We start from the raw sequence: 52,200 nt of genomic DNA on the forward strand, positions 1-52,200 counted from the left end.
ACCCGCCTCGCCTCCTTCGCCTCGATCCCGATCCGGGGCAGCCTGATCAAGCTGGGCGGCGGCACGCTGACGCTGACGGGCACCAACACCTATTCCGGCGGCACCACCTTGGCGGGCGGCATCCTGTCGGTGGCGCGCGACGCGAGCCTCGGCGCCGGCTCCGCTCCGCTCACCTTCGACGGCGGCATCCTGCAGGTCACCGGAACCGGCTTCACCGCCACGCCACGCCCGATCACCTGGGCCGATGGCGGCGGCGGCCTCGACATCGCCGACCCGGCCAACACCTTCACCCTGGCCCAGTCGCTCTCGGGCCCCGGTGGCCTGGCCAAGCTCGGCGCCGGCACCCTCGCGCTCTCCGGAACCAACAGCTATGCCGGCCCCACCCTGGTGGCCGCCGGCATCCTCCAGGCCAGCGGCGGCAACGCCATCGGCGATCGCAGCGCCGTCCTGGTCGGCGCCGGCGCGACCCTGGCGCTCGCCGACAGCGAGACCGTCGGATCGCTGGCCGGACAGGGCCGCGTCGCCCTCGGATCCGCCCGCCTCACCGCCGGCGGCGACGGCTCCTCCACGACCTTCGCCGGAACCCTCGACGGCAGCGGCGGCCTGACCAAGGCCGGCATCGGCACCCTCACGCTGACCGGCGCCAACACCTACGCGGGCGGCACGACCATCGCGGCCGGAACCCTCCAGGTCGGCGCCGGCGGCACCGCCGGCAGCCTCGTCGGCGACGTCGCCGATGCCGGCACCCTGGCGTTCAACCGCGCCGACGACACCACCTTCACCGGCATCGTCTCGGGCACCGGCGACCTGGTCCAGCGCGGCCCCGGCACCCTCACCCTCACCGCCGCCCACGGCTTCACCGGCCTGACCACCGTCGCCGCCGGCGGCCTCAGCCTCACCGCCACCGCCAGCCTGGTCTCGCCGGTGGTCACCCTGGCGGGCACGACGCTGACCAACGCCGGGACGCTCGCCGGCGGCCTGACCAATGCCGGCACCGCCACCACCAGCGGCACGATCGCGGGCGGGCTGACCAACACCGGATCCCTCACCGCCACCGCCGGCGCCCTCAACGGCGCCGTCCGCAACGCCGGGCAGCTCGCCGTCACCGGGCCGGTCACCGGCGATGCCGGCCTCACGAACGCCGCCAACGCCAGCCTGACCATCGCCGGGCGCTACCGCCTCGCCGGGGCGCTCGGCAACGCCGGCACCGTCGCGGTCACGGATGGCGGCAGCCTCGTCGCCGGCAGCATCGCCAATGCCGGCCTGCTCACCGTCGCGGCGCAAGCCAGCGTCGTCGACGACCTGCTCAACACCGGCCGCCTGATCAATGCCGGCCGCTACACCGCCGACGCCGTCAACGCCCCGGGCGGGACCCTGATCAACACCGGGACCTTCACCACCGTCTCCGCCCCGCTCGCCAATGCCGGCATCCTGGTCACCACCGGCACCCTCTCCGGCGGGCTGGCCAATACCGGCTTCGTCCAGGCCTCGGGCGTGCTGGCCGGGCCGGTGAGCAACGCCCCGGGCGGCGTCATCGCGCTCACCGGCGCCACCACCGGCATCGCCCGCCTGAGCAACGACGGCGCGTTCGACCTCGGCGGCACCGCCCTGACGGTCGGCTCGCTGACCGGCACCGCCGCCGCCGCGACGCTCGGCAACGGCCGGCTCACGGTCGGCACCGACGACAGCTCGACCCTCTACGCCGGCCAGATCGTCGACGGCTCCAGCGCCACCAGCCTGACCAAGGTCGGCGCCGGCACCCTGACGCTCGCCGGCCTCAACAGCTTCTCGGGGCCGGTCAGCGTGCAGGGCGGCGAGCTCGCCGTCACCGGCGCCCTGCCCAACGCCGCCCTCAGCTTCGGCGCCGGCAGCCGGCTCACCGGCGACGGCTGGTTCGGCAGCCTCAGCCTCGGCGCCGGCAGCGTGCTCAGCCCCGGCGCCGCCCCGGGCGCCGGATCCAGTGCCCTCGGCCGGATCAGCGTCGCCGGGACCCTCACCCTGGCGCCGGGCTCGGTCTACCGGGTCGACGCCACCGCCGACGGCCAGGCCGACCGGGTCGCGGTCGGCGGCACCGCCACGGTGGCGGGCGCCCGCGTCGAGGCGGTGGCCGGCGCCGGCGCCTACGCCCCGCGCACCCGCTACACCATCCTGACCGCCGCCGGCGGCATCCAGGGCCGGTTCGCCGGGGTGTCGAGCACCTTCGCGTTCCTGACCCCATTCCTGGGCTACGAGCCCGGGGCCGTGACCCTGACGCTGGCGCGCAACGACCTCGACTTCGCCGCCGTGGCCCGGACCCGCAACCAGCGCGCGGCGGCCGCCGCCGTGCAGGCCGGGGCGGTGGGCTCGGCCCTGTACGACGCGGTCGCGACCCTGTCGGCGCCCCAGGCCCGGAACGCCTTCGCGGGGATGGCCGGCGACGGTCATGCCAGCCTGGCCTCGACCGCGTTCGCCACCGCCGGCCTGGTGCGCGAGGCGGTGCTCGACCGGCTGCGCCGGGGCGCGGCCCCGGAGGCGCGGGATTACGGCACCCTGCCGGCGGCCTACGCGGCCGACCGGCCCGGGCCGCCGCCGGAGCCGGGCGACGTGCCCGCGCGGGTGTTCGACCCGCGGGTCGCCGGCCTGTGGGGCCAGGGGCTGGGCAGCCTCGGCCATGCCCGCGCCGACGGCAACGCCGCCGGTCTGTCGCGCCAGAGCGCCGGCTTCGTCATGGGCCTGGATACGCGCCTGGACACGCGCCTGGACGGGCGGGTCGGTGGCCTGCGGCTCGGCGTGGTCGGCGGCCACCTGGAGACCAGCCTGGCCAGCCCCGGCCAGGTCCAGACCGGCACGATCGCAAGCACGTTCGGCGGCCTGTACGGCAGTCTGGAGGCGGGCCCGGCGGTCGTGCGGTTCGGGGCGCTGGCGGCCGACGAGCCGGCGCGGCTGCGCCGGGTGGTGGCGTTCCCGGGGCTGACCGATACCCCCACGGCCCGCACCCAAGGACGCAGCGTCCAGGGCTTCGGCGAGGCCGGCTACCGGATCGCGCTCGGGTCCGGGTGGGGGCTGGAACCGTTCGCCGGCACCGGCGTGGTGGCGCTCGGGCGCGACCGCTTCGCCGAGCAGGGCGGGGCGGCGGCGCTGGCGGGGGCGGCGCGCGGCAGCCTGCTGCCGACCGCCACCGCGGGCCTGCGCGCGGAGGCGGGGCTGGATCCGGAGGCGGCGCTGCCGGTGTTCGTGCACGGCCTGGCGGGCTACCGGCGCACGTTCGGCGACGTCGTGCCGAGCGCCGGGCTGGCGTTCCGCGGCACCGGCGCCCGGTTCGTGAGCGCGGGCCTGCCGATCGACCGCGACGCACTCGTGGCCGAGGCCGGGCTGGCGGTGATGCTCAGCCCGGCCGCGACCGTCGGCCTGTCCTACACCGGACAGATCGGCGCCAGAGCCCAGGACCACGCCGCAAAGGGCGCCTTCACATACAGATTCTGAGATCAAGGAGAGCCTGTCGTAAACGCGAATGGGCCCGCGTTTACAGGTCCTTAGCCGCCGAGCTTGCCGTCCCCGTCCGGAGCCGGCCGATGATCCTCAATGCCTTCTCTTTCCCGGTATCTCCGGTACGCCTTGAGCTTGAGCTACCGTGACATCGAGGAGATGCTGCTGGAGCGCGGTCTGGAGGTCGACCACGCCACGATCAACCGTTGGGTGCTCGCCTGAGCCCCGCCCTCGAACGCCGCCTGCGCCAGTTCCGCAAACCGCACTTCGGGTCGATGCGCATCGACGCGACCTACATCAAGGTGCGCGGCCAGTGGCGCTACCTGTGCCAGGCCATCGACAAGCACGGCGCGGCCGTCGACTTCCTGCTCACGGCCAACCGGGATCTGGATGCCGCCCAGCGCTTCTTCCGCAAGATGCTGCGAAATCAGCCGCCGCTCGCCCCGGACCGCATCGGCACCGATGGTGCCGGTCCCTACCTGCCGGCCATCGCCGAGTGCCGGAAGGAGGTCCTGCTGCCGCGTGCGCCGACCCACCCCGTGACCAAGCGCCTGCGAGAGTGGATCGAGAGCGACCAATTCCGGGTCAAGCGGCCGATGCCGCGGGTGGGCGGGTTCCGCTCGTTCCACACGGCCCGGCGCCCGATCCCGGGGGGTGATCCTTAAAGCCGCCTCGGGCCGCTCAGCCCATAAAGCGATCGGCTTTGCCGGAGAAGACTTACTCGCCGTCCGCGGGCCTCAGAGTCAGATCCAGAACCTCCGGCACGTTGGCTTGTCCGGAACCAGGGACGGCCTTCACGAAGGAACTGAGGTCGACCTGCTGGTCCACCGTCATCGCCAGCCCGGGTACCACGGCGAACTCAGCGCCATCAGAAGCCGACGCTCTCACCCGGATGCTCAGGTGCCCATTGCCGAGGTCGGTGACGGCGAGCGGTTCGGGCTCAGAAGCCAAGATAAGCCAGAATATCGAGCCCTGGTCATAAGGGCGATGCCGTGTCATGGGCAGGCCGGTGACCGATCATCCCAAGCCCCTCCATCCTGTGTCGCATGCAAGCCTGGGTTGGTCCGGCTTCTTCGAGGACCAGCGTGAGCCCCACGAGACCGATCTCGCCCCGATGCGGATCGCCACGGTTCACCGCTCTCGACTGACTGGCCTGTCTCCGACCGGACCCGTCAAGCTGACGCTTCCGGTTCACGCTAACACTGGCGATTTCGCCGTGGGCGATTGGGTGCTGGTCGATCCCCGCACCGAGACGCTGCATCGCCGCCTCAACCGTAGGACGGTACTGGAGCGGCGCACCGAAGGCAGCAGGACCCTGCAGGCCGCCGCGGCTAATGTCGACACCCTGTTCGTCGTCACGTCCTGCAACGCTGATTTCAATCCGGCCCGGCTGGAGCGCTACCTGGCGCTGGCTAATCAGGGCGGCGCAAATCCGGTGATCCTGCTCACCAAAGCCGACATGGCGGCCGATGTGGGAGCTTACCAGCGCCAAGCCGCCGAGCTGCAGCGCGGGCTCGCCGTCGTTACCGTCAATCCCCGTCTCTCGGAGGCTGCAAGTGCCTTGTCACCGTGGTGCGGGGTCGGACAGACCGTTGCGTTGGTCGGCTCCTCCGGTGTCGGCAAATCGACCCTGGTGAACACCCTGGCGGGCCCGAGCCAGGAACTGCCTCAGGAAACCGGAGGCATTCGCCAGCACGACGCAAAGGGACGCCACACCACGACGTCGCGCTCGCTGCATGCCATTGCCGGCGGCGGCTGGGTCATCGACACGCCGGGGATGCGAACGCTGCACGTCAGCGACGCTGCGGAAGGAATCGAGACCCTGTTTGCCGAGATCACTGAGCTCGCGCCCTTGTGCCGGTTCCGCGACTGCACGCACGCGCACGAACCCGGCTGCGCCGTCCAGGCCGCCGTCGCCGACGGCAGGCTGGAACTTGAGCGCGTGGCCCGCTGGCGCAAGCTTTTCAAGGAGAACCGCGACAACACCCCCGCTTCCACAGGGCCGCGCGGTCGTCAAAAAGCGGGCAGATAGGCATCTTTATCGCCTCAATGAGGTCGGGACGCCCATGCATGCCTTTGCTTCACGTCTCGACTCGGATTTATGGTGCGCGCTTGCCCCATGTCTCAATGTCGGCGGCACTCGGCGACGGGCTTGTTCGGATACGCGCAGGGAATAGACGCTGTCTCCTTGCCGCATCTCCTGTCTGAACGCCCTCCAGCTGGTCGTCCAGATCGTCACTGGCGGATTTGAGCGCGTCGCGGCATCAGGCGTTGCGTAATTGCGCTCGTGCGCTTCGAGGAGATGATCGGCCAGCTTCGCCGAGGCGATGGAATTGAGCGCCGATAGGCGCTGGCGCATCTCGGTGACCTGAGTGGTTGCGGTGACGTGGCCGCAGACGAATCCAGGAGCGTCATTCGGCCAGAGACGGCTACGCGGGCGATGCTTCAGCGGGACCTTCAGCCGCTCGTGACGCCAGATCCGCTGCCCGGCCCAAAGCCGGCCGGTCAGGTCGCCCGCTACATCACGGCCGTCAAGGCAAGTTGACACTCGTCGGCCGGCTTCATAATCTTTTCGAGCGGCGGTTGCATGCGGTCAGAGCTGGAAAGCATCGATGAGCCCAAAGGGCGACGGACGCAGGGATTTCACAATCGAAGATGTGAACTGTGTTGATTTCATAGTTTGCTGTAAAAAATTTGTTTTACACTGTCACATTTCGGATGAGGCAGTATTAATAATATAATACACGAAATATATAAATATGAAATTTATAAGGAAAATATTTTGTAATATTCATAAAGTAAAAATCAAATCAAGGCAGGGATGATCTTGTGAGTATGCTTCCTGCCGATCTACCGGCCCACACGCAGGCTGCCGTCCAGATTCCGGCCTTCACGGACGCTGAGCCCCGCGACCTCTGTACGGATTGCGGGATTTCCCGTTCGTCGGAGCCCAAGCGGTGCGGCCGGGCCTGCCAATTCATCCGGCCCGACTATCCCGCTCTGGAAGCTCAGGTACACGGTAGGGCGCGCGACGCGGCACGTCCCGACGAGGTCTTCTTCGGGCCGTTCCGGAGAATGCTCCGGGCCAGCCTGATCCGGCCCCTCGCGAACGCGCAGTGGAGCGGGATCGCGACGCGCCTCGCCGAGCGGCTTCTGGAGACCGGTGCGGTCGAAGCCGTCCTCACGATGGCACCGGATCCTGCCGACCGCTGGCGGCCGGTGCCCGTCCTGGTGACTCGGCCGGAGGGCATGGCGGCCTGCCGCGGCATGCGGATGGGCTACGCGCCGCTCCTCGCGCTGCTGGAACCGGCGCGCGCGCAGGGGTACCGGCGGCTCGCGGTCATCGGCATTCCCTGCCAGGTCTACGCGTTGAGGGCCCTCGAAGCAGAACTCGGTTTCGAGCGGCTCTATGTGATCGGCACGCCGTGCTCGGACAACACGACCACCGAGCGCTTCCACGAATTCCTGGCCCTGCTTGCCGACGATCCCCAGACTATCGTCTACCTCGAGTTCCGCGCCGACTATCACGTCGAGCTGCGCTTCACAGATGGGCGGGTGAAGGCGATCCCGTTCCTGCAGCTGCCGATCTCGCGATTGCCGCCGGATTTCTTTCCGCTGACCTGCCGGACCTGCGTCGACTACACCAACGCCCTGTCGGACATCACGGTCGGCTACATGGCCGGCGACGGGGAACAGTGGCTCATCGTCCGCAATGGCCGCGGCGAGGAGCTGCTCGATCTGCTGGGCTCCGAGGTCCGTACCGCCGCGCCGGGCAGCGCCGGCAAGCGCCAGGGCCCTGTGAAGGGGTTTCTGGCCAACGTCGCGCGGGCGGCCGGCGGCCTTCCTTTGCGCCGCATGCCGGGCTGGGTGCGCCCGATCGTCGGCTGGCTGATGCCGCGACTCGGACCGCGCGGTCTCGAATTCGCCCGCGCCCGCCTGGAGATGAAGGCCATCGAGACGGTGCTCCACTTGCGCCGCGAGCGTCCGCGCCGCGTGCGCACGATGGTGCCGCCCCATGTTTGGGCGCTCGTGGCGCCCTACGGCCTGAGTCCGGTCGCCGACGAACGGCCAAGAAGCGACGCATCCGCCACCGCCCGCCGGCGCGGGCTGCCGTGAGGTCGTCCCATTGGCAGAAGACTTTTCGCACGGTGGTGGTGGCCCTGGCGCTCGGGGCGATCACGGCGGCACTCTGGCACTTGCGCGCAGAGACGGACGGGCTCGCGATCGAGGCTGTCTCGATCGATGGGACCCCGGCGACGATCTTCCGCGCGGAGGCCGCGCCGGCTGGGCCTGTCGTCGTGATCGCCCATGGCTTTGCCGGATCGCAGCAGTTGATGCTGCCCTTCGCGACCACCCTGGCGCATGCCGGGTATGTCGCCGTGACCTTCGACTTTCCCGGCCACGGCCGCAACCCGGCTCCGCTGACCGGCAGCATCACCCGAGAGGACGGCGCCACCCGCAATCTGGTCGCGGTGACGGCGCGGGTCGCCGAGCGGGTCCGGACGGTTGGGGATGGCCGCCTCGCGGTGCTCGGCCACTCGATGGCCTCGGATATCGTCGTGCGCGTCGCGCAGGCGTTGCCCGGCGTGGCCGCGACCGTCGCGGTCTCGATGTTCTCGCCAGCCGTGACGCGGGAGAGCCCGCGCGACCTGCTGGTGATCGTCGGTGGCTGGGAAGTGGCCCTGCGCCGGGAGGCCCTGCGGGCGGTCGGGCTGGTCTCGGCGCCCGAGGCACCCTGCGAGAACGTCACCTACGGCGACCCCGCTGGCGGCACGGCGCGCCGTGCCGCGGTCTCGGAGGGCGTCGAGCACATCGGCGTGCTGTATGCCCGCGCCAGTCTGGTGGAGGCCGTCGCTTGGCTCGATGGAGCCTTCGGAAGGTCGCCGCCCGCGCAGGGGCGGATCGATCGGCGCGGCCCCTGGATCCTCGTGCTGCTCGCCGGCGTCGTGGCACTGGCCTGGCCGGCCTCGCATCTCCTGCCGGTGGTCAGCCGGTTTCCCCGCGGCGCGGGCCTCGGCTGGCAGCGCCTGTGGCCGGCGCTCGTCGTCCCCGCCCTCGCCACGCCGCTCGTCTTGCGCGTGCTGCCGACCCACGTCCTGCCGGTGCTGGTCGCGGATTACCTGGCGGCTCATTTCGCGGTGTACGGCCTGCTCACCGCCGGTTGCCTCCGGTGGCTGCGGCATCGATCCGCCTCGGCGCGGGACACCGCGCCGCCAGCGGCAGTCGCGGCGCTGGCCGCCGGAGCGTTGGCCGTCACCCTCTACGGCTTCGTCGGGCTCGTGCTGCCGATCGATGCCTACGTGACTGCCTTCGTGCCGGGGCCGAACCGGGTCATCCTTGTCCTGGCGATGCTCGTCGGCACTGGCCCGTTCTTTCTCGCCGACGAGTGGCTGACGCGCGGGGCGGGCGCCGGGCGGGGCGCCTACGCCGCCTCGAAGCTCGCCTTCCTGCTGTCGCTGGGGCTCGCCGTCGGGCTCGATTTCGGGCGCCTGTTCTTCCTCGTCATCATCGTGCCTGTGATCGTGCTGTTCTTCCTCGTCTACGGGGCGATCGGCACGTGGGCCTACGGGCGCACCGGCCATCCCTGGGTGGCCGGGATCGCCAACGCGATCGCCTTCGCCTGGGCGATCGGCGTCACTTTCCCCCTGCTGGCCGGGTGATCGGGAACTCGCCACGGCCGATCAATCCACGCGACGGCATCGGGTCCGCTGCCGTCGCATCCTGGAAACCAGCGCATGATCTCGACGAACCGGACCACGCCCGCCCCCTCCGCCGTGCTGGAGCTCCTCAAACCGGTGACCTGGTTCCCACCGATGTGGGCCTTCGGCTGCGGCGTCGTGGCGTCGGGGATGCCGCTCGCCGGTCGATGGGGGCTTGCGCTGGCCGGCATCGTGCTCGCCGGCCCCCTGGTCTGCGCCGCGAGCCAGGCCGTGAACGACTGGTACGACCGCGAGGTCGACGCCATCAACGAGCCGAACCGTCCGATCCCTTCGGGGCGCATTCCCGGCACCTGGGGTTTCCGGATCGCCGTCGTATGGACCGCTCTCTCGCTGCTGCTGGCGCTGACCCTCGGGCGCTGGGTCTTCGCAGCCGCCCTCGTCGGGCTGGTGCTCGCGTGGGCCTACAGCGCCCCGCCGCTCCGGCTGAAGCAGAACGGCTGGTGGGGCAACCTCGCCTGCGGGCTCTGCTACGAGGGTCTCGCCTGGGTGACAGGGGCGGCCGTGATGATCGGGGGCGCCCTGCCGCCGCTCCCGTCCCTGATGCTCGCGCTCCTCTATAGCCTGGGCGCCCACGGCATCATGACGCTCAACGACTTCAAGTCGGTCGCGGGCGACCTCCGGATGGGTATCCGCTCGCTCCCGGCGATGCTCGGGGCCGCCCGTGCGGCCCGGGTCGCATGCTGGGTCATGGGGCTGCCGCAGGTCGTCGTGATCGGCCTGCTCCTGCACTGGGGCAGAGCGATCGAGGCCGCGATCGTCGTCATTCTGCTGACCGGGCAACTCCTGATGATGCAGCGCTTTCTCGCCGCCCCGACCGACCGGGCGATCTGGTACAGCGGCTTCGGGGTTCCGCTCTATGTGCTCGGCATGCTTGCGAGTGCCATCGCGGTCCGGGGTGCGATCGGATGATGGCGGCGGGGTACCTGAGCCTGGCGGTATTCCTGGCGGTGACGCTCAACCACGCCGATCGCTGGCTGCGCGCGGCCGGCACCGCCGCCGTCGCCCTCGGCTTGGCGATGATCAGTCTTTCGATCCTGCTGGCCGACTTGGACGGGACCCTCACGGCCCGGATGAATGCACCCACGCCGCTCACGCGCCTCACGCCCTTCATCCTCAACATCCAGGCGCTTGTGGCGGGCGCGGCGGTCCCGTTCCTCGTGTGGGCGGCCTGGGCGCAGACGCGGCGTGTGGCGTCGGCTCCGCCCCTGCGGAACGGGGCGGCCCGGTTCGGGCTGCTGTCGCGCTATGCCCACTGGATCACGGCTACGCTGATGCTCTGCAGCCTGCCGATGGGTCTGTTCCTATCGGTCCTTCCGGGAGGCTCGCCGGAACGCGCCACGTTCCTCGCCGCGCACGAAACGATGGGTCTGACCCTCGTCATTGTCGTCGCCCTCAGGATCGCCGTGCTGCTGACGACGCCCGCGCCCGGCTTGCCACAGGCGCTCCAACCTTGGGAGCGACGGGCCGCCCGGACGCTTCACCTGCTCCTGTACGGCCTCATCGTCGCCTTTCCCGCGAGCGGATTGTTGATGTCCGCCTATCAAGGCGCGGATGTATGGTTTTACGGCTGGCTGCTTCCGCAGATTGTCGCCCCGGAGGCGAAAACGGCCGCGCTCTGGGCGGCTATACATGGATGGCTGCTTCCGGCGGTTTTCTATGCGGCCATCCTGGCGCATGTCGGTGCGGTGCTCAAACATCACTTCACGGACGGATGCGTCCACGACGTCCGGCGAATGATCACATGACGGCCCGCGGCGCCCGCCGCACTGCGCCGAACGACCGTTGTAATAAAGTCGACATCTCTATCGTCTATGTATTGAAGCAATAATTGCTTTGTCGGTGAAATCGGTAAATATGATTATCTGAAATATATATACGGTAACTACGTAAATATATATTTCGTTTTATCAGTTGTCACAAATATTCAGTGCTGATATAGCACAAATCTGGACATTCCAGCCGGCATTTGTGAATGCCTTGTACGGTCTCCAGTCGAAGGACGCGCGGTGCCTGTCGCCGTCTTTGCTTCCCTGCGCTCGCGATGACGGCGCGGGACGATCGGCCGAGCGAGTCAACCGGCGATGTATTGCGCGTGCTGGCCTTCGAGCGCGAGCCGCCCGCATCGAGCGCCGACAGCGCCAGTAGACGCCGGGTGTGATCTGGATCGCGCGAACCCTTGGCCAGGGCACGCAGGCCCTCGGCGTCGAACTCCGACCGCAGCAGCCATCCCAGCCGCCTCGGGTTCGAAACCCGAGGACAGGATCACAACGCCGCTGCAGCCGCCACACCGCGTGAGTCACGCTCAGTGAGCCTTGGTATAAGGCTCTGTTGGTGTAGGAGTTCTCCGACTAGGTGTGGATCACCTTGCCGTACGCGTCGAGCACGCTCTCGTGCATCATCTCGCTGAGCGTCGGGTGCGGGAACACCGTGTGCATCAGCTCTTCCTCGGTGCTCTCAAGGTTCATCGCCACGACATAGCCTTGGATCAATTCGGTCACCTCGGCCCCGATCATGTGGGCGCCGAGCAACTGCCCGGTCTTGGCGTCGAACACCGTCTTGATCAGCCCGTCCGGCTCGCCGAGTGCGATCGCCTTGCCGTTGCCCGCGAAGGGGAAGCGGCCAACCTTCACGGCAAAACCCTGCTCCTTGGCCTTGGCCTCGGTGAGGCCGACGCTGGCGATCTGCGGCTGGCAGTAGGTGCACCCCGGAATCTTGGCCTTGTCCATCGGGTGGGTGTGCAGGCCCTTGATGGTCTCGATGCAGATCACCCCCTCGTGCTCGGCCTTGTGGGCGAGCATGGGCGGGCCGGCGACGTCACCGATGGCGTAGAGGCCGGGCACGTTGGTCCGGCCGAGCCCGTCCGTCACGATGGTGCCGCGGTCGATCTTCACCCCGAGCGTCTCCAGCCCGAGATTCTCGATGTTGCCGACGACGCCCACAGCCGAGATCAGCTTCTCGGCCGTGATCTGCTGGGTCTTGCCGTCGCCGCCCTCGATGGTGGCAGTGACCGAGTTGGCCCCCTTCTCGACCTTCGTCACCTTGGCGCCGGTCAGGATCTTGATGCCCTGCTTCTCGAAGCGCTTGCGCGCCAGTCCGGCGATCTCGGCATCCTCCACCGGCAGGATCTGCGGCAGCAGCTCGACCACGGTCACCTCGGCGCCCATGGTCCGGTAGAACGAGGCGAACTCGATGCCGATCGCGCCCGAGCCCATCACGAGCAGGCTCTTGGGCATCGCTTCCGGGACCATGGCCTCGTAGTAGGTCCAGATCTGCTTCTTGTCGGGCTCGATTCCGGGGATCGCCCGGGGGCGCGCGCCGGTGGCCACGATGATGTGCTTGGCCTGGTAGGTGCCGGCCCCCTTGGCGCCCTTGGGTGCCTCGGCCCGCTTGCTCTCCGTGACGGTGACCTGGCCGGGCTGGTTGCCCTTGGCCACGCTGTCGACCGCGGCCTCGCCCCAGATCACGTCGACCTTGTTCTTCTTGAGCAGCATGCCGACGCCGCCGTTGAGCCGGCCCGAGACGCCGCGCGAGCGCTTCACGATAGCGCTCGTGTCGAACGAGATCTCCTTAGCGGAGAGCCCGTAATCCGAGGCGTGCTGCATGTAGTGGTAGATCTCGGCCGAGCGCAGCAGCGCCTTGGTGGGGATGCAGCCCCAGTTCAGGCAGATGCCGCCCAGGTGCTCCCGGTCGACCACCGCGGTCTTGAAGCCGAGCTGCGCCGCGCGGATCGCCGTGACGTAGCCGCCGGGCCCGGCGCCGATGATGAGGACGTCGTAGATGTCGGACATCGTGTGCTCCGGCTTAGACCAGCATGCCCATCGGGTTCTCGATCAGCCCCTTGAAGGCCGAGACCAGCTCCGCGCCGAGAGCCCCGTCGAGCACGCGGTGGTCGCAGGACAGGGTGCAGGTCATCACCTGGACCACCGCCGGTGCCCCGTCCTTGACGACGACGCGCTTCTCGCCGGCGCCCACCGCCAGGATGCTGGATTGAGGCGGGTTGATCACCGCGGTGAAGTGCTTGATGCCGAACATGCCGAGGTTCGACACCGAGGTGACGCCGCCCTGGTACTCTTCCGGCTTGAGCTTCTTGGCCCGGGCGCGGGCGGCGAAGTCCTTCATCTCCTTGGAGATGGTGGAGAGAGTCTTCTCGTCGGCCCGGCGGATCACCGGAGTGAACAGGCCGCCGTCGATCGCCACCGCGACGCCGACCTCGGCCTGCTTGAAGCGCAGCACCCGGTCCTCGGCCCAGACGGCATTGGCGGCGGGCACGCGGGTGAGCGCCAGGCCCATCGCCTTGATGACGAAGTCGTTGACCGACAGCTTGAATGCCGGCTTGCCGTCCTTGTCCTTTCCTGCGGAGGCATTCAGCGTCTCGCGCAGCTTCATCAGCGCGTCGAGTTCGCAATCCACCGTGAGGTAGAAGTGCGGTGCGACCTGCATCGCCTCGGTGAGGCGCTTGGCGATGGTCTTGCGCATACCGTCTAGGGGCACTTCCTCGTAGGAGCCCTTGGCGTAGAAACCCTTGACCTGATCGACCGTGAGGCCGGCCGGCGCAGCGCCTGCGGGGGCCGCCTTCGGGGCTGGCGCTGCGGCCTTCGATACCTCGGCGGCGGCCTGCGCAGCCGGCGCCTTGGTGGTCCCGGAGGCCTTGGCCGCCTGGACGTCGCGGGCGATGATGCGCCCGTGCGGGCCGGTCCCCTCCACGGCAGCGAGATCGACGCCGTCCTGCTTGGCGATCCGGCGCGCGAGCGGCGACGCGAACACCCGCCCGCCCGCACCACCCTGCGGGGTGCCGCCGGGCTGCGCGCCCTCCGGCGCCGCGTTCACCCGCTCGTAGGACATGTGGCCGCCGCCCGGAGTGGTGTTCTGGTCGGCCGGCGACGGCGCGGCGGCGGGCTTTGGCTCGGGCGAAGCCTTCCCGTTGGCGCCGCCCGCGGCCTGGACGCTCGACGGGTCCTCGCCCTCCGCGGCGATCACCGCGATCAGGTCGTTGACCGGCACGTCGGCGGTGCCTTCGGGCACGACGATCTTGGCGAGCACGCCCTCGTCGATGGCCTCGACCTCCATGGTCGCCTTGTCGGTCTCGATTTCGGCCAGCACGTCGCCGGATTTCACGGCGTCGCCCTCCTTCTTGAGCCACTTGGCGAGGTTGCCCTTCTCCATGGTGGGCGAGAGGGCGGGCATCAGCACGTTGATCGGCATGGCATCAGGTCTCGGGCAAGGCCGGGGCGGCCGGATCGTCGAAGGGGAAGAGGTCGTCGAGGGGGAACGGGACGGCGTCGAAGGGCGGCAGGGCCACGGTCTCGCCGCGCTGGATGGTGGCGAGGAGCAGCCAGCGCCCGTCCGTGAGGGCGAAGCCTTCCAGCACGCCCGCGGCTGGATCGAGCAGCCAGAGATGGCCGACTCCCGCCTCTGCGTAGATGCGGCGCTTGCGGCCACGGTCGAGGCGGATCGTGGCCGGTGAGAGGATCTCGCACACCCAGTCCGGCGCGATCTCGATGAAGGCGGCATCGAAGTCGGTCGGCACCCGCTCGCGGCGCCAAGCGGCCAGATCGGGCACGACCACATGGGGGCCGAGATGAAGCTCCGGCTCGACCATGAAGATCCAGCCGCCGGGACCGCCGCGCCCATAGCGGAACGGGGTTCCCAGCAAGGTGGACAGGTCGGACGCCGCCATCGCGTGTCGCGGTCGCGGCCGTGGATGCGTCTCCAGCGTCCCGTCGACGATCTCGGCCACCAGATGGTCCGGGACTGCTTCGAGATCGGCGTAGATCGCCAGTCGGATCGCTGCCTCAGCCATGGTCGGATACCGCCATCGCTAGTTGAAGCCGCCGGGGTCGAGCCCCTCGGCCTCCCAGCCTGCGCGGATGCGCTCGAAGGCCTCCTCCTCCGAAAGGTCGGTCTCCAGTGCGTAGGCGCGGGCGGCTTGGCGAGCGAGATCGGCCAGCAGGCGGCCCCAGGTCGCGGGATCGTCGAAGGAGCGGCGCAGGGCGATGCTCACGGCGCCGTCCACCACGGCCGCGCGCAGCACCTCGACGCCGCCCTGTTCGCGGGCATCCGGCGGGATGGCGAGTTCGGCGAAGTCGTTGCTCATGGGGCGCCGGCTTGTCCTCGAACCCGTGCACGGAGGGGGCGCGGTGAAGCGGTCACGCCCGCTCCGCCGTCACTTGTAGCAAACGCTCTTGGCCGCCTCGACGACGTCCGCCACCGTCGGCAGCGCGAGCTTTTCCAGATTGGCCGCGTAGGGCATCGGCACGTCCTTGCCGGTGATGCGCAGAACCGGGGCGTCCAGGTAGTCGAAGGCGTCGACCATCAGGCGGGCGACGATCTCGGCGCCGATGCCGGATTGCGGGAACCCCTCCTCGACGGTGATGCAGCGGCCGGTCTTCTTCACCGACTTGACCACGGTCTCGGAATCCATCGGGCGGATCGTGCGCAGGTCGATCACCTCGGCCTCGATGCCCTCCTCAGCCAAAGCCTGCGCGGCCTTGAGCGCGTAGGTCATGCCGATCGAGAAGGACACGATGGTCACGTCCTTGCCGGTGCGGTGGACCCGCGCCTTGCCGATCGGCAGCACGAAGTCGTCGAGCTGCGGCACCGGGAAGGACTGGCCGTAGAGGATCTCGTTCTCCAGGAAGATGATCGGGTTCGGGTCGCGGATCGCGGCCTTTAGCAGGCCCTTGGCGTCCGAGGCCGTGTAGGGGGCGATCACCTTCAGGCCCGGCACGTTGGAGTACCAGGCGGCATAATCGTGGCTGTGCTGGGCGCCGACCCGGGCGGCCGCGCCGTTGGGGCCGCGGAACACGATCGGGCAACCGAGCTGGCCGCCGGACATGTACAGGGTCTTGGCCGCCGAATTGATGATGTGGTCGATCGCCTGCATGGCGAAGTTGAAGGTCATGAACTCGACGATCGGCTTCAGACCGGACAGCGCCGCGCCGACGCCGATGCCGGCAAAACCGTGCTCGGTGATCGGGGTGTCGACCACCCGCTTGGCGCCGAATTCCTGCAGCAGCCCCTGGGTGATCTTGTAGGCGCCCTGATACTCGGCGACCTCCTCGCCCATGACGAAGACGTCGCCGTCGCGGCGCATCTCCTCGGCCATGGCGTCGCGCAGGGCTTCGCGCACCGTGGTGGTGACCATCGGGGTGTTGGCCGGGAACTCCTCCATCACCGGCTCGTCGGTCGTTTTGGTGATGACGGCCGGGGCGGCCGGCGCCTTCGGGGCGTCGGAACCGATCTTGGCCGCCGGGGCGGCTTTCTCGGCCATCCCCTCGGCCTGCATGTCCGGCGTCGGGGCCGGGTGGCCGCCCGCGCCGTTGGGCTTCGCCTTGCCGCCGCCGGCGGCCGCCGCCGACACGTCCTCGCCCTCGCCCGCGATGATGGCGATCGGCGTGTTGACCGCGACACCCTCGGTGCCCTCCTCGATCAGGATCTTGGCGAGCACGCCCTCGTCGATGGCCTCGACCTCCATGGTCGCCTTGTCGGTTTCGATCTCGGCGAGCACGTCGCCGGATTTCACGGCGTCACCCTCCTTCTTCAGCCACTTGGCGAGCTTGCCCTCCTCCATGGTCGGCGAGAGGGCGGGCATTAGGATGTCGGTCGCCATGCTCAGCTCTGCGGTCGTCTTTTCGATAAGGGGGCGGCCAGCGGTTTCGTCCGCGCGTTCAGGCGTGCGCGTCCAGCAGGATGTCGGTCCAGAGTTCCGCGGGATCCGGCTCGGGATCGTTGGTGGCGAACTCGGCCGCCGCGTTGACGGTCTCGCGGACCTTGGCGTCGGTCGCCTTGATCTCCGCCTCCGGCACCCCGTGCAGCTCGAGCAGGCGCTTGCGCACCATCTCGATCGGGTCGTGCTCGTCGCGCATCTTCGAGACCTCGTCCTTGGTCCGGTACTTGGCCGGATCGGACATGGAGTGGCCGCGATAGCGGTAGGTCTGCATCTCCAGGATGTAGGGGCCCTGGCCCGAGCGGGCGTGCTCCACCGCCCGGGTGGCGGCCTCGCGCACTGTGCGCACGTCCATACCGTCGACCTGCTCGCCCGGGATGCCGAAGGAGAGGCCGCGCTTGGAGAAGTCCGTCTGCGCCGAGGCCCGGGCCACCGAGGTGCCCATGGCGTAGCGGTTGTTCTCGATCACGTAGACCACCGGCAGCTTCCAGAGAGCCGCCATGTTGAAGCTCTCGTAGACCTGGCCCTGGTTGGCCGCGCCGTCACCCATATAGGTGAGGCTGACCTTGCCGTTGTCCCGGTAATGGTCGGCGAAGGCGAGGCCGGTACCGAGCGAGACCTGGGCGCCGACGATGCCGTGGCCGCCGAAGAACTGCTTCTCGCGGCTGAACATGTGCATGGAGCCGCCCTTGCCGCGGCTGTAGCCGCCCCGGCGTCCGGTCAGCTCGGCCATCACGCCCTTCGGGTCCATGCCACAGGCCAGCATGTGGCCGTGGTCGCGGTAGCCGGTAATGACCTGGTCGCCCTCGACCGAGGCCATCTGCATGCCGATCACCACGGCTTCCTGGCCGATATAGAGGTGGCAGAAGCCGCCGATCAGGCCCATGCCGTAGAGCTGGCCGGCCTTCTCCTCGAAGCGCCGGATCAGCAGCATCTCGTGATAGGCGTGGAGGTCCTCCGCGCGGGTGAATTGCGGCATGTTCGGCGCCGGCTTGTGCGCCTCGGCGGCCTGGGGGCTCGCGACCGGCGGTTCCGAAGGCGAAGCGTCCTTTGCAGGCTCCTTGGCAGCGTCCATCGGCGCTCTCCCCGTGATTCCACGCGACTGGAAGGGGGTGTAGGACAGCGTCGGATGGAAAGCGAGGGCTGCCACTCTGACAGGCGGCCGCTCTTGTCAGACAGGACCTGACGTTGTGGGTCGCCGCGCGCGGATGTTCAGGGCGTGATGATGACGACGTCGTTGGCGTGGACGCGTCCGAGCACGATCCGCGCCCGCTCTTCCAGGAGATCGCGGTCGATCTGGTCGCTCTTCAGCAGCGCCACCCGATGCTCCCAGGTCGCGCGCTCGGCCTTGGCGGCGGCGAGTTCCTGGCTGAGGCCGTAGGCGCGGATCTTCAGCGCCTTCTTGGCTTCGAGGCCGCGGTTGCCGCTCTCGGCCTGCCACACGAAGAAGCCGACCACGAGCGCCGACAGGGTCCAGAGACCCAGCGGCAACACGACCATTCTGACGCGGCGGCGGACGACCATGGCGCGAGCCTCGCGCGGAAAGGTTAATGGAGCTTTTCGCGGCTGCGGGATCGTGCCCCGCGGGTAAGATCGCCGAGATGCCGGATCGAGGGAGCAAACCCGGGTACATGGACATGGCCGACCTCACGCGCTGGATCGCCGAGCACGCCACCGCGACCGACGACCACGACACCATGCTTGCCCGGGTCTGCGAGACGCTGTGCGATGCGGGTGTGCCGCTGTGGCGGGTCAGCGTCATGACGCCGGCCATCGACCCGATGGTGCGCGGCGTCAGCCTGAACTGGCACCTCGACCAGGGGCTCTCCTTCATTCCGAACCCCCTTCACGGCCCTGTCCGACCGGGCCGATCCCTACGACATGGTCACGTGGCTCAACGAGCATTTCGATGCGCTGGGCGATCCGGTTGCGCGGCACGGCGGCGAGATCCTGAAATTCCTCGGCGACGGCTTCCTGGCGATCTTCCCGGTACCGGATGCCGGCATCCTCCCCTGCCCCGTCTGCGCCAGCGCCCTCGACGCCGCGGCCGACGCGCTCGCGGCCAACGAGGCGCTCAACGCGCGGCGCCGCGCGGCGGGGCTGCCGGAGCTCTCGGCCGACTGCGTCGTGCATTTCGGCACGGTGGTCTACGGCAATGTCGGCACCGAGCGCCGCCTCGACTTCACGGTGATCGGGCGGGCGGTGAACGAGGCGAGCCGGATCGAGAGCCAGTGCGAGGCGCTCGGCCGCTCGCTGCTGATCTCGGATTCCTTCGCCGAGCGGTGCGGCCGGGTGCTCGAATCGGTCGGCACGGTGACGTTGCGGGGCTTGGCGCGCCCGCAACGGGTCTGGACCTTGCCGCCGGGGTGAAGATCGCCGGCAGCCGAAGTCTCCCGGATGGCGCGCCGCCCCGAGCTGCCGCGCGCTTCCCGCTCCCGCAGAGGGGGCAGAGAAACGCGCGCGCGTATCCGGCCGTGGGTCTCGTCCGTTGGCGATGCGTGAAAACCCTGGGATCCGCGACGGGGCCGGGCCACGCGCCCCTTCGGCGTGGGATCCGGTCCGCTGTGGTGCGCCCGTTCAGCGGCGGGCGAGGTGCTTGATCGCCGAGGGGCCGGCGTAGAGCGCCTGCGGGCCCAGCCCCTCCTCGATGCGGATCAGCTGGTTGTACTTGGCCAGTCTGTCCGAGCGGGCCAGCGAGCCGGTCTTGATCTGCCCGCAATTGGTGGCGACCGCGAGATCCGCGATGGTCGAATCCTCAGTCTCGCCCGAGCGGTGCGACATGACCGCGGTGTAGCCGGCGCGCTGGGCCATATCGACGGCGGCCAGTGTCTCGGTCAGCGAGCCGATCTGGTTGACCTTGATCAGGATCGAGTTCGCGGTTCCGTCGGCGATGCCGCGGGACAGACGCTCGACGTTGGTGACGAACAGGTCGTCGCCCACGAGCTGGCACCGGTCGCCGATCTTGTCGGTCAGGAGCTTCCAGCCGGCCCAATCGTCCTCGGACATGCCGTCCTCGATCGACAGGATCGGGTAGTTGGCGGCAAGCTGGGCGAGGTAATCCACTTGGGCCTCGATGGTGCGGGTCGCGCCCTCGCCCTCGTAAGCGTAGGCCCCGTCCTTGAAGAACTCGGTGGCGGCGCAGTCCAGCGCCAGGGCGATGTCGGTCCCCGGCTTGAACCCGGCGGCCGCGATCGCGTCCATCACGAAGTCGAGGGCGGCCTCGGCCGAGGGCAGGTTCGGGGCGAAGCCGCCCTCGTCGCCGACGTTAGTGTTGTGCCCTGCCTTCTTCAGCTTGCCCTTAAGGGTGTGGAACACCTCGGAGCCCATGCGCACGGCGTCCGCGAGGGACTCCGCGCCCACCGGCATGATCATGAATTCCTGGAAGTCGATCGGGTTGTCGGCATGGGCGCCGCCGTTGATGATGTTCATCATCGGCACCGGTAGGACCCGTCCCTGCACGCCGCCGACGTAGCGGTAGAGCGGCAGGCCCGAGGCCTCGGCCGCCGCCTTGGCCACCGCCAGCGAGACGCCCAGGATCGCGTTTGCCCCGAGGCGCGCCTTGTTGGGCGTGCCGTCGAGCTCGATCATCGCCTCGTCGACGGCGACCTGATCCTCGGCCTCCATGCCGCCGATCGCGTCCAGGATCTCGGTCTGGGCCGCCTCGACCGCCTTCAGGACGCCCTTGCCGAGGAAGCGGCTCTTGTCGCCGTCGCGCAGCTCGACCGCCTCGTGCGCGCCCGTGGAGGCGCCCGACGGAACCGCGGCGCGGCCGAAGGAGCCGTCCTCCAGGAGCACGTCGACCTCGACCGTGGGGTTGCCGCGGCTGTCGAGGATCTCGCGGGCGCTGATATTGGTGATCGCGGTCATGGAACGTCCTCTCGCGGGGCCGCGGGTCGGCTGCCGCACCCGGGATCCGGGGTGCGGCGCATAGCGGCGGCTTATCCGTCAAGCCGCGGTCGGCGGCAAGCGCCGGGGTAGGCTCTGTCTGTGCAGGCGCCGTGACAGTCTCGACTTCCAGGGCGGTCGCGCCGGGACCGGATGCCGGGCGCGGTTCCCCGCGAGGGAGTGATTGACCCTGCGCAGCTGCGCCTCGTCGCGGGCGCACCGGTCGTGACGGGTGAGGGCGGCGGGGATGCCCTGGGTCGCGTCGTCCTCGCCGCACCCGGCGGCGCGAGCCGGCGGGACCGAGCCTGTCACCGGGACGGACGCCGGCGTGGCGACATCCAGGACGTACAGACGTGCCATCTCGGGTCGATCGTGGATCGACCATGCGCCGACGATCGGCGGGGACCCTGCGGGAATGGGCATGAAGATTTCGTCGCGCCGCGGATGGGTGCGCCCGGGCGCGCGCCGCATTATACGGACGCGATGACCACGCCCGACACGCTCCAGCTCGGCCAGCCGACGCAGCTGCCCGCCTCGCCCACCGACGCCCGCCTCGATCGGGTGCCGAACCCGCACGCCGACACCGACTATGTGGCGCGCTTCACCGCGCCCGAGTTCACCTCGATCTGCCCGGTGACCGGCCAGCCGGATTTCGCAATCTTGGTGATCGACTACGTGCCCGGCGCCTGGCTGGTGGAGTCGAAGTCGCTGAAGCTCTACCTCGGCGCCTTCCGCAACCACGGGGCCTTCCACGAGGATTGCACGGTGGCGATCGGCAAGCGGCTCCGTGACCTGCTGGAGCCGCGCTACCTGCGGATCGGCGGATACTGGTATCCGCGCGGGGGCATCCCGATCGACGTGTTCTGGCAGACCGGCGAGCCGCCCAAGACGGTATGGCTGCCCGATACGGGGGTCGCCCCTTACCGCGGGCGCTGAGCCGAACGCCAAAAGGCGACCGGCTCGCGCCGGTCGCCTTCCGAACCGTTCGGAACGCGGGCCTTAGTAGGGTGCGCCGTAGTAGCCGTAGGCCGGCGCACCGTAGCCATAGGCCGGGGCGGCATAGCCGTACCCGCCGTAGGCCGGCCCACCGTAGTAATCGCGGGCCGCACCGGCGGCGACCGCACCGGCTGCCAGGCCGGCGATGCCGAGGCCGATGGCGGCACCGGTGCCGATGCCGCGACGGCCGCGGTAGTAGCCGTGACCGTAGCCATGGCCATAACCACCGTGGAAGCCATACGGACGCGCCTCGGCGCCGGTGGTGGCGGCGACGCTGCCGAGGGCCAGAGCGGCGGCAGTGGCGATGATACCGATCTTGCGCATAATGTTCCTTCTCGATCCTCGATCGAACATGCTCCTCAACGTGGCCGCACGGCGGTCGGTTCCAAGTTTTCGAGCATGATTTCCGGTGCTGGCCATGGCCTGAATAGCTGTTCATTTCCCCACACCCTCGCGGGCGCCGAAGTCCGACGCATGGGATGGTTGAGGTTCGGTTCGTGGTCTTGCGAATATTTTCCGGATTGATCGACGGCGGGAGGCCCGCGTCCCTGGGTGATCTGTCGACCCCGTCCCAGTCTATCGCCGCCTTGGGCGGCAACCGCGGGAATGACGTCTATCCCGGCGTCCCGTTCCAGGCGAAGAACGCTGACGTGCTTGGCCGCACCGATGCGGCGTCGATCCGGAGAGCCGATTGATGGATGCCCTGACGCTGATCCGCGACACCTTCGCGCCGCTCCCGGGCAAGCGCATCCTCGACATCGGATGCGGGCCCGGGACCCTCGCCAAGAGGCTGGCCGAGGACGGCGCCGCAGTGACCGGCGTCGATCCTGGGGAAGCGGCCCTGGCAAAGGCCCGGGCCGCCATGCCCGGGGCACGGTTCGAGATCGCCTCGGGCGAGGCCCTGCCCTTCCCCGATGCGAGCTTCGACGGCGCCGTGCTGCTCAATGCCCTCCACCACGTGCCCGACCCCGCTGCCGCCCTCGCCGAGGCTGCCCGGATTCTCGTGCCGGGCGGCGTCCTCGTGGTGGTCGAGCCTCTGGCGTGGGGCAGCTTCTTCGATGCCCTGCAGCCGATCGAGGACGAGACCGCAGTCCGGGCCGCCGCTCAAGCGGCCATCGCGGCGGCTCTGGCCGACGGCGCCTTCGCGTGCCGGCGCGACCTGACGGTGGAGCGTCGGGAGAGCTTCGTGTCGCTCGAGGCCTTCGCGGCACGGGTCAGCGTCGTCGATCCGGCCCGCGAGGAGACGATCCGGGCCCGGCGGCCTGTCGTGGAAGCGGCTTTCCTGAGAGCAGCCGAGCGCGAGACTGACGGCCGTTACGCTCTGGTCCAGCCCTTGCGGATCCACGTCCTGGAGCCGGTCTGAAGGACCGATCCGCGGGAGGCCGGGTTTCGAAAGGACGTGGCCTCCCGCGGGTACAGGGTAGCGCCCTGCGATCCGTCGGGGCTTCGCCCTGGCGACCGGCCCGGCCCTGTGGAAACCCGGTCTTCCGATTCAGGCGAAGCGGCGTTTGGCGAGACGGTCGAAGGCGAAGAGTTCCTCCAGCAGCGCCGGCATGTCCTTCAGCGCCACCATGTTGGGGCCGTCGGAGGGAGCCCGGTCGGGATCGGGATGGGTCTCGATGAACACGCCCGCGACCCCAACGGCCACGGCGGCCCGGGCCAGCACGGCGACGTATTCCCGCTGGCCGCCGGAGCTCGCGCCCTGCCCGCCCGGCTGCTGCACGGAATGGGTCGCGTCGAACACCACCGGTGCGCCCTGCGTCACCTGCGCCATGATCGGCAGGCTGCGCATGTCGGAGACCAGGGTGTTGTAGCCGAAGGAGGCGCCGCGCTCGGTGACGATCACGTTGGGATTGCCCGCGCCCGTCACCTTCGCGGCCACGTGCGCCATGTCCCACGGTGCCAGGAACTGGCCCTTCTTGATGTTCACCGCCCGCCCGGTGGCGGCGGCGGCCAGGAGGAGGTCGGTCTGGCGGCACAGGAAGGCCGGGATCTGCAGCACGTCCACCGCCTCTGCGGCCCGGGCGCATTGCTCGGCCGCGTGCACATCGGTGAGCACCGGCAGGCTCAAGGACTCGCGGATCTCGGCGAAGACCGGCAGAGCCCCGTCGAGGCCAATGCCCCGGGCGGCGCTGCCGGAGGTGCGGTTGGCCTTGTCGAACGAGGCCTTGAACACGAGGCCGAGCCCGAGGCCCGCCGCCATCTCCTTGAGCGCCGCGGCGATCTCCAGGGCGTGGCTGCGCCCCTCCATCTGGCACGGGCCGGCGATCAGCGTCAGCGGCAGGTGGTTGGCGAAGCGCGCCCCGCCGACTTGGACGACGGGACCGGGCGTATCGATGGTCGACATGGGCGCCGGTCTACCCCGCGCGGCGGATCCGCGAAACCCCGACCCGGAGCGCCACCCGGCAGACTGTGAGGTCGTCCCGGAGCGCGTCGGCCCGGGGACCGGTCTCGCACAGCATCAGCGCCCGGCCTGTGCCGCCGCGGCGTGGGGCGCTCGCGAGCAGGCTGTCCTGGTGGAGGTTGAGCGCCAGCACCTCCGCGGCAGGCGCATCGGCTCCGGTGAGCGCTCGGGCGGCCAGCCCGACCAGGGCGAAGTAGGCGGGCGACGGCTCCCGATCGAGGGAGGCGATCGTGATCCGGGCGGGCGCGCGGCAATCGAGGCTCATCCGCTCGGCGTCCTGGGCCCGGAACACCGCGTAGGCCCCGGCCCGGCCGGCGAGCGAGGCACCCGTGAGCCGGATCACCTTGGCGGTCAGCGCGTCGCAGGCATCCGCCGCCCGGGCCGGCAGGGCGGCGAGGACGAGGGCTCCGGTGAGGACAGCCAGGACGGAGAGGCGCACCATCGGGGACTCCTGCAGGCGCAGTGCGGCGGGAACCGGCCGGACGCGCGAGATCGCTCGGGAGATAGCGCAGCCCGGCGTGGCCGCGAAGACACCCGGCTCGACTGGTGCGCCCCGGGATTGGACACGGCGGCCCGGATGCCCGATCTGGGCGGGCGGGTGGCGCGACGCCTCACACCGCCCCCAGATCAGGCTCCCAGGCAGCCCATGCTCCGATCCGTCCTCCTGTCCGCTCTCGTAGCTCTCTCGCTCCCCGGCGTCGCCCTGGCGGAACCGCTCACGCCCCCGGTCTACGGCCCGGAACTCGAAGGCTTCGCCTATCCGTTCCCGGTGGAGCGCTTCCCCGTCACAGCGCAGCGCCAGCGCCTGCAGATGGCCTATCTCGACGTCCGGCCCGACACGCCGAACGGGCGCACCGCGGTGCTGCTCCACGGCAAGAACTTCTGCGCCGCGACCTGGGAGAGCCAGATCCGCGCCCTGGCCGGGGCCGGCTATCGGGTGATCGCCCCCGACCAGATCGGCTTCTGCAAGTCGAGCAAGCCGGTCGCCTACCAGTTTACCTTCCGGCAGCTCGCCGAAAACACGCACGCGTTGCTGGAGACGCTCGGGATCGCGCGTCCGATCCTCATCGGCCATTCCACCGGCGGCATGCTGGCCGCGCACTACGCCCTGCTCTACCCGAAGGCCGTCGAGCAGCTCGTGCTGGTCAACCCGATCGGCCTGGAGGATTGGAGCGCCAAGGGCGTGCCCCCGACCTCGGTGGAGCAATGGTACCAGCGCGAGCTGAAGGTCTCTGCGGAGTCGATCCGCGCCTACGAGACCGCGACCTATTACGCCGGCCGGTGGGAGGCGCGCTACGAGCCCTGGGTGACGATGCTGGCCGGCCTCAACAGCGGCCCAGGCAAGGAGGCGGTCGCCTGGGACTCGGCCCTCCTCTACGACATGATTGTCACGGAGCCGGTGGTCTACCGGTTCCCGCAGATCGCGGTGCCGACCCTGCTGTTGATCGGCCAGAAGGACAACACGGCGATCGGCAAGGATCTCGCTCCGCCGGAAGCGCGGGTGCAGCTCGGCCGCTATCCCGAACTCGGCAGGGCGGCCGCCCGGGCGATCCCGGGCGCGAGGCTCGTCGAATTCCCGGCGCTCGGCCACGCGCCGCAGATGTCCGATCCCGAAGGATTCAACAGGGCGCTGATCGAGGGGATCGCGGGGCCGTGATCGGCCGGTCTCGTCGCAAGGCGACGCGACCAAGTAGAGAAATTACTCCGTGCAGATGCTTGGGCGTTGCACGGGCATTCGAGCGCGCGCCCTGTCATCCCAGGGCCGCGAAGCGGAGCCCGGGATCCATAACCTCCGCCAGATCAAGGTCTTGCGCCGTCCGCCGGTCTGGATCGCCGCCTCTGGCGCCCCTCCGGGGCCGGGCTCGCCTACGGCGCCCCGGAATGACCAAGCGGTTTGTCTTGCCGCCGTCGCGTCGTGAACCGGAGAAGGAAGCCGAGAAATCTCCCTGGTCCCCGAAAGACCTCTCTGGTGCGGTCTCACTCCCGCGGATGAGGAGGGAGACCGCGCAGACCCTAGAAATACGACTTCAGCACGCCGCGGCGGCGCACGTCGAGGGTGGCGCAGTGGAAGGACCCGCCGAACGGGCCGTAGCTGAGGAACGGCGCCGGGATCGGATCGAAGCCCCAATCCTTGAGCGCCTTGATCAGCGTCGGCTGGCTCTGGTCGACGACGATTTTCTTCTCGGTGATCGCCAGGACGTTGATCGAGGTCCAGGGGGAGCACATCGAGATCTTGCTCATGAAGCCCGAGACCGGATCGGGGCGCGGCGCGATCAGCACGTCCCACTTCTTGAGCACGGCGGGGAGCTTCTCGACGTCGATGTAGTCCGGGTTCACCAGCACTTTGCCGGGGGCGAGCGGCATGAAGGACGAGTCGATGTGCATCGGCTGCGGGCAGCGGCTCTCGATCTCGTGGATGCGGAAGCCCGGGCCGAGATGGCGGCGCAGCCACTCGATGCCCATCAGGTTCGTCACGTTGGACCGGGTCACGAACAGGTCGCGGCCGCAGCGCACGAAGTCGGCGGCGTCGAAGACCGGCTCGAACTCGTTGACCGTGAACTGCATGGGTTCGCCGGCCTTCAGGTTCGGCACCCGGTAATCGTAGTTGTAGAGGTCATCGATGAGCTGCGGGCGCGGGGCCGAGGTCCAGCGTGCGCCGGCACGGAAATATTCCTTGAACAGCGACCGGTAGGCGTCGCCCTCGAAATAGCGCGAGCGCCAGCACATCGGGCTCTCGATGATCTCGTCGCCGATGACGAGGTACGGGTCGCGCGGGCAGGCGACGCAGAAACCGCGGGACGACCAGCGCGGCGCCTTGTACTTGCGCGAGAAGTCCACGGTGTCGGGACGGCGGACCTTGACGCCCTCGCCGGCCAGGATGGTGATGAAGTTGTCGAGCTCGGCCTGGGCGAGCTTCTTCATGAACCTCGGATACTTCCAGCCGCTGGCGAAGCGGTAGAAGGGCTGTGCCGCCCGCGGCAGGTTGAAGATCACCGTCAGGTGGTGGGTCGGGATGGTGGCGCCGTCGAGGGAGCCGACGATCACCTCCTCCAGCGGATCCCACTCGTTCCAGGCCATGACGGGCGATCGGGGAGCCGGCACGCCCGAAGCCATCCCGCCCGAGGGGGCGCGGGCATGCGTGTCGTCGGTCACGGCCTCGGAGGCCGTGACCGGTGATTCGCGCTCCATGACGTGTGCCCCTTCTGCGACGTGCCGCGGTCTTCTGCGTAGGCGCCTCGGCCCCGCACCGCTTTGGCCCTCGGTGTGTCAAACGGGTGATAGACACCGCTAATCCGTGCTGCAACGTGACAGCAACGTTCCCGGTCGGACGGACCTATTTCTGCCGCGACCGTGACCGATTTCCCGCATCAAGCGACTCGCGAGCTTGAAAGACGATAATGAAGCGCCTGACGACCTTGGCCTCGATCGCCGGTCTCTGCACGGTTGTCGGCCTGTTCATGTCCTCCGGGCTTGAGGATGTGTCGGCCGCCGTCGTGAGTGCCGGCTGGGGCGCCGCTCTGGTGGTGGTGGCCCGCATCGCGGCCGTCGCCTGGGCGGGACTCGGCTGGTACGTCGTGTTCCCGTCCGGTGCGGCCAAGCTCGCCGACTGCGTCTCGCTCCGGTTCGTGCGCGAGGGGATCAACACGCTGCTGCCGGTGGCCACCGTGGGCGGCGACTTCGTCGGCGCGCGCCTGATGGCCAAGCGCGGCGTTCCGGGCGCGCTGGCGGGCGCCAGCATGTTCGTGGATCTGATGACGCAGGCGCTGACGCAGCTCCTGTTCACCATCGCCGGCCTGGGCCTCCTGGTCCTGATCGTCGGCGACGGGCCCATCGCCCGCACCGTCGCGGGCGGGCTGGCCGTGGCGGTGCCCGCCCTCGGGGCCTTCTACCTGATCCAGCGTCGGGCCGGGCACCGGATCATCCAGGGATTGCTGAGCCGCTTCGCGTCGGGCCGCGAGTGGCGGGCGTTCGGCGCCATCGACCAGCTCTACGACAGCCTGCGCCGGATGTACGGCAACCACGGCCGCTTCGCCTCGGCGGTGGGGGTCCACTTCCTGGGCTGGGTGATCGGGACGCTGGAGGTCTATGTCTGCCTGCATTTCATGGGCTACCCGGTCGACTTCGCGCAGGCCCTGGTGATCGAGAGCCTCGCCCAGGCGGTGCGCGGCGCGGCCTTCGCGGTGCCCGGTGCCCTCGGCGCCCAGGAGGGCGGCCTTATCGCCCTCTGCGGCCTGTTCGACATCCCCGCGGAGGCGGCGCTCGCCCTATCGCTGGTCAAGCGTTTCGCCGACCTCGGCGTGGGGATTCCGAGCCTCTTGCTCTGGCACCGGATCGAGGCCCGGCTCCGGCTCGAGGCGCCGGCGGACGAGGAGCAGGAGCCGGAGCCCGGCGTCGGCCGCAGCGCCAAGATGGTGCCGCAGCCCGCGACGCTCGGGCCGTTCTACAGCTACGCCCCGCCCCGCATGGGTGCGCGGCTCGGCGACGGCGAGGAGTTCAAGAAGTGCGCCTGACCCGTCGGCTCGCGGCCGCCGCCCTGCTGGCCGCCCCCCTGCTGGTCCCGGCCTCGGCCCGGGCCGCGGACGATCCCGCCGTGCAGACCGTGCGCGACCTCTACGCTGCGTTCTCCGCCGCGCTGAAGGACGGCCCGGGCTCCCTGCCCGCGCGGGTCGAGGCGGTGGGGCCGGCGATCGAGAAGGCCTTCGACTTCCCGGCCATGGCCCGCGTCGCGGTCGGCCCGAAATGGTCGAGCTTCACCCCGGAGCAGCAGGCGGCGGTCACCGACGCGTTCAAGCGCAGCCTGACCGTCACCTACGCCAATCGTCTGGCCCGGGCCGCGGGCGGCAAGTTCGACGTGACCCCGAAGGTGGAGGAGCGCGGCAGCCAGCGGGTGGTGCCGACCCGCGTCACCGCCGCCGACGGCGACGATTCGGAGGTCGATTTCGTCGTCAACGCCGAAAGCCGCATCCAGGACGTCCTGCTCAACGGCGACGTGAGCGAGATCGCCGCCCAGCGCAACGCGCTCTCCGCTCCTCTGAAGTCCGGCGGAGCCGACGGTGTCGTGAAGTTCCTCCGCCAGCGCGCCGACGGCATGCTCGCCGCCAAGCCGACGCCGTGAACTGCGCCGCCGCGGGTGCGGCCCTGAACCGGCCGCGCGCGGCCATTGCCGCCTGAGGCGGCCGGACGATCGCACGGACCCGACCGGATGGACCTCACCTCGCTGGCGCTGCACGTCGTGTCGTGGCTCTCGCTCCTCTGCCTGATCCTGGCGGCGGCGGGCTGCCTCTACGCGCTCGCGGCCGCCTATTTCGCCGGTCGCTATGCTGCGCGCCCCGTCCCGGCGCTCGCGCCTGCAGCGCCCCGGCCCTCGGTGACGGTGCTCAAGCCGCTCTGCGGCCTCGAGCCGAACCTCTACGAGAATCTCGAGACCGTGCTGCGCCAGGCCTATGCCGGCGAAGTCCAGGTGGTGTTCGGCGTCCAGAAGGCCGCCGACCCGGCCATCGGCGTGGTGGATCGGCTGAAGCAGGCCTATCCCGAGGCCCGCATCGACCTCGTGATCGACGGGCGCCAGCACGGCTCGAACCGCAAGGTCTCGAACCTGATCAACATGGCCGAGCTGATCGCCCACGACGTGGTGGTGCTGGCCGACAGCGACATGGTGGTCGGCTCCGACTACCTGGAGCGACTTGTGGCCGAGCTGTCGCAGGAGGGAGTCTCCGGCGTCACCTGCCTGTATCACGGCGTGCCGGCCTACCGGGGCCTCTACGACCAGCTCTCGACGCTCGCCATCGACACGCAGTTCCTGCCGAACGTGGTGATGGGCCTGTGCCTCGGTCTGGCCAAGCCCTGCTTCGGCTCGACGGTCGCCTTCACCCGGGCAAGTCTCGATGCGGTGGGCGGCTTCCGCAGCTTCCGCAACGACCTCGCCGACGACTACGCCATCGGAGCGGCCCTGCGCGGCCTCGGCGGCCGGATTGTGATCCCGAGCTTCACCATCGGCCATACCAGCATCGACACCGAATTCTCCGGCCTGTGGCGGCACGAGCTGCGCTGGAACCGCACCATTCGCACCGTCGATCCGGCCGGCTATGCCGGCTCCGTCGTAACCCACGCCTTCCCTCTGGCCCTGGTCGGTGCGCTGTTGCCCGGCGCCGGGACGGGCGCGCTCGCGGTGGCCGCCGTGGCGCTGGCTGGTCGGATCGTCCTCTGCCGGCAGCTGGAGCGAGCCTTCGGCCTCGCCCCGCACCCCTACGGACTGTTGCCGATCCGCGACATCCTCTCCTTCCTGAACTTCTCCTGGGCCTTCGTGTCGGGGTCGGTGACATGGAAAGGTCACGATTATCACGTGGTTGCGGACGGTACCCTGATCCCGGACGCCGACCTCGGCCGCGATGCCGGCGCACCCACCCGCTGATTCCGGCTTCCGCTCCCTCCGCCCTCCCCCCGGCATTGCCCTGAGGCCTTGAACCCCATGCGCACGCTCTTTCTCCAGGCTCCCACCTTCGACGGTTTCGACGGCGGTGCCGGCTCTCGCTACCAGGCCAAGCGCGAGATCAAGTCGTTCTGGTATCCGACCTGGCTGGCCCAGCCGGCCGCCCTGGTGCCGAACTCGAAGTTGATCGACGCGCCGCCGCACAACATCAAGCTCCCCGAGATCGTGGCCCAGGCCAAGGATTTCGACCTCGTCGTGCTTCACACCTCGGTGCCGTCGTTCAAGTCCGACGTGAAGACCATCGAGGCGCTCAAGGCCGCGAATCCGAAGCTCATCGCCGGCCTGATCGGTGCCAAGGTCGCGGTCGACGCCGCCGGCGCGATGGCCCAGGCCCCGGTGGTCGATTTCTGCGCGCGCAACGAGTTCGACTTCACCGTCAAGGAAGTCGCCGACGGCGTCCCGATGTCCCAGATCAAAGGCCTGTCCTATCGCGATGCGAACGGCGTCGTGGTCCATAACGAGGACCGCGAGATCATGACGGACATGGACCAGCTGCCCTTCGTGACCAGCGTCTACAAGCGCGACCTGGAGATGGAGAAGTATTTCATCGGCTACCTGAAGCACCCCTACATCTCGTTCTACTCAGGGAGGGGCTGCAAGAGCCGCTGCACCTTCTGCCTGTGGCCGCAGACGGTCGGCGGCCACACCTACCGCACCCGCTCGGTCGCCCACGTGATCGAGGAGATCAAGTACTGCCTGAAGGAGTTCCCCCAGACCAAGGAGTTCTTCTTCGACGACGATACGTTCACCGATAACCTCCCGCGTGCGGAAGAAATCGCCCGCGAGCTCGGCAAGCTCGGCGTGACCTGGTCGTGCAACGCCAAGGCGAACGTGCCCCGCGAGACCCTGAAGGTGCTCAAGGAGAACGGCCTGCGCCTGCTGCTGGTCGGCTACGAGTCCGGCAACCAAGCGATCCTGCACAACATCAAGAAGGGCATGCGCGTCGAGGTCGCCGAGAAGTTCACCAAGGATTGCCACGAGCTCGGCATCGCCATCCACGGGACCTTCATCCTCGGCCTGCCCGGCGAGACCAAGGAGACGATCCAGGAGACGATCGCCTTCGCCAAGCGGATCAACCCGCACACGATCCAGGTCTCGCTGGCGGCACCCTACCCGGGCACCTTCCTCTACAAGCAGGCGGTGGAGAACGGCTGGCTCGACATCGAGAACGCCGAGCTCGTCGACGAGAACGGCGTGCAGGTCGCGCCGCTGCACTACCCGCACCTGTCGCACACCGAGATCTTCACCTCGGTGGAGGAGTTCTACAAGAAGTTCTACTTCCGGGCGCCGAAGATCGCCTCGATCGTCAGCGAGATGGTGCGCTCCCCCGACATGATGAAGCGGCGCCTGCGCGAGGGCGTCGAGTTCTACCGCTTCCTCAAGGAGCGCCAGGGCACTGCCAAGGCGGCGTAAAGCAAAGGGGTCCGGGGCCTGCGGCCCCGGCGGGGAGCGCGGGGCTTAAGCCCCGCTCCTTTCCCAGGGCTCCGCCCTGGGCCTACGAGAGGGCTCGCCCTCTCGACACCCGTTACGAGGTGATCGTGAAGCGACTCGTCGTCACGGCCGATGATTTCGGGCTGAGCCTCGAAGTCAACGAGGCCGTCGAGCAGGCCCACCGCGAGGGGATCCTGGCCGCGGCGAGCCTGATGGTCGCGGCGCCCGCCGCAGCCGACGCCGTCGCCCGGGCCCGGCGGATGCCCTCCCTGCGGGTCGGCCTCCACCTCGTTTTGGTCGAGGCCTGGCCGACCCTGCCGGCCGCGCAGCTGCCGGACCTGACGGATGCCGCCGGCCTGATGCGCGCCGACATGGCCCGCCTTGGCCTCGACCTCGCCAAGAAGCCCGCGGCCCGGCGCCAGCTCGCCGCCGAGATCGCGGCGCAGTTCGAGGCCTACCGGGCGACCGGCCTGCCCCTGGATCACGTCAACGCCCACAAGCACTTCCACGTCCACCCGCTGATCGCGGGCGCCGTTCTGCGCATCGGGCGCGGCTACGGCATGCGGGCGATCCGCGTTCCCCGCGAGCCGCGGGAGATCCTCCGCCGGGCCGAACCCGGCGCGCGTCCGCGACCGGCCCTCGACATCGCCCCCTGGGCGGCGCTGCTCGCCGTGCGCGCCCGGCAGGCGGGCCTCCTGATCCCTGACCGGACCCTCGGGCTTGCCTGGTCGGGTGCCATGACATCCACCCGGGTGGCGGCGCTGCTGGCGCAGCTCCCGGACGGCCTGACCGAACTCTACACCCATCCGGCCACGGCCGGCGGCTTCCCCGGCGAGGCGCCGGGCTATCTCTACGCCGCCGAGCGCGACGCGCTGGTCGCCCCCGCCTCCCGGGCGGCCGCCGACGCGTCGGGCGCGCTCAGGGGCGGGTTCTCGGATTTCTTGCGCTAGGCCGCCCGCGGCCTCGGTTCCTCGAAGCGAGGCGCGAGAGGATGGGTGTGCAAGGCACGGTCGACCGTGACGAGGCGCCGATCCTCGACGAGGCACTGCACCAGCAGCATCCTGTCGAACGGGTCGCGTGTCGGCGGCATCGGATCGACGGCATGTGACGCCGTGATCGGCCGCATCGCGATCCCCCAGAGGCTGGCGACTCTGACCTCCCAGGATGGCGGTTGGATCCAGCCACGGCAATTGACGGCCTAAATTGCCTGACTAAAGTCAGCTATTATGATGCCCGATTCCATCGCCCGATTCCGTCGCTTCGCCCGTGCCGTCACCGCGGAGATCGGCGCCCTCGACAGCTCGTTCCTGGGCCGGGGCCGGCCCCTTGGCGCCGCCCGTGTGGTGAACGCGATCGGCGCGGGGCGAGCCGACGTGGCCGAGATTCGCGCCTATCTCGGCCTCGATTCCGGCCTGATGAGCCGCCTGCTCCGGAGCCTCGAAGAGGAAGGCTTGGTCGCCACCGAGCCGCATCCCGAGGACGCCCGTCGCCGGGTCGTGCGCCTGACAGATGCGGGACAGCGGGAGTTCCTGGCCTATGAGGATATCTCCGACGCGCGCGCCTCGACGTTGCTGGCTCGTTCGCCTCGTGCGGACGCGTTGCTGCGCGCGATGGATCTAGTCGCCCTGACGCTCGGCCGCGACCGGATCGCGATCGAGGAGGCCGACCCCCGGGGCGAGACCGCCCGCGCGTGCCTGGAGGCGTACTATGCCGAACTCGCGCGCCGGCTGGAGAGCGGGTTCGACGTCAAACGGTCTCGCGATCCGGAGGCGCGGGCGATGGTCCGGCCGCGCGGCACGTTCCTGCTCGCGGTGGCGGACGGCCTGCCGGTCGGATGTGTCGGCCTGAAGGGCAGCGGCGGCCCGATCGCCGAGGTCAAGCGGCTATGGATCGACCCCGCCGCCCGAGGCTTTGGCCTCGCCCGACGCCTGATGCAGGCCGTCGAGGCCGTCGCCCGGGACCTTTCGGTGGCAGTGCTGCGCCTCGACACCAGCAGCGCCCTGCCCGAGGCCCTGGCGCTCTACCGCACCTCGGGCTGGGTCGAGGTCGCGCGCTTCAACGACGACCCCTACCCCGACCACTTTTTCGAGAAGGCGCTCTGACCGGCCGGGGCCGGCCGCCTACTTGGCCGGCACCGGCTCCTGCAGGACGGTGGTCTTCCGCAGCGCGGCACCCGCGGCCTTCTCACCTTCCGGACGGTCCTCGTCGGGCCGCGAGGGCGGCTCGCCGAGCGTCGCCGGCACCACGAAGAAGGCGGCGATCAGCGTGAAGAACAGGGAGAGCGCGAGCAGCTTGCCCATGCTCGCCGTGCCGGGATGGCTCGACAGGACCAGCGAGCCGAAGGCACTCCCCGTGGTGAGCGCCGAGAAGAAGATCGCCCTGGTGAGGCTGGAGGCCAGCATGTCGGTCACCCCCGCCCGCCACGCGATCACGTAGTAGATGTGGAACGCGACGCCGACCGCGAGCATCAGCGGCAGCGCGATGATGTTGGCGAAGTTCAGCGGCATGCCGACGACGCGCAGGGCCATCAGGGTCCACAGGGTCGCGATCACCAGCGGGCCGAGCGTCATCGCCACGTCCCAGGGCTTGCGCAGGGCCACCGACAGGATGACGAAGATCAGCACGAAGGCCGTCACCGCCGCCTGCACGAAGGCGCCCAGGATCGTGTAGGTCGACTGCGTCGTGGCCACGGGGGCGCCGGTGGCGTGGGGCGCGACCTTCAGCACCTCGTCCGAGAAGGTGCGCAGCACCTCGTCGTCGTTGGAATCACCCTTGGGATGGACCTCGATGCGGGCGCGCCCGTCCGCCGCGACCCAATCCGCCTTGAGCTGCGGCGGCAGGTTGTCCAGCGTGATCTTCTCCGGGTGGAGCAGGTCGCGCAGGCGCGCCAGCAGCGGGACGAGATCCTTGGTCAGGGCGACCGAGGCCGCCTCGCGCTGCTGCACCGGGCCGACAGCGAGCGTGTCGAGGGTGCCGGCCAGCTGCTTGGCCGTCCGGGCTCCGGTCACATCGCCCTTGGCATCGCCCGCGACGCCGTTCAGGGCCGTGGCGGCATCCTTGAGCGCCTTGACGTTCTCGGCATCCGTCGGCGGCGGTGGCTTGCGCCCAGGATTGAGCACCGGATCGAGGAGCTGGGCCGTGTCGGCGATCGCCGCGAGCTTCTTGTCCTGGTCCCGCGGCACGAACGTGTCGATGCTGTTGACCGAGGAGGTGACCGGCAGTGCCTCCAGCGTCTTCGACAGGGCCGGCACCGCTTCGACGCTGGGGGCCAGCACGTCGATGAGGTTCGGGCTGGTCTCGGGGTTCTTGATCAGGTCCAGATAGGTGGCGATCGACTGCGTCTTCGCGCTGCGCAGGTGCATCGGGTTGGAGTCGAACGGCAGGTTCCAGAGCAGCGGTGCCCCGGCCAGGGTCACGAGGCCGACGGCGATCAGGATCGGCTTGCGGTGGCGGATGATCCACGGGTCGACGCCCACGAGCCATTCGGTCTGCACCGCCGCCTTCTCGCCCTTCGGCTTGAACACCGCGATCAGAGCGGGCAGCAGCGTCAGCGCGAACAGGAACGCCACGACCATGCCGACGCCGGCGATCAGCCCCAGCTCCGACACGCCCCGGAAGGCGGTGGGCAGGAAAGCGAAGAAGCCGGCCACCAGGGACACGGCTGCCAGCGTCAGCGACCAGCCGACCCCGCGGGCCGCGGCCCGGATCGCGCTCTGAAGGGTCGGCTGCTCGTAGCGGTCGGCCCGGTAGCGCACCGAGAACTGGATGCCGAAATCGATGCCGAGCCCGACGAACAGGGCCGCGAAGGCTACTGAGATCGGATTCAGCTCCTTGACCATGACGAGGCCGAGGGCCGCCGTGACGACCAAGCCGGCGAAGGTGGTTATCAGCACCGCACCGACCAGCTTGCCCGAACGCAGGGCCAGCCACAGGAACAGCACGATCGCGCCGACGATGATGCTGTTGTTGAGGCCGGCATCCTCCGAGAGGGTCGCGAATTCCTCGTCCGCTACCGCTACCGTGCCGGTCAGCCGCATGCGTAGGCCGTGATCCCCGTCGATCTTGAGATCCTGTGCGACGTTGCGGATCAGCTTGGTCGCCTGGTAGCCGGGCTCCAGGGCGTTGAAGTCGAGCACCGGCTGGATGATCACGAACTTCATCTTGTCGGTGACGCTGCTCTGGCCGTTGGCCAGCAGCTCCTGCCACGACATCCGCGCCGGCCGACCGGCCAGCACCTTCTGCAGGGTGGCGTCGATCTGCCCCATGGGCTTGTCGAGGTCTTCGAGCTTGGCCTCGCCGGACTTCACGCCGCGCGCGCCCAGCGACAGCACCCGCATCACGCCGCGCAGGGACGGATCGGCGGCCAGCGGCCCGAGCAGGCCCTGCTGCTGCGTCAGCTCCTCAAGCGTCTTGTCGAGCTGGGCCTGGGGCATCAGCAGCAGGCCGTTCTTGTCGAAGAACGGGCCTCCATCGGGCCTGTAGACGGTCTCGATGAGGTTCTTGTGGGCGGTGAGCGCCTTGGCGAGGCCTGCGGCCGCCTCTTCGGTCTCCTCGGGGGTCTCGCCGTTGATCACCGCCACGATGGTGTTGCCGCGCTGCGGGAACGCCTGCTCGAAATTGATCTCGTCCTGGCGCCAGGGCTCCTTCGGGTCGATCAGCCGCTCGACATCGGTGTTGATGCGGAACAGGTGCGCCGCGACTCCGAGGCTTGCGACCGTGACGAACGCCATGACGGCGATCACGATCCACCGATACCGCACCGAGAACGTGACGAGACCTTCGATCACGAGCACCCTGCCTGTTCGCCCCGACCGCGCCCCATGCGCGACCGGCTCTTCCCATTCGTCCCGGCCGGATCCGCGCTACCGGTTCCGCCAAGCCACCGACGGGACGACCCATTCGCCGTCCGCCTCGCGATCCACGCGGAGGCGCTTCGGATTCGCGGAACGACGCGCTGCCCGATCCGGCCGTGCCACGTGCGAGAGCACGTCGGCCGAGCCCGGTGCCGGAGACTGCGCAGCCGCCCGCCGCGGGCCACGCCTTGCATCGCGGCCACACGGCTCAGTAAAGAGGGCGGTCATAGATTGCAACGCAGCGGCCCCGGCGCGGCGCGTGCATCGGGAGATGTGCGATAGCGCACTACGACACGGGACCTGTGGCCGCGATCTTGAGACTCTGGTCGCATTGCCGACGCAATGCACGTGCTGTCCTCAATGGCCGGGCTCTCCCGTGCGCGGCTCCTGCGTTTGCAGTCCATGTGGCGCGCTTGCGTCAGGAGCAGAAGAACACGTCATGACCTCGCCGAAACGGGGCCGTTTCAGATGAGTTCCAAGCTAGATAGCTGGAAATCGAGCTTTTTTCGCGCTAAGCACCCCGACGCCCCGGGGCCTACGAAGTAAGGAGCCGCAATCTTGGGTATCCCCCTCCGGTACGTCGCGAAGATCGGCGGCTACATCCTCAAGCAGCACCTCACGGGTCGCAAGCGCTACCCGCTGGTGATGATGATGGAGCCGCTGTTCCGATGCAATCTTGCCTGCGCCGGCTGTGGCAAGATCGATTACCCGGACGAGATCCTCAACAAGCGGCTCCCGGTCGCCGACGCGCTCGAATCCGTCCGTGAGTGCGGCGCACCGGTGGTTGTGATCGCCGGCGGCGAGCCGCTGCTGCACAAGGATCTGCCGCAGATCGTCGAAGGCATCATCGCGCAGAAGAAATTCGCGATCGTCTGCACCAACGCGCTGCTGCTCGAGAAGAAGATCAAGGAGTACAAGCCGAGCCCGTACTTCACCTGGTCGATCCACCTCGACGGCGACAAGGAGATGCACGACCAGTCGGTTTGCCAGCGCGGCGTCTACGACAAGGCGGTCTCGGCCATCGCCAAGGCCAAGGAGATGGGCTTCCGGGTCACCATCAACTGCACGTTCTTCAACAACTCCAGCCCTGAGAAGATCGCCGATTTCTTCGACAGCGTGACCCGGATGGGCATCGACGGCATCACCGTCTCCCCCGGCTACGCCTACGAGCGTGCGCCCGACCAGAAGCACTTCCTGAACCGCAAGGCGACCAAGGAGCTGTTCCGCGGCGTGTTCCGCCACGGCAAGGAGAAGGGCCGCGAGAAGTGGACCTTCCAGCAGTCGGGCCTGTTCCTCGACTTCCTGGCCGGCAATCAGACCTATCACTGCACCCCGTGGGGCAACCCGACCCGCACCGTGTTCGGCTGGCAGAAGCCCTGCTACCTGCTCGGCGAGGGCTACGCGGCGACCTTCAAGGAACTGATGGAGGAGACCGACTGGGACGCCTACGGCACCGGCAACTACGAGAAATGCGCCGACTGCATGGTCCATTCGGGCTACGAGGCCTCCTCGGTGGTCGATTCGGTCCGCAAGCCCTGGAAGCCGCTGGTGCACGCGATCCGCGGCATCAAGACCGACGGCGCGATGGCGCCCGAGGTCAGCCTGGAGAACCAGCGCCCGGCCGAGTTCGTGTTCTCGCGCAACGTCGCCCAGAAGCTGTCCGAGATCAAAGCCGCCGGCGTCGACACCAAGCAGGAAGCCCGCAAGCGCACCGCCGCCTGATCCGGGCGCATCGGAGTCACGACCGGACCCGCGGCCTGAGGGCCGCGGGTTTTTTCACGTCTGGTACTTCGCGGACATGCCGAGAGCGAGGTCGATCTCTCCCGAGGCGGATGCTGATTCGGCGGCCGGCGGGCCTCCTCGCGAAAGCCGGGGAGCAGGCCGCGATGGGGCGTCGTTGGGGAGGCCCGGAAGGGCGAGCCGTTCGCTCTGCGCCCGTCCGCGAGGCTCGCTTCGAGGGGCGCGCGGCCGTTCCTGCAATGGCCGGCACCGGAACGTCCCAGAGGCATCTCGCCGGTTCGATCTCGGCGCGATGACTGAACTGACGCGGCCAAACCTGTCGCCGATGAGGCGTTACGGAGCGGGCCTACGTTCGGTGATGAACCCGACTGTGGGCTCTCGTTCGCATTCGGCGGAAACATGCTTGTGGCGGAGGGTCGGCTTCTCGATGAAGCGCCAGCTCAGCAGGCCCAATGTGGTGGCGACCGGCAACGTGATCGCCGTCACGGTAAAGGGCGAGATGTCGGAGATATTGAAAATCAGGAGGTTTTGGACCGGCCACGCATAAAGATAGAGCCCGTATGATGGGTCGATGCGGTCCATTCCTCGGCTGACGCAGTTGGCCGGGTACCCAATCGCGTACCAGAAGATCAAGAAGCCGCCGAGGATCACAAACGCCGGTTCTGCCAACAGGGGAACGAACAGGAGGGCAACGAGCGAGGTTGCCGCCAGGAGCGCGCCGCCGTGGGTGAAGGCGATGCGGTCGCGCCAGATATAAAAGGCCGCTCCCACGAAAAAAACGAAGATCAGGCGGGTGGCATCGGCCGGCTTGCCGAAGAGAGTGTATCCATAGTGCAGGTTCGGGAGATTTCCGCGGAGCGAGTAAATCGTGGCGAGACCGATCAGTATAAAAACATACGCCTTACGATTTGTGCGCGTCGCGACATAGCCGAATAGGATGATCAAGAGATAACAGCGAAATTGATAAGGAACCGTCCACAAGGATCCGTTAATTTTGGTGGAGTCTAGCCCGGAAATGCATTTGGCATCATGGATCTTTCGATAAATAAAAGATTTTTTACGGATTTGAAAAATGATATTCGTCTCAGATATCCCCCAGAACAAGGTACTATGATCAAGATATCAACAATGAAGGCGACGATGAACGCAAAATAAATCCGAAGCGGCCGTTTGGCCACGTAATCGACCGTCGAGCGGGAGTTTTGGAAACTTTTCGTAATGAGGTGGCCGCTGGCCAGGAAAAATCCGTCCACTGCGAAATGGCCAAATGAGCGCGTGCCGAAGATGCGCATCAGTATTTTACCAGAATTATTACCGTAAACCGCTTCCTCGGAGTGGGACACCACCACTAGAGACGCAAGCAGGAGTCGCAAAGATCCGAAGTGCTTTGCTCTGCTGCTCGGCATCGCTGCCCGCTCCTAAATATTTAAAATATAATTTTCAGAACTATATGAAATCGTAAACGCATACTATAACAAATCGCTTGAGACGAATCGATCTGAGAATAATGAAATTTAAACCATGCTGTTTTATGTTGCAATAGAGTGGTCATTCGCAGCGTTCCAACACCTGCCCAGGGCGTGGATCGTCAGTTTTGGAAGCTGCCAGAGCCAAATGTCCGGATAGCTGTAGCTACTGAGCGGTTTGAGTATCTTCCAACCAGACAGGTCGGCTCGGACCGCTTCGGGAGGCAGCAAAGACCGTCCCGGACAGATCTTCGCAATCCGGCCGTGTCTCTTGTCCTTGACCTCAACACGACCCTCGAAATCGCCGCCGGGTGAACAACCAGGGCAGGACGCAGGCGGCCGACAGGGCGATCGACACCGCATAGGCCGAGATCATGCCGACATGCCCGAGCATGAGGTGGACGCACACGTAGAAGGCCAGCACACCGAACGAACCCTGGGCGCTTCCGCGCATGACGTCGAGCGAAGCTCCGACGCCGTCCTGGACGCGGGCGAAGGCCATGAGCGGCCAGGATATGATCGGGATCGGCCCCAGGACGCCGCTCAGGCCCGAGCCGAGATAGGGGGCGAGCGTGGAGACCAGCAGGACCAGCGCGGTCGCCGCCGCCAGGCGCGCCGGCATGTCCCAGCGCGGCGGTCCCGGTCGGTCGACCGTCGCATCAGGCTTGCCGGCCGGCGGGCAGAGCGCGACGACCAGCGCCATGGCCGGAAGGTCGATCGCTGCCGCGAGCCACGGCCCGGGCCGGACGAGTCCATGCAGCAGCACGCCGCCCAGGACGAAGGCCGACAGGGCCGCGCAGAGGGCCGGGATGGCGCGCATCCGCGCAGCGCAGAGGGCGTAGGCGAGGTAACAGAACGTCACCGCCCCCAAGCCCTCCACCGAGCCGACGGCGGCGTCGGCGGCGAAGCGCTCGCCCTGCTCGGCGGCGAGGTAGATCGAGATCGGCGCCGAGGTAAGCGGCAGGCCCGAGAGCAGGCCGCCGACGAGGCTGCCCCAGCGGCGCGCCGCCGCCGAGACGGCCCACATCAGCGTCGGTGTTACGGCGATCTTGGCCGCGATCAGGCTCATGGTCCGTGACCCGGCTCAGGCCGCGTCGGGCGGCCCCCCCTCCTCCGGCCCGGCGGGGGCGTGCAGCATGTCCTCCAACTCGTCCACGAGCCGGTCGACCTGATCCTCGGTGGCGAGCACCTTCAGGACCTCGCCGGACTCGGTCTCGACCGCCAGCTCGATATGCGGCCCGACCCGGGCCGTCAGGACCCGGGCCAGGATCTTGATGGCGCTCATGCGAATGCGTCCTCCGTGGCGATGAGGCCGGCGGCCACCGCCGGCCCGCAGGTCGAGATCCAGTCGCGCTGTCCGGCGATCCGGCCGTCCAGCAGGGTAACGAGCCGGATGGCGTCGCGTCCGAGCCGTTCGGCCATGCGGAGGCCCAGGAAGGCGCCCGCCCCGCAGACGACTAGGGGCGCGCCTGCCGGGAGGTCTGGCCGCGTGAGTAGGATGGCGGCCGCATCGTGCAGCAGCCGCAGCTGCGCCTCGGCGAAGTGGCCCGCCAGCGCCGCCCAGGCCGCCGGGGCGGCTTCCGCCCGGTCGCGCCCGACGATGCGGGCGAGCCGGGTCTCGCTCTCGGAGACCGACTTGCCCTTGCGGTCGCCGCTCGCCTGCTGGTCGGCTCCTTCGGGGAGGAGGCCCAGGATCCGGTACACGTCCGCCATGTGCGCGAAGGTCTCGGTCATGAGGCGGGTGCGGCGGCCGGCGAAGGGCGCGTGGTCCGATAGCGCGACCACGGGCGTGCGCACGACTCCGGTATAGACGAGTTCTCCCGTCTCCAGGCGCTCGGCGTCGCTGTATCCGGTGGCGGCCGGGCGGCCGCGGACGATCGGGATCAGGTCGGCGGTGGTCGATCCGATATCGACCAGGAGCGCGTCCGGGGCGTGCTGCCCGGTGACCGCCGCGGTGGCGTGCCAGTTGGCCGAGGCCACGTCGGCGAACACGCCCGCGGCCGCCTCCGGGGCGACGAGGCCCGAGCGTCCGGCATAGATGCGCACCCGGCCCTGCAGGTGCCGCCCTGCCCAGCCGGAGAGTGTCGCCACGCCTTCGCGCCGGTCGGCGAAGCAATCCGTCAGCTCGCCCGTCATGGTCACGGCGTGCCGCGCCTCGCCGCGCGCCCAGTCGGGGAGCGCCGCCAAGGATCCGTCGAGCGCCGCGACGCCCTGCCAGAGCGGGCACGGGACCTGGGCCGCCGCGACGACCCGGCCGTCCTCGACCAGGGCGGCCTTGACGTGGACCCCGCCGAGGTCCCACCCGATCTGCTTTGGGACTGGCATGCGCATATGACCGCGACGAGCGCCTCAACGGACCACAGGATCGGGCGCCCCGGCTTCGCCGTGATCCCGGTGCTCGACCTGCGCGGCGGCCGCGTTGTGCGGGCGCGTCGGGGCGAGCGCTCCTCCTATGCCCCGATCGAGACGTCCTTGGCAAAGGGCTGCGCGCCCGCCGCGGTGGCGCGGGGGCTCCTCGAGGCCTGGCCCGCCGCGACCCTCTACATCGCCGATCTCGACGCGATCATGGACGGGTCCGCGCCGGATCTCGGAGCCCTCGAGGCGGTCGCGAGGGCCTGCCCGGGCATCGGCCTGTGGGTCGATGCCGGCTTCGCCGAGCCGGGGGGCGTGGAGGCGTTCCTCGCCACCGGCCTCGGACGTCCGGTGATCGGCAGCGAGAGCCAGTCGGATACGAGCCTCCTGGCGCGACTCGGCGACCGGGCCGTGCTCTCCCTCGACACGCGCGGCGCGGAGCGGCTCGGCCCGGCGGCGCTTCACGACGACCCGTCGCTCTGGCCGCCGGAGGTGATCGCGATGACTCTGGCCCGGGTCGGGGCCGGCGCTGGGCCGGACCTCGCCGCCCTCCAGGCCCTCCGGGCGCCGGGCCGTCGCGTCTACGCGGCCGGCGGCGTGCGCGGCCCGGACGACCTGCGCGCGTTGCGCGCGGCGGGGATCGCCGGGGCGCTGGTCGCCTCCGCGCTCCACGACGGCACCCTGCGCCGCACCGAGGCCGGCGACCTGGCCTGACGCTTCCGGGCGGCCGCCGAGACTGCTAGACCGACGCGCGAATCGGTCTCCATACAGAGCTTCAGACGATGGAAAAGTTCACGACGCTGGAGGGCGTTGCGGCGCCCATGCGGATTATCAACGTCGATACCGACCGGATCATCCCGAAACAGTACCTGAAGACGATCAAGCGCACCGGGCTCGGGAAGGGCCTGTTCGCCGAGATGCGCTACAAGGACGACGGCTCCGAGAACCCGGATTTCGTGCTCAACAAGCCTGCCTACCGCAACGCGAAGATCCTGGTCTGCGGCGACAATTTCGGTTGTGGTTCCTCCAGGGAGCACGCTCCCTGGGCGCTCGCCGATTTCGGCATCCGCTGTGTCATCTCCACGAGCTTCGCCGACATCTTCTTCAACAATTGTGCGAAGAACGGCATCCTGGCGATCACGGTTTCTCCGGAGGATCTGGAGAAGTTATTCGAAGATGCCGAGCGGGGCTCGAACGCGACGCTGTCGATCGACCTCGAAGCCCAGACCATCAAGGGGCCGGACGGCGGCACCCTGCAGTTCGAGATCGACGCCGGCCGCAAGCACACCCTGCTGAACGGCCTCGACGAGATCGGCCTGACTCTGCAGCGCGGCGCCGCGATCGACGCCTACGAGCAGAAGCTCGCCGCCCGGGACTGGGCCTGATCGGTCCGGGTCCCGCGCGGCGCTCCGCTCAGGCGGCCTTCACGTCCGCCAGGAAGGTGGCGACTGCGCGGCCGAGGTCGCTGGAATGCTGCGAGAGACCCCGCGCCGCGCCCAGGACCTGAGTCGCCGCCGATCCGGTCTCGCCGGCGGCCCGTTTGACGTCGACGATGTTACCGGTCACCCGTCCGGTGCCTGAGGCGGCCTCCTGCACGTTGCGGGCGATCTCCTGGGTGGCGGCGCCCTGTTGCTCCATCGAGGCCGCGATCGCGGTCGAGCTGGTCGCGATCTCGCCGACGATGCGGGCGATCGACTGGATCGCCGAGACCGCCTGGCCGGTCGCCGTCTGGATCTCGCCGATCTGCGCGCCGATCTCCTCGGTCGCGCGCGCGGTCTGCCCGGCCAAATCCTTGACCTCGCTGGCGACCACCGCGAAGCCGCGGCCCGCGTCGCCGGCGCGGGCCGCCTCGATCGTGGCGTTGAGCGCGAGCAGGTTGGTCTGTCCGGCGATCTGCGAGATCAGGGCGATCACGCTGCCGATCTTCTCGGCGCTCTCCGACAGCACCTGCACGGCGCTGTCGGTCTGGATCGCCTCGTCCGAGGCCGCACTCGCGGCCCGGGCCGCCCGGGTGACCTGCCCGTTGATCTCCCGGATCGAGATCGACAGTTCCTCGGTCGCCGAGGCGACTGTCTGCACGTTCGAGGAAGCCTGCTCGGCGGCGCTCGCCACCGTCAGCGCCTGCGCGTCGGTCTCCTCGGCGATGCTGGTCATCGACTGCGCCGTCGCCTCGAGTTCGGTGGCGGCGCCGGCCAGGGCCTGCACCAGGGCGGACACCTCGGTCTCGAAACGCGACACCACCGCTTCGAGGCAGGCGGTGCGGCGGGCCTTGGCCTGCGCCTCCTGCGCCGCAGCCGCGTCGCCCGCGCGCTTGTCGGTCAGCGCCCGCTTGAACACGTCGACCGCCGCCGCCATCCGCCCGATCTCGTCGCGCCGGCCGCGGCCCGGAATGGTCACATCGAGATTGTCGCGGGACAGTTCGCCCATCACATCGGTCATCGCGCGCGTCGGGACGGCGATGAGCCGGGTCAGCAGGAAGGCGCCGGCGAGCGCGCTTCCGAGAAGGGCCGCGAGGGCAACCAGCATCGTCAGGTAGGAGGTCGAGAAGGCCGCGGCCGCGTCCGCGTGACGGACATCCAGCAGCGCGCGCTCGGTCGATTCGATCTCCGCGACCTGGGTCCGGATCCCGTCCATGAGGGCCCTGCCGGCGCCGCTGGCCTCGCGTCCGCGGGCCTCCGCCTGACTGCCGGGCTGGCCCATCAGGGCGATCTCAGGCTCGGCGATCTCGGCCTTCCACCGCCCGGCCAGGGTCTCGATCCCGGCGATCCGGGCCAGCTGCGCCGGGTTGTCCGCCGTGAGCGTCCGCAGCCGCTGCACCGCCGCGTCGAAGGCCGTCGCGCCGCTCCGGTACGGCGCGAGGAACACCGCGTCGCCCGCCACCAGATAGCCCCGCAAGCCGGTCTCGCGGTCGACCATCGTACTGATCAGAGACGCGTTCACGTTCAGGACATCATAGGTTTGTTCGGACCAGCCGATCGAAGTCTGAATGAATGAAAGTTTCCGATAATTGACGATGCCGTTTACAAGAGAGATCACGATGAGAATCGCGAATGAAGCGATCAGCTTCTTCGCAATCGATAGATCGGATATGCGCATAGGTCGCGACCATTGCCTATTTAAATCATTGATTCATTCTGCAATCTGACGTTAAGAAATTAATTATTTGCTGTCAACGAACTTATCAATCTATCTTGATCGGCAGATTGCATTTGGCGCCGGGTTAGAATTAATATAAACGGATCGCATAAAGAATTATTTTCATTCATTAGAAGTATTTGCTGTTATTATCATGAAATATAACAGACAAAATGGATCGATTACGGAACTCGCGATGGCAACGCGGTCATGATAATTGATCCTACATTGCAACTGGCGGCTGCGGCTGGCGGCGCGGCGACGGCCCCTCCCGCGACGCGTTCGGGACGAAACCCCTGGGAACGGCCCTCGCCGGATCCGCAACCTGCGCGCGCCCGGTCGTTCCGGCCGCGTGGCCCCCCCCTCGCGGGTCGTCTAACCGGGCGTTAACCCTGTTGTTGCCTGATTCCGCCGCCATGACACGGACGACAGACGGGAACGCCAGGATGCGGATTCACTCCCTCGGATCGGGTGTCGCGCTCGCATGCGGGCTGCTCGCGAGCGTCGCGACCGTGCCGGCGCGCGCCGATTTCGACGGCTGCCTCGCCGGCATCCAGTCCCAGGCGGCCGGGGCCGGGGTCTCGGCGGATACCTTCCGGTCTGCCACGCGCGGCATCAGCTTCGATGACAAGGTGATCGAGCTGTCCCAGGCGCAGCCCGAGTTCAAGACGCCGATCTGGGACTACATGGCGGCACTCGTCGACGACGAGCGGGTCGAGGACGGGCGCGCGGCCATGCGGCAGAACGCGGCGGCGCTGGCCCAGGCCGAGGCGCGCTACGGCGTCGACCGCTACACCATCGCGGCGGTCTGGGGCGTCGAATCGAACTTCGGCAAGAACCTCGGCAAGATGCCGCTGGTGCAGTCCCTGGCGACCCTGGCCTGCTCGAACAACCGCCGCCGCGACTTCTTCCGCGGCGAGCTGATCGCCACCCTCCGGATCATCGAGCGCGGCGACATCGCGCCGGAGCGGCTCACCGGCTCCTGGGCGGGCGCCTTCGGGCAGACCCAGTTCATGCCGACCACCTATCACCGGCTCGCGGTCGACGGCGACGGCGACGGCCGGCGCGACGTGGTCGATTCGGTGGCCGACGCGGTGGGCTCCACGGCGAACTTCCTGCACGTGGCCAAGTGGCAGCACGGCCAGGTCTGGGGCTACGAGGTGACGCTGCCCCGCGGCTTCAGCGTGGCCGCCGCCGGGCGCAAGAACAAGAAGCCGATCGCCCATTGGGCCTCGCTCGGGGTGACCCGGGTGGACGGGCGCCCGCTCTCGGGCGAGGGCCCGGCCGGGATCATCGCGCCCGCCGGCATCGACGGGCCGGCCTTCCTGGTCACCAGGAACTTCGACGCGATCTATTCGTACAACGCGGCCGAGTCCTACGGGCTCGCCATCGCGGTGCTGTCAGACCGGCTGCGCGGCAAGGCAGGCGTACAGGCCGCGTGGCCGACCGACGATCCGCCCCTGTCCCGGGCCGAGCGGCGCGACCTTCAGACCCGCCTGGCCGCCCGCGGCTACGATGTCGGCGAGCCGGACGGCAAGGTCGGCCAGAAGACCCGCGACGCGATCAAGGACGTGGAGCGCAAGCTCGGCATGACCCCCACGGGCCGGCCCGGGGGCAAGATCCTGGAGGCCCTGCGGGGCGGATGACCCGGCGGCTGATCCCCTCCGGGTCGCCCTTCGAGCGGGACTACGGCTATTCCCGTGCGGTGGTGGACGGGGACACGGTCTACGTGTCCGGCACCACCGGCTACGACTACGTCACCATGGCGATGCCCGAGGGCGCGGCCGCGCAGGCCGAGGCGTGCTGGCGCACCATCGCGGCGGTCCTGGCAGAAGCCGGAACCGGCCTGCCCGGCCTCGTGCGGGCGACCTACTACGTCACCGATCGGGCGGATGCGGAGGCCGTGCTGGCGGTCTGCGGAACGGTGCTGGCCGACGTGCGGCCAGCCGCGACGCTCCTCGTGGTCGCGGGATTGCTGCGCCCCGAAATGCGGGTCGAGATCGAGGTGACCGCGCGGGTCCGGTAGGCGCGCCGCGAATCGCCGGAGCGGTCCCCGGCCCCGTCCGGGCCGCCCCGACCCGGCCATCGCGCGACCTCGGAATCGTTCCCCTGCCGGGCCGCATGCGGGCGCGACGACGCGTCCTCCGGCCGCCGAAGCGCGATGCGGCCTGGGCGTGCCCGTGCGTTCGGGGTGGGACCGGATCGGGGTGGGCGCCCGTGCCCGGCAGAGCCTGCCGTGGAAGACGGGATCGCCATCCCGAGCGCGCCGTTCGGCGACAGCGATCGCGGCAGGCGGTCGCGGCGATCCAGGAGATCGGCCGCACGGTCACGGACGTGAACGCGCTCGCCACGGGTGCGGCGCCCGCGATCGAGGAGCAGGGGCGAGACCACCGAAGAGATCGTCCGCAGTGTCCCGCAGAAGGCGGACGGTACGCGCACGGTGACGGCTACCATCGCCGACGTCTCCAGCGCCGCGGAGGAGGCCGGGGGCGCCGCGGAACGGGTGCCCGGCGCCTCGGTCGCGCAAGTCCGAGCAGCTCTCTGCCGAGATCAGGCGCTTCCTCGATCTGGGCCGGGCCGCCTGGGCCCGCGGCATGAAAAAACCGGCCCGGCTGAGCCGGACCGGTCGATGGCGCGTCGGGTGGCTCGGCCGCGGGCCGGAGCCGTCCCGGAGCTCACTCGGCGGCGGCGGGCGCCGCGGCCGGGACTTCCTTGGCCTTGTAGCGGTCGGTGCGCTCGACGATGCGGGCCGACTTCCCGCGGCGGTCGCGCAGGTAGTACAGCTTGGCCCGGCGCACCTTGCCGCGGCGGGCGACCTTGATCGAGTCGATCATCGGCGAGTGCACCGGGAAGACGCGCTCGACGCCCTCACCGTAGGAGATCTTGCGGACCGTGAAGCTCTCGTTGAGGCCGCCGCCCGAACGGGCGATGCAGACGCCCTCGTAGGCCTGGACACGGGTACGCTCGCCTTCCTTGACGCGGACGTTGACGATGAGCGTGTCGCCCGGCTCGAAATCGGGAATGGTCTTGGCGAGGCGCGCGACTTCCTCGCGCTCCAGCTGCTCGATGATGTTCATGGCATAGCTCCAGCCGTCGCGCCGTGGCGCCCCTCATGGGCGACCGACGCCAGGATTTCGGCGATCCTGTTGTGAGTTGGGCGGCTCTCTACAGGATCGTCGCCGGCTTGTCGATTGCCGATGCGCGCTGTCCCGTCAGGGGCGATCCGCCGCAGTCTCCCTGCCCGCCGCCACGGGCAGCACACAGGCGGACAGGAAGGCCGCGAGGTCGTCCGTGATGTGGTCGATATGCGGTTCGCGCACCGCCTCCTGCTCGAACGCCTCGCGGTAGGGATCGGCGATCTTGGGCACGACCAGAACGGTGGCCATGCCGAGATCGTGGGGCACCGTGAGGTTGCGGGCGATGTCCTCGAACAGGGCGGCGCGGGTCGGCTCGACCGCGTGCGCCAGAAGGAATCGCTCGTAGGTCGAGCGCTCGGGCTTCGGGATGAAATCGGCGGCGGCGATGTCGAACACGTCCTCGAAATGATCGAGGATGCCGAGCTTGGCGGCGACGTTCTCGGCGTGCCGGCGCGACCCGTTGGTCAGGATCAGCTTGCGCCCGGGCAGCCGCTCGATCGCGTCGCCGAGGTCCTTGTCGAGCTTGATCGTCGAGTGGTCGATGTCGTGGGCGAAGTCCAGGAAGTCGTGCGGGTCGACCCCCTCTTCCACCATCAGCGCCTTCAGGGTCGTGCCGTAACGGTGGTAGAAATACTTCTGCAGGGCGCGGGCCGAGATCGCGTCGAGGCCGTAGAGCCGCATCACGTAGAGGGTGATGCGCTCGTCCACCTGCGGCCAGACCTGCGCGTCGCTCGGATAGAGCGTGTTGTCGAGGTCGAACACCCAGGTGTCGACGTCGGCGAAGCCGCGGGCGGCGGGGGTGGTGAATTGGGCCTTCTCCGGATGGTGCACCGTGTCCCTTCGCGAATCCTGTGGGCCGGACGGCCGAGCTCGGACGTTTCGAGCCCGGGTGCCGCATCGGTCCGGGAGGACGACAATGCGCGGGCGGAGCGCGGGTTTCCCCGCCCGATTCGTCCATCGTCGTCCCCGATTGCGGCGCGCTCCGGGCGGGACCTCAGCCCCGCCGGATCAGGGTGCCGGCACCGTAATCGGTGAACAGCTCCAGGAGCACCGCGTGGTTGACCTTGCCGTCGAGGATGACGACCGCCTCCACGCCCCGCTCGATCGCGTACATGCAGGTCTCGATCTTGGGGATCATGCCGCCCGTGATGGTGCCGTCGGCGATCAGGCGCCGGCAATCCTCCACGGTCAGCTCGGGAATCAGCTTCTTGTCCTTGTCGAGCACGCCCGGGACGTCGGTGAGCAGCAACAGGCGCTTGGCCCGCAGCGCGCCGGCGATGGCCCCCGCAAAGGTGTCGGCGTTGACGTTGTAGGTCTGCCCGTCCGCCCCGTAGGCCACGGGGGCGAGGACCGGAATCAGCTCCGCCTTCAGCACTGCATCGAGGACGCCGCGCTCCACGTGATCCGGCTCGCCCACGAGGCCGAGGTCGACGGCCTGCTCGGTGCGGTTCTCGGGATCGATCACGGTCTTCATCGCCCGCTTGGCGCGGACCATGTTGCCGTCCTTGCCGCACAGGCCGATGGCCCGTCCGCCCTCGGCCGAGATCCAGCCGACGATCTGCTTGTTGATCGAGCCGGCCAGGACCATCTCGACCACCTCGACGGTGGCCTCGTCGGTCACCCGCAGGCCGCCCCGGAACTCGGACTGGATGCCGAGCCGGTCGAGCATCCGGCCGATCTGCGGGCCGCCGCCATGCACCACGATCGGCTTCAGGCCGGACTGCTCCAGGAGGACGATGTCCTCGGCGAAGTCTTCGGCCGCCGCCCGGTCGCCCATGGCGTGGCCGCCATACTTGATGACCACGATCTCCTGGTCGTAGCGCTGCATGTGGGGCAGCGCCTGGGCCAGCACCTCGGCGCGCACGTGCACGTTCGGCAATTCGGTCATCGCGGTCCTTCGCCGATCCTTTGGGTAGGGCTTCGCGGCGCTCGGCCTCGCCCGGCCGGCGGCCGCGCTTCTACAGGAAGCCGCCCGTGCTGCGAAGCCGCGAACGCGCAAGATTACGGGCTTGTGCGCGACAGGGCGGGGGGAGCCGCCGGCGGGGCGGCCAAGGCCGCGCTGTCAAAAAACAGTCGCGTTTCCGAGGTGTTGCATCCCCGTGACAGAAACGGGCGTGCTGAGCGGCCCGGGTTGCATCGCCGCCGGCACCGGATCATGCTGCATTGCAGCAAGCCGCGCGGCGGGCTGCCGGGAGGGCCGGATGCGGATTGCGATGATAGGGGCCGGCTATGTCGGCCTGGTTTCCGGGGCGTGCCTGGCGGATTTCGGCCACAGCGTTGTCTGCATCGACCGCGACCCGGACAAGATCGCGAGCCTGAACGCCGGCCGCATGCCGATCTACGAGCCCGGGCTGGACGCGCTGGTGTCCGAGAACGTCCGCCAGGGCCGGCTGGGCTTCGGCTCGAGCCTGCGGGAGGCGGTGGCGGGGGCCGACGCGGTTTTCATCGCGGTGGGCACGCCCTCGCGCCGGGGCGACGGCTTCGCCGACCTGAGCTTCGTGTTCGAGGCCGCCCGGGCGATCGCGGGAGCGCTGTCGGGCTTCACCGTGGTGGTGACCAAGTCGACGGTGCCGGTGGGCACCGGCGACGAGGTCGAGCGCATCATCCGCGAGGCCGCCCCCGGGGCGGATGTCGCCGTGGTCTCGAACCCGGAATTCCTGCGCGAGGGCGCGGCGATCGCCGACTTCAAGCGTCCCGACCGCATCGTGGTCGGCGCCGAGGATGCCCGGGCCGAGGCGGTGATGCGCGAGGTCTACCGGCCGCTCTACCTCAACGCCGCGCCGATCCTGGTGACGCGGCGTCGCACCGCGGAGCTGACCAAGTACGCCGCCAATGCGTTCCTGGCCGCCAAGATCACCTTCATCAACGAGATCGCGGATTTGTGCGAGGCGGTCGGTGCCGACGTGCAGCAGGTCGCCCGCGGCATCGGGCTCGACAACCGGATCGGCACCAAGTTCCTGCATGCGGGGCCGGGCTATGGCGGCTCGTGCTTCCCGAAGGATACCCTCGCCCTGGTCAAGACCGCTCAGGATGCCGGGGCGCCGCTGCGGCTGGTCGAGACCGTGGTGGCGGTCAACGACCAGCGCAAGCGCGCCATGGCCCGCAAGGTGATCAAGGCCTGCGGCGGCAGCGTCCGGGGCCGGACCGTCGCGCTGCTCGGCCTGACCTTCAAGCCCGACACCGACGACATGCGCGAGGCGCCCTCGCTGGCGATCGTGGCCGGCCTGCAGGATGCCGGCGCCACGGTGCGCGCCTATGATCCCGAGGGGATGGAGCAGGCGCGCGCGCTGATGCCGTCTGTGGAATACGCCGAGAACCCGTACGCCTGCGCCGAGGGCGCGGACGCGCTGGTGATCGTGACCGAGTGGAACGCCTTCCGGGCGCTCGATCTGGACCGGCTGCGCCAGGCCATGGCGCCATCCGGGGCCGCGCCCGTGCTGATCGACCTGCGCAACATCTA

General features: G+C 69.1%; 45 protein-coding genes and 4 pseudogenes. 23 read left to right on the forward strand and 26 right to left on the reverse strand.

What is annotated here, in order from left to right:
- Together Q8W67_RS21770 and Q8W67_RS21775 are read left to right on the forward strand one after the other, a co-directional pair.
- Positions 1 to 3,462: autotransporter domain-containing protein (locus Q8W67_RS21770; protein ID WP_305549860.1), on the forward strand; the 3,462-nt coding region annotated here is incomplete at its 5' end.
- A gap of 105 nt (positions 3,463 to 3,567) precedes the next feature.
- Positions 3,568 to 4,118 (forward strand): annotated as a pseudogene (locus Q8W67_RS21775) (IS6 family transposase); the annotation flags it as partial.
- Positions 4,119 to 4,182: 64 nt separating this feature from the next.
- Here the strand turns inward: Q8W67_RS21775 and Q8W67_RS21780 are convergent.
- Positions 4,183 to 4,416: a hypothetical protein gene (locus tag Q8W67_RS21780; RefSeq protein WP_305549861.1), complete on the reverse strand. Its 234-nt coding sequence runs from the start codon at positions 4,414 to 4,416 to the stop codon at positions 4,183 to 4,185.
- Between the two features lie 46 nt (positions 4,417 to 4,462).
- Between Q8W67_RS21780 and rsgA the strand changes: the two genes are divergently transcribed.
- Complete coding sequence (gene rsgA, locus Q8W67_RS21785; RefSeq protein ID WP_305549862.1) at positions 4,463 to 5,497, forward strand: ribosome small subunit-dependent GTPase A; 1,035 nt, start codon at positions 4,463 to 4,465, stop codon at positions 5,495 to 5,497.
- A gap of 340 nt (positions 5,498 to 5,837) precedes the next feature.
- On the opposite strand, the pseudogene Q8W67_RS21790 reads toward rsgA, so the two are convergent.
- Positions 5,838 to 5,950 (reverse strand): annotated as a pseudogene (locus Q8W67_RS21790) (IS3 family transposase); the annotation flags it as partial.
- Positions 5,951 to 6,300: 350 nt separating this feature from the next.
- Here Q8W67_RS21790 and Q8W67_RS21795 point away from each other — a divergent pair.
- The 4 genes from Q8W67_RS21795 (at position 6,301) to Q8W67_RS21810 (ending at position 10,930) form a co-directional block, all read left to right on the forward strand.
- Positions 6,301 to 7,581, forward strand: a complete 1,281-nt coding sequence (locus Q8W67_RS21795) for a Coenzyme F420 hydrogenase/dehydrogenase, beta subunit C-terminal domain (RefSeq protein ID WP_305549908.1) — start codon at positions 6,301 to 6,303, stop codon at positions 7,579 to 7,581.
- Positions 7,578 to 9,125, forward strand: a complete 1,548-nt coding sequence (locus Q8W67_RS21800; RefSeq protein WP_305549863.1) for an alpha/beta hydrolase — start codon at positions 7,578 to 7,580, stop codon at positions 9,123 to 9,125. Before Q8W67_RS21795 ends, Q8W67_RS21800 begins: the two co-directional genes overlap by 4 nt.
- Positions 9,126 to 9,200: 75 nt before the next feature.
- On the forward strand, positions 9,201 to 10,094 hold the full coding sequence (gene chlG, locus Q8W67_RS21805) for a chlorophyll synthase ChlG (protein ID WP_305549864.1): 894 nt from the start codon (positions 9,201 to 9,203) through the stop codon (positions 10,092 to 10,094).
- Positions 10,091 to 10,930, forward strand: a complete 840-nt coding sequence (locus tag Q8W67_RS21810) for a cytochrome b (RefSeq protein WP_305549865.1) — start codon at positions 10,091 to 10,093, stop codon at positions 10,928 to 10,930. Before chlG ends, Q8W67_RS21810 begins: the two co-directional genes overlap by 4 nt.
- Before the next feature lie 349 nt (positions 10,931 to 11,279).
- Here Q8W67_RS21810 and Q8W67_RS21815 read toward each other — a convergent pair.
- The 8 genes and pseudogenes from Q8W67_RS21815 to Q8W67_RS21850 form a co-directional block, all read right to left on the reverse strand.
- Positions 11,280 to 11,451: pseudogene (locus Q8W67_RS21815) on the reverse strand (IS630 family transposase); the annotation flags it as partial.
- An 82-nt stretch (positions 11,452 to 11,533) separates the two neighbouring features.
- Positions 11,534 to 12,973, reverse strand: coding sequence for a dihydrolipoyl dehydrogenase (gene lpdA / locus Q8W67_RS21820; RefSeq protein WP_305549866.1), 1,440 nt, complete (start codon positions 12,971 to 12,973; stop codon positions 11,534 to 11,536).
- Positions 12,974 to 12,986: 13 nt separating this feature from the next.
- Positions 12,987 to 14,387, reverse strand: a complete 1,401-nt coding sequence (locus Q8W67_RS21825; protein WP_305549867.1) for a pyruvate dehydrogenase complex dihydrolipoamide acetyltransferase — start codon at positions 14,385 to 14,387, stop codon at positions 12,987 to 12,989.
- A 4-nt stretch (positions 14,388 to 14,391) separates the two neighbouring features.
- On the reverse strand, positions 14,392 to 14,985 hold the full coding sequence (locus Q8W67_RS21830) for a Uma2 family endonuclease (protein ID WP_305549869.1): 594 nt from the start codon (positions 14,983 to 14,985) through the stop codon (positions 14,392 to 14,394).
- An 18-nt stretch (positions 14,986 to 15,003) separates the two neighbouring features.
- On the reverse strand, positions 15,004 to 15,279 hold the full coding sequence (locus Q8W67_RS21835; protein WP_305549870.1) for a DUF5076 domain-containing protein: 276 nt from the start codon (positions 15,277 to 15,279) through the stop codon (positions 15,004 to 15,006).
- A gap of 69 nt (positions 15,280 to 15,348) precedes the next feature.
- Positions 15,349 to 16,794, reverse strand: coding sequence for a pyruvate dehydrogenase complex E1 component subunit beta (locus tag Q8W67_RS21840; protein WP_305549871.1), 1,446 nt, complete (start codon positions 16,792 to 16,794; stop codon positions 15,349 to 15,351).
- Positions 16,795 to 16,852: 58 nt separating this feature from the next.
- Positions 16,853 to 17,926 (reverse strand): pyruvate dehydrogenase (acetyl-transferring) E1 component subunit alpha, encoded by a 1,074-nt coding sequence (gene pdhA / locus Q8W67_RS21845; protein ID WP_370693930.1) that lies wholly within the window; start codon positions 17,924 to 17,926, stop codon positions 16,853 to 16,855.
- 137 nt (positions 17,927 to 18,063) lie between these two features.
- On the reverse strand, positions 18,064 to 18,375 hold the full coding sequence (locus Q8W67_RS21850; protein ID WP_305549872.1) for a septum formation initiator family protein: 312 nt from the start codon (positions 18,373 to 18,375) through the stop codon (positions 18,064 to 18,066).
- A 357-nt stretch (positions 18,376 to 18,732) separates the two neighbouring features.
- On the opposite strand from Q8W67_RS21850, the gene Q8W67_RS21855 reads away from it, so the two are divergent.
- On the forward strand, positions 18,733 to 19,221 hold the full coding sequence (locus tag Q8W67_RS21855; RefSeq protein ID WP_370693931.1) for an adenylate/guanylate cyclase domain-containing protein: 489 nt from the start codon (positions 18,733 to 18,735) through the stop codon (positions 19,219 to 19,221).
- 207 nt (positions 19,222 to 19,428) lie between these two features.
- On the opposite strand, the gene eno is transcribed toward Q8W67_RS21855, so the two are convergent.
- Positions 19,429 to 20,718 (reverse strand): phosphopyruvate hydratase, encoded by a 1,290-nt coding sequence (gene eno, locus Q8W67_RS21860; protein ID WP_305549873.1) that lies wholly within the window; start codon positions 20,716 to 20,718, stop codon positions 19,429 to 19,431.
- Positions 20,719 to 21,219: 501 nt separating this feature from the next.
- On the opposite strand from eno, the gene queF reads away from it, so the two are divergent.
- Positions 21,220 to 21,672 carry a preQ(1) synthase gene (gene queF / locus Q8W67_RS21865; RefSeq protein ID WP_305549874.1) on the forward strand — a complete coding sequence of 151 codons (453 nt, stop codon included), beginning with the start codon at positions 21,220 to 21,222 and terminating at the stop codon, positions 21,670 to 21,672.
- 63 nt (positions 21,673 to 21,735) lie between these two features.
- Here queF and Q8W67_RS21870 read toward each other — a convergent pair whose 3' ends face one another.
- A complete protein-coding gene (locus Q8W67_RS21870) occupies positions 21,736 to 22,056 on the reverse strand; it encodes a hypothetical protein (RefSeq protein ID WP_305549875.1) in 321 nt (106 codons plus the stop codon).
- A gap of 370 nt (positions 22,057 to 22,426) precedes the next feature.
- Here Q8W67_RS21870 and Q8W67_RS21875 point away from each other — a divergent pair, with 370 nt between their 5' ends.
- Complete coding sequence (locus Q8W67_RS21875; protein ID WP_305549877.1) at positions 22,427 to 23,095, forward strand: bifunctional 2-polyprenyl-6-hydroxyphenol methylase/3-demethylubiquinol 3-O-methyltransferase UbiG; 669 nt, start codon at positions 22,427 to 22,429, stop codon at positions 23,093 to 23,095.
- A 129-nt stretch (positions 23,096 to 23,224) separates the two neighbouring features.
- Here the strand turns inward: Q8W67_RS21875 and kdsA are convergent, their stop codons facing one another.
- The gene (kdsA, locus tag Q8W67_RS21880) at positions 23,225 to 24,079 is read right to left on the reverse strand and encodes a 3-deoxy-8-phosphooctulonate synthase (protein WP_305549879.1); all 855 of its coding nucleotides are present in this window, start codon (positions 24,077 to 24,079) and stop codon (positions 23,225 to 23,227) included.
- A gap of 10 nt (positions 24,080 to 24,089) precedes the next feature.
- Positions 24,090 to 24,578 carry a hypothetical protein gene (locus tag Q8W67_RS21885; RefSeq protein ID WP_305549880.1) on the reverse strand — a complete coding sequence of 163 codons (489 nt, stop codon included), beginning with the start codon at positions 24,576 to 24,578 and terminating at the stop codon, positions 24,090 to 24,092.
- 204 nt (positions 24,579 to 24,782) lie between these two features.
- On the opposite strand from Q8W67_RS21885, the gene Q8W67_RS21890 reads away from it, so the two are divergent.
- A complete protein-coding gene (locus Q8W67_RS21890) occupies positions 24,783 to 25,793 on the forward strand; it encodes an alpha/beta fold hydrolase (RefSeq protein ID WP_305549881.1) in 1,011 nt (336 codons plus the stop codon).
- Between the two features lie 356 nt (positions 25,794 to 26,149).
- Here the strand turns inward: Q8W67_RS21890 and Q8W67_RS21895 are convergent, their stop codons facing one another.
- Positions 26,150 to 27,325 carry an amidinotransferase gene (locus Q8W67_RS21895; RefSeq protein ID WP_305549882.1) on the reverse strand — a complete coding sequence of 392 codons (1,176 nt, stop codon included), beginning with the start codon at positions 27,323 to 27,325 and terminating at the stop codon, positions 26,150 to 26,152.
- 209 nt (positions 27,326 to 27,534) lie between these two features.
- Here Q8W67_RS21895 and Q8W67_RS21900 point away from each other — a divergent pair, with 209 nt between their 5' ends.
- From Q8W67_RS21900 to hpnK, 5 genes are all read left to right on the forward strand, one after another.
- On the forward strand, positions 27,535 to 28,647 hold the full coding sequence (locus tag Q8W67_RS21900; RefSeq protein ID WP_305549883.1) for a flippase-like domain-containing protein: 1,113 nt from the start codon (positions 27,535 to 27,537) through the stop codon (positions 28,645 to 28,647).
- The gene (locus tag Q8W67_RS21905) at positions 28,638 to 29,252 is read left to right on the forward strand and encodes a phospholipid-binding protein MlaC (protein ID WP_305549884.1); all 615 of its coding nucleotides are present in this window, start codon (positions 28,638 to 28,640) and stop codon (positions 29,250 to 29,252) included. Before Q8W67_RS21900 ends, Q8W67_RS21905 begins: the two co-directional genes overlap by 10 nt.
- Positions 29,253 to 29,339: 87 nt before the next feature.
- Positions 29,340 to 30,548, forward strand: a complete 1,209-nt coding sequence (hpnI, locus tag Q8W67_RS21910) for a bacteriohopanetetrol glucosamine biosynthesis glycosyltransferase HpnI (RefSeq protein ID WP_305549885.1) — start codon at positions 29,340 to 29,342, stop codon at positions 30,546 to 30,548.
- Positions 30,549 to 30,605: 57 nt separating this feature from the next.
- A complete protein-coding gene (gene hpnJ, locus Q8W67_RS21915; RefSeq protein ID WP_305549886.1) occupies positions 30,606 to 32,039 on the forward strand; it encodes a hopanoid biosynthesis associated radical SAM protein HpnJ in 1,434 nt (477 codons plus the stop codon).
- Between the two features lie 125 nt (positions 32,040 to 32,164).
- Positions 32,165 to 33,007 (forward strand): hopanoid biosynthesis-associated protein HpnK, encoded by an 843-nt coding sequence (gene hpnK, locus Q8W67_RS21920; protein ID WP_305549888.1) that lies wholly within the window; start codon positions 32,165 to 32,167, stop codon positions 33,005 to 33,007.
- Here hpnK and Q8W67_RS21925 read toward each other — a convergent pair.
- Positions 33,004 to 33,192, reverse strand: a pseudogene (locus tag Q8W67_RS21925) (hypothetical protein); the annotation flags it as partial. The gene hpnK and the pseudogene Q8W67_RS21925 overlap by 4 nt on opposite strands.
- Positions 33,193 to 33,283: 91 nt before the next feature.
- Here Q8W67_RS21925 and Q8W67_RS21930 point away from each other — a divergent pair.
- Positions 33,284 to 34,159 carry a helix-turn-helix domain-containing GNAT family N-acetyltransferase gene (locus tag Q8W67_RS21930; RefSeq protein WP_305549889.1) on the forward strand — a complete coding sequence of 292 codons (876 nt, stop codon included), beginning with the start codon at positions 33,284 to 33,286 and terminating at the stop codon, positions 34,157 to 34,159.
- An 18-nt stretch (positions 34,160 to 34,177) separates the two neighbouring features.
- On the opposite strand, the gene Q8W67_RS21935 is transcribed toward Q8W67_RS21930, so the two are convergent.
- Positions 34,178 to 36,844, reverse strand: a complete 2,667-nt coding sequence (locus Q8W67_RS21935) for an MMPL family transporter (protein WP_305549890.1) — start codon at positions 36,842 to 36,844, stop codon at positions 34,178 to 34,180.
- A 624-nt stretch (positions 36,845 to 37,468) separates the two neighbouring features.
- On the opposite strand from Q8W67_RS21935, the gene hpnH reads away from it, so the two are divergent.
- Positions 37,469 to 38,632 (forward strand): adenosyl-hopene transferase HpnH, encoded by a 1,164-nt coding sequence (gene hpnH, locus Q8W67_RS21940; RefSeq protein WP_305549891.1) that lies wholly within the window; start codon positions 37,469 to 37,471, stop codon positions 38,630 to 38,632.
- A gap of 351 nt (positions 38,633 to 38,983) precedes the next feature.
- Here the strand turns inward: hpnH and Q8W67_RS21945 are convergent, their stop codons facing one another.
- From Q8W67_RS21945 to Q8W67_RS21965, 5 genes are all read right to left on the reverse strand, one after another.
- Entirely contained in the window at positions 38,984 to 39,595 is a 612-nt protein-coding gene (locus Q8W67_RS21945) for an acyltransferase family protein (protein WP_370693932.1), read from the reverse strand.
- A 59-nt stretch (positions 39,596 to 39,654) separates the two neighbouring features.
- Complete coding sequence (locus tag Q8W67_RS21950) at positions 39,655 to 40,056, reverse strand: acyltransferase family protein (protein ID WP_305549893.1); 402 nt, start codon at positions 40,054 to 40,056, stop codon at positions 39,655 to 39,657.
- A gap of 343 nt (positions 40,057 to 40,399) precedes the next feature.
- Positions 40,400 to 41,185, reverse strand: coding sequence for a hypothetical protein (locus Q8W67_RS21955; RefSeq protein WP_305549894.1), 786 nt, complete (start codon positions 41,183 to 41,185; stop codon positions 40,400 to 40,402).
- Between the two features lie 15 nt (positions 41,186 to 41,200).
- Positions 41,201 to 41,401 (reverse strand): hypothetical protein, encoded by a 201-nt coding sequence (locus Q8W67_RS21960; RefSeq protein WP_305549895.1) that lies wholly within the window; start codon positions 41,399 to 41,401, stop codon positions 41,201 to 41,203.
- Positions 41,398 to 42,441 carry a hydantoinase/oxoprolinase family protein gene (locus Q8W67_RS21965; RefSeq protein ID WP_305549896.1) on the reverse strand — a complete coding sequence of 348 codons (1,044 nt, stop codon included), beginning with the start codon at positions 42,439 to 42,441 and terminating at the stop codon, positions 41,398 to 41,400. Before Q8W67_RS21965 ends, Q8W67_RS21960 begins: the two co-directional genes overlap by 4 nt.
- Positions 42,442 to 42,447: 6 nt before the next feature.
- Here Q8W67_RS21965 and Q8W67_RS21970 point away from each other — a divergent pair, with 6 nt between their 5' ends.
- Positions 42,448 to 43,182 carry a HisA/HisF-related TIM barrel protein gene (locus Q8W67_RS21970; RefSeq protein WP_305549897.1) on the forward strand — a complete coding sequence of 245 codons (735 nt, stop codon included), beginning with the start codon at positions 42,448 to 42,450 and terminating at the stop codon, positions 43,180 to 43,182.
- A 68-nt stretch (positions 43,183 to 43,250) separates the two neighbouring features.
- The gene (leuD, locus tag Q8W67_RS21975; protein WP_305549899.1) at positions 43,251 to 43,853 is read left to right on the forward strand and encodes a 3-isopropylmalate dehydratase small subunit; all 603 of its coding nucleotides are present in this window, start codon (positions 43,251 to 43,253) and stop codon (positions 43,851 to 43,853) included.
- A 28-nt stretch (positions 43,854 to 43,881) separates the two neighbouring features.
- On the opposite strand, the gene Q8W67_RS21980 is transcribed toward leuD, so the two are convergent.
- Entirely contained in the window at positions 43,882 to 45,564 is a 1,683-nt protein-coding gene (locus Q8W67_RS21980) for a methyl-accepting chemotaxis protein (protein WP_305549901.1), read from the reverse strand.
- A 485-nt stretch (positions 45,565 to 46,049) separates the two neighbouring features.
- Here Q8W67_RS21980 and Q8W67_RS21985 point away from each other — a divergent pair, with 485 nt between their 5' ends.
- Both Q8W67_RS21985 and Q8W67_RS21990 read left to right on the forward strand, forming a co-directional pair.
- On the forward strand, positions 46,050 to 47,249 hold the full coding sequence (locus Q8W67_RS21985; protein ID WP_305549902.1) for a lytic murein transglycosylase: 1,200 nt from the start codon (positions 46,050 to 46,052) through the stop codon (positions 47,247 to 47,249).
- On the forward strand, positions 47,246 to 47,629 hold the full coding sequence (locus Q8W67_RS21990) for a RidA family protein (RefSeq protein ID WP_305549903.1): 384 nt from the start codon (positions 47,246 to 47,248) through the stop codon (positions 47,627 to 47,629). Before Q8W67_RS21985 ends, Q8W67_RS21990 begins: the two co-directional genes overlap by 4 nt.
- Before the next feature lie 649 nt (positions 47,630 to 48,278).
- Here the strand turns inward: Q8W67_RS21990 and rplS are convergent.
- The 3 genes from rplS to argB all read right to left on the reverse strand — a co-directional run bounded on the left by rplS (position 48,279) and on the right by argB (position 50,628).
- Positions 48,279 to 48,680, reverse strand: coding sequence for a 50S ribosomal protein L19 (rplS, locus tag Q8W67_RS21995; protein WP_305549904.1), 402 nt, complete (start codon positions 48,678 to 48,680; stop codon positions 48,279 to 48,281).
- Positions 48,681 to 48,815: 135 nt separating this feature from the next.
- Positions 48,816 to 49,571, reverse strand: a complete 756-nt coding sequence (locus Q8W67_RS22000; protein WP_305549905.1) for a pyrimidine 5'-nucleotidase — start codon at positions 49,569 to 49,571, stop codon at positions 48,816 to 48,818.
- A 163-nt stretch (positions 49,572 to 49,734) separates the two neighbouring features.
- Positions 49,735 to 50,628, reverse strand: coding sequence for an acetylglutamate kinase (gene argB / locus Q8W67_RS22005; protein ID WP_305549906.1), 894 nt, complete (start codon positions 50,626 to 50,628; stop codon positions 49,735 to 49,737).
- Positions 50,629 to 50,941: 313 nt separating this feature from the next.
- Between argB and Q8W67_RS22010 the strand changes: the two genes are divergently transcribed.
- A partial coding sequence (locus Q8W67_RS22010) for a UDP-glucose/GDP-mannose dehydrogenase family protein (protein ID WP_305549907.1) occupies positions 50,942 to 52,200 on the forward strand: 1,259 nt, incomplete at its 3' end.

It is taken from the genome of Methylobacterium sp. NEAU K (assembly GCF_030700285.1).
Taxonomy (GTDB): Bacteria; Pseudomonadota; Alphaproteobacteria; order Rhizobiales; family Beijerinckiaceae; genus Methylobacterium.

Bases quoted from the DNA above. Each gene is read 5' to 3' on its own strand.
- rsgA (WP_305549862.1), top strand. From the start codon at position 4,463: ATGGGCAGGCCGGTGACCGATCATCCCAAGCCCCTCCATCCTGTGTCG.
- Q8W67_RS21795 (WP_305549908.1), top strand. From the start codon at position 6,301: ATGCTTCCTGCCGATCTACCGGCCCACACGCAGGCTGCCGTCCAGATT.
- chlG (WP_305549864.1), top strand. From the start codon at position 9,201: ATGATCTCGACGAACCGGACCACGCCCGCCCCCTCCGCCGTGCTGGAG.
- Q8W67_RS21810 (WP_305549865.1), top strand. From the start codon at position 10,091: ATGATGGCGGCGGGGTACCTGAGCCTGGCGGTATTCCTGGCGGTGACG.
- lpdA (WP_305549866.1), bottom strand. From the start codon at position 12,973: ATGTCCGACATCTACGACGTCCTCATCATCGGCGCCGGGCCCGGCGGC.
- Q8W67_RS21825 (WP_305549867.1), bottom strand. From the start codon at position 14,387: ATGCCGATCAACGTGCTGATGCCCGCCCTCTCGCCCACCATGGAGAAG.
- Q8W67_RS21830 (WP_305549869.1), bottom strand. From the start codon at position 14,985: ATGGCTGAGGCAGCGATCCGACTGGCGATCTACGCCGATCTCGAAGCA.
- Q8W67_RS21835 (WP_305549870.1), bottom strand. From the start codon at position 15,279: ATGAGCAACGACTTCGCCGAACTCGCCATCCCGCCGGATGCCCGCGAA.
- Q8W67_RS21840 (WP_305549871.1), bottom strand. From the start codon at position 16,794: ATGGCGACCGACATCCTAATGCCCGCCCTCTCGCCGACCATGGAGGAG.
- pdhA (WP_370693930.1), bottom strand. From the start codon at position 17,926: ATGGACGCTGCCAAGGAGCCTGCAAAGGACGCTTCGCCTTCGGAACCG.
- Q8W67_RS21850 (WP_305549872.1), bottom strand. From the start codon at position 18,375: ATGGTCGTCCGCCGCCGCGTCAGAATGGTCGTGTTGCCGCTGGGTCTC.
- Q8W67_RS21855 (WP_370693931.1), top strand. From the start codon at position 18,733: ATGGTCACGTGGCTCAACGAGCATTTCGATGCGCTGGGCGATCCGGTT.
- eno (WP_305549873.1), bottom strand. From the start codon at position 20,718: ATGACCGCGATCACCAATATCAGCGCCCGCGAGATCCTCGACAGCCGC.
- queF (WP_305549874.1), top strand. From the start codon at position 21,220: ATGACCACGCCCGACACGCTCCAGCTCGGCCAGCCGACGCAGCTGCCC.
- Q8W67_RS21870 (WP_305549875.1), bottom strand. From the start codon at position 22,056: ATGCGCAAGATCGGTATCATCGCCACTGCCGCCGCTCTGGCCCTCGGC.
- Q8W67_RS21875 (WP_305549877.1), top strand. From the start codon at position 22,427: ATGGATGCCCTGACGCTGATCCGCGACACCTTCGCGCCGCTCCCGGGC.
- kdsA (WP_305549879.1), bottom strand. From the start codon at position 24,079: ATGTCGACCATCGATACGCCCGGTCCCGTCGTCCAAGTCGGCGGGGCG.
- Q8W67_RS21885 (WP_305549880.1), bottom strand. From the start codon at position 24,578: ATGGTGCGCCTCTCCGTCCTGGCTGTCCTCACCGGAGCCCTCGTCCTC.
- Q8W67_RS21890 (WP_305549881.1), top strand. From the start codon at position 24,783: ATGCTCCGATCCGTCCTCCTGTCCGCTCTCGTAGCTCTCTCGCTCCCC.
- Q8W67_RS21895 (WP_305549882.1), bottom strand. From the start codon at position 27,325: ATGGAGCGCGAATCACCGGTCACGGCCTCCGAGGCCGTGACCGACGAC.
- Q8W67_RS21900 (WP_305549883.1), top strand. From the start codon at position 27,535: ATGAAGCGCCTGACGACCTTGGCCTCGATCGCCGGTCTCTGCACGGTT.
- hpnI (WP_305549885.1), top strand. From the start codon at position 29,340: ATGGACCTCACCTCGCTGGCGCTGCACGTCGTGTCGTGGCTCTCGCTC.
- hpnJ (WP_305549886.1), top strand. From the start codon at position 30,606: ATGCGCACGCTCTTTCTCCAGGCTCCCACCTTCGACGGTTTCGACGGC.
- Q8W67_RS21930 (WP_305549889.1), top strand. From the start codon at position 33,284: ATGATGCCCGATTCCATCGCCCGATTCCGTCGCTTCGCCCGTGCCGTC.
- Q8W67_RS21950 (WP_305549893.1), bottom strand. From the start codon at position 40,056: ATGCCGAGCAGCAGAGCAAAGCACTTCGGATCTTTGCGACTCCTGCTT.
- Q8W67_RS21955 (WP_305549894.1), bottom strand. From the start codon at position 41,185: ATGAGCCTGATCGCGGCCAAGATCGCCGTAACACCGACGCTGATGTGG.
- Q8W67_RS21960 (WP_305549895.1), bottom strand. From the start codon at position 41,401: ATGAGCGCCATCAAGATCCTGGCCCGGGTCCTGACGGCCCGGGTCGGG.
- Q8W67_RS21965 (WP_305549896.1), bottom strand. From the start codon at position 42,441: ATGCCAGTCCCAAAGCAGATCGGGTGGGACCTCGGCGGGGTCCACGTC.
- Q8W67_RS21970 (WP_305549897.1), top strand. From the start codon at position 42,448: ATGACCGCGACGAGCGCCTCAACGGACCACAGGATCGGGCGCCCCGGC.
- leuD (WP_305549899.1), top strand. From the start codon at position 43,251: ATGGAAAAGTTCACGACGCTGGAGGGCGTTGCGGCGCCCATGCGGATT.
- Q8W67_RS21980 (WP_305549901.1), bottom strand. From the start codon at position 45,564: ATGCGCATATCCGATCTATCGATTGCGAAGAAGCTGATCGCTTCATTC.
- Q8W67_RS21985 (WP_305549902.1), top strand. From the start codon at position 46,050: ATGCGGATTCACTCCCTCGGATCGGGTGTCGCGCTCGCATGCGGGCTG.
- Q8W67_RS21990 (WP_305549903.1), top strand. From the start codon at position 47,246: ATGACCCGGCGGCTGATCCCCTCCGGGTCGCCCTTCGAGCGGGACTAC.
- rplS (WP_305549904.1), bottom strand. From the start codon at position 48,680: ATGAACATCATCGAGCAGCTGGAGCGCGAGGAAGTCGCGCGCCTCGCC.
- argB (WP_305549906.1), bottom strand. From the start codon at position 50,628: ATGACCGAATTGCCGAACGTGCACGTGCGCGCCGAGGTGCTGGCCCAG.